Here is a 55,438-nt window from a genome sequence, read left to right on the forward strand (position 1 = left end):
GTCCAAGCTGAAGTGCACGTACGTGGTCATCGGCCACTCCGAGCGCCGTCAGTACCACGACGAGACCGACGAGGTCGTCAACGCCAAGGTCAAGGCTGCCTACAAACACGGCCTCACCCCGATCCTGTGCGTCGGCGAGGAGCTGGACGTCCGCGAGGCGAGCAACCACGTCACCCACACCCTCGCCCAGCTGGAGGGCGGTCTGAAGGACGTCACGGCCGAGCAGGCCGAGACGATCGTGGTCGCCTACGAGCCCGTATGGGCCATCGGCACCGGCAAGGTCTGCGGCTCGCAGGACGCGCAGGAGGTCTGCGCCGCCGTCCGTGCCAAGCTCGCCGAGCTCTACTCGCAGGACGTGGCCGACAAGATCCGCATCCAGTACGGCGGTTCCGTGAAGTCGGGCAACGTCGCCGAGATCATGGCGCAGGCCGACATCGACGGCGCCCTGGTCGGCGGTGCCTCGCTGGACGCCGACGAGTTCGTCAAGATCGTGCGCTTCCGCGATCAGTGACACACACTGTGAGTAGGCGGTAGCGGCGATACGTCGTACCCTTGCGGGGGCACAGCCGGTGCGCTGTGCCCCCGTCGTCCCTCCGAAGTCGTCCATCCGTATCCGAGGAAGTTGGTCCAGCCGTGGTTTTGGGGTTCTCGATCGCCCTGATCGTCTTCAGCCTGCTGCTGATGCTGCTGGTGCTGATGCACAAGGGGAAGGGCGGCGGCCTCTCCGACATGTTCGGTGGCGGCATGCAGTCCTCCGTCGGCGGCTCCTCGGTCGCCGAGCGCAACCTCGACCGGATCACCATCGTGGTCGGCGTGTGCTGGTTCGCGTGCATCATCGTCCTCGGCATGCTGATGAAGTCGAACAGCTGACGCGTCCGTGCGCCCGCGCACAGCACACACATCACGCCTATTCGGCAGGTAAGGCCCCATGTTCGGTACGCGCTCCTGAGCGCGGCCTATCATGGGGCTTGCGTCTTGGTGTGGGGCTTGTAACTCCAATCACTGGACGCGCGTTGGGCCTTACGTAGACTGAGGCGCTTGCAGCGAAGCGGAACGCCGACTCGCTTCGCGGCACCATCACGCAGGGAGTTACGACCGTGGCAAGTGGCAACGCGATCCGAGGAAGCCGGGTCGGGGCGGGGCCGATGGGCGAGGCCGAGCGTGGCGAGTCCGCGCCCCGTCTGCGCATCTCCTTCTGGTGCTCCAACGGACACGAGACGCAGCCGAGCTTCGCCAGCGACGCTCAGGTTCCCGAGACTTGGGACTGCCCGCGCTGCGGCTTCCCCGCCGGCCAGGACCGGGACAATCCGCCGGACCCGCCGCGCACCGAGCCCTACAAGACGCACCTCGCCTATGTGCGGGAGCGGCGCAGCGACGCGGACGGCGAGGCGATCCTCGCCGAGGCGCTCGCCAAACTGCGGGGCGAGATCTAGGCATTGCGACCGGCCGGGCACCTGCGCTGGTGCCGGGGCGGAGCTGCTGCCTCCCGCTCTGCCTCCTCCTGTGCCGTCTGTACGCGGTACCGACACCGGCGCGTCGCACGGACGTACCTGTTGTTGACCGTGCGGACAGCATTGTGTCCGCTCGTCCCATGTCCTGATCAACTAGGTTGGGACGCGACAGGTGCAGGAAAGAAGGCTGAGGTCGGAAATGAACGCAGACGGCCGGACCAGGCTCAACCAGACGCCCGAGTGGACGGCTCTCGCCAAGCACCGGGAGGAGCTGGCCGACACCCATCTCAGGGAGCTGTTCGCCGCCGAACCCGGGCGCGGTGCGGGATACACGCTCCAGGTCGGCGACCTGTACGTCGACTACTCGAAGCACCTGGTCACCGACGAGACGCTGCGGCTGCTGCGCGAGCTGGCCGACGCCACGGACGTCTTCGGCCTGCGGGACGCCATGTTCCGGGGCGAGAAGATCAACGTCACCGAGGACCGCGCCGTGCTGCACACCGCGCTGCGCGCCCCGCGCGACGCCGTGATCGAGGTCGACGGCGAGAACGTCGTCCCCAAGGTGCACGCCGTCCTCGACAAGATGAGCGACTTCGCCGACCGCGTCCGCTCCGGCGCGTGGACCGGCCACACCGGCAAGCGCATCAAGAACGTGGTCAACGTCGGCATCGGCGGCTCCGACCTCGGCCCCGCGATGGCCTACGAGGTGCTGCGCAGCTTCACCGACCGTGATCTCAGGGTCCGCTTCGTCTCCAACGTGGACGGCGCCGACCTGCACGAGGCCATCCGCGACCTCGACCCCGCCCAGACGCTGTTCATCATCGCCTCCAAGACCTTCACCACGATCGAGACGATCACCAACGCCACCTCCGCCCGCAGCTGGCTGGTGGCCGCGCTCGGTGACGATGCGGCGGTGGCCAAGCACTTCGTCGCCCTGTCGACCAATGCCGGGAAGGTCGCCGAGTTCGGCATCGACACGGCCAACATGTTCGAGTTCTGGGACTGGGTCGGCGGCCGTTACTCGTACGACTCCGCGATCGGCCTGTCCCTGATGATCGCGATCGGCCCGGACCGCTTCCGCGAGATGCTCGACGGCTTCCACCTGGTCGACGAGCACTTCCGCACCGCCCCCGCCGAGACCAACGTGCCACTGCTGCTGGGCCTGTTGGGCATCTGGTACGACAACTTCCACGACGCCCAGTCGCACGCCGTCCTGCCCTACAGCCACTACCTCTCCCGGTTCACCGCGTATCTCCAGCAGCTGGACATGGAGTCCAACGGCAAGTACGTGGCGCGCGACGGCAAGGAGGTGGAGTGGCAGACCGGTCCGGTGGTGTGGGGCACGCCGGGCACCAACGGGCAGCACGCCTATTACCAGTTGATCCACCAGGGCACGAAGCTGATCCCGGCGGACTTCATCGGCTTCGCCGAGCCGGTGGCCGAGCTGAGCGGTGAACTCCGGGCGCAGCACGACCTGTTGATGGCCAACTTCTTCGCCCAGACCCAGGCCCTCGCCTTCGGCAAGACCGCCGAGGAGGTCCGCGCGGAGGGGGTGGCCGAGGAGCTGGTCGCGCACAAGACCTTCCAGGGCAACCGGCCGACCACGACCATCCTGGCCAGGGCGCTCACCCCGTCCGTCCTCGGCCAGCTCGTCGCCCTCTACGAGCACAAGGTCTTCGTGCAGGGTGCGGTGTGGAACATCGACTCCTTCGACCAGTGGGGCGTGGAACTGGGCAAGGTCCTCGCCAAGCGCGTCGAGCCCGCCCTGACCGAGGGCGCGGAGGTGCCGGGCCTGGACGCCTCGACCAAGGCCCTGGTCGCCAAGTACCGCGCCCTGCGCGGTCGTAGCTGACCGGCGTACAGCCGGCAGGCACACACAGCTGAACCGGCTGCACACAGCCGACCCGGTACGCACGGGAGCCGACCGCGCCGCGGCCGACCGGCTCCCGTGCGCTCCCGGCGATCGCCGGGTCCGCGCAGGGCCGGGCGTCGGCTCAGGCCACCGCGCTCAGCGTGTCCGCGAGTCGTCGGCGTGCCGTGCGGGTGGCGGGGAGTGCGGCGAGTCCGGCTGCTCCCAGGACGGTGGCCGTGCCCAGTGCGAGGAGCAGTCCGGGGGAGGGGGAGCGGGCGATCCCCGCGCCGATTCCGCTGGAGGCGCCCTGGGCGTCGATGAGCCGGCGGGCCAGTGGCAGGCCGAGGGCCGTGGCGGTGAGCGTCGCGGCCAGGGCCGTGGCGCTCGTGGCCGTGACGGTGATCGCGGTGATCTGCCGCGGGGACATGCCGATCGCCTTGAAGGCGAGCACGTCGCGCTCGCCCTCCCGGACGCTGCCGCCGATCGCGGTCAGCAGCTCCACCAGCCCGATGAGGGCGAGTACGGCGATCAGCCCGGCGACGACCGCGCGCAGCGGGGAGAGCCCGTCGGCCGGGTTGGTCACGGCGTGCACGTCGAGGTGGCCCCGGCCGGCGGTGGTGAGCGCGGCGGCCACCCGGTGCGGGTCGGCGTCCGGGCGCAGCCGCAGCTCGTAGAAGGCCGGGGCCAGGTGCGGGTCGTTCTCGCGGAGGGTGTCCAGGGAGGCCGTGGCGACCCGGCCGGCGTTCTGCGGTTCGATGCTGCGGCCGACGATGTGCAGGATCTGCGGCCGGTCGCCGACCGTCATCCGTACCCAGTCGCCGACCCGCGCGTGCAGCAGGTCCAGCAGCCCCTGCCCGGCCACCGCCTCGTCCGGTCCGTGCGCGGCGCGGCCCTCGGCGAGGGCGTAGGGGTAGGGGCGGGCGTCGGTGCCGAGACCGCGCAGGGCGATGGTCGCGGTCTGCCCGGGTACCAGCGCGGCCAGTTCGACGCCCGGATAGACGGCGGCGACGCGGGAGTCGCCGGCCAGCAGGGACCGCAGGTCCGCCGGCGCCGGTGTGCCGTCCGTGCGGACCGTGAGCGAGGTGGGCAGACCGACCCGGGCCGGGTCGGTGTGGAACCGGTCGATCGTGGTCCATGCGCTGAGCGCCACCACGATCAGCAGCAACGGCAGGGTGAGACGGGCCACGGTGGTCAGCGAGCGTCCGCGCCCCGTCAGCAGCTTGTGAAGGCCGAGGACCAGCGCGGCCGGCAGACGCATTCCGAGCGCCCGCCGGGCCGGGCCGGTGAGCCGTCCGCCCGTCGCCGCGGCCGGGCGCGGCACCGGGACCGGCGGCACCCGTCCGGCCCGCCAGGCCGCGAGGCCCGTGGTCAGGCCGATGAACAGCACCGCGCCGACGGGCACCGCCAACAGCGCCATGGCATGTCCCGGCAGCCCCTGCCACACGCCCACGGCGTCGCCGAGCCGCCCGGGGATCCGGCTGCCCAGCGTCTGGGTGAGGGCGGCGGCGGCCACGGCGCCGAGCAGGGCGTAGGCGAGGTGCTGGAGCAGGAAGATCCGGACGACCTGGCCGGGGGTGAAGCCGATCGCCTTCAGCACCGACAGGTCGCGCAGATGGCCGCGGATCCGGGTGGCGATCGCCCCGTGCACGGCGAGTCCGGCGGCGATCAGCGCGCCGAGTCCGAACAGGCCGAGCACCTGCCCGAGCAGGCGGTTGTCCCCCTGTGCCGCGGCGCGGGCCTGCTGCCAGGTGGAGACCTCGCCGACCGCGCCCGCGCCCAGCACGGTGACGGCGCGCTGCACCGCGTAGTCCGTGTCGGCCGGATCGCCGAGCCGCAGCCCGATGACCTGGCCGCCGGGCGCCCGCAGCGCGGCCGGCCGGGCCCAGACCAGGCCCGGCTGCTCGCCGGGGCTGTAGGACGGCTCGGCGCTGTCGGCGACGCCCTCGACGGTCAGGGTGCGACGAGTGCCGGGCAGCGTGAGGGTGTCTCCGGGCTCGGCCAGCAGGGCACGCGCGAGGCCGCTCTCCAGCACCACGCCGTCCGGCTCGGCCGGATCCAGCCAGTGTCCGGCGGTGAGCAGCGGCCGGCCGACGGAGGGCAGCTGTGCGGTGCCGCGCAGCTCCACGGAGGCACGGGCGCCGCGTGAGGCGACGGTGACGGACTCGGTGCGATAGGGGCCGGCGACGGACGCGACGCCGTCCAGCCGGGCGAGCCTGCCGGTGTCCGCGGACGACGCGGTGTGGATCCACACGTGCGCCCCGCGCGCCTCGGCGAAGGTCCGCTGCCAGGGGTTGGTCGCATAGCCGAACAGGGCGGCGGCCAGCAGCAGCGAGGCGACGATGCCGGCGGTGGCCAGCACGAGGAACAGCGCCTCGCCGCGATGCGTCCGCAGGTCGGAGTGCGCCCAGCGCAGGGTGGCCCGCACGTCCCTGAGATCCAGCACGGTCAGTCCTTCAGCTCCAGCACGCCGGAGATGCCGGCGCGGCGCGGCGGCGCACCGTCCAGCGCGGCGTCGTCCGCTATCCGGCCGTCGAAGAAGCTGATCACCCGGTCCGCGGCGCTCGCCAGCCGGGCGTCATGGGTGACCAGCACGATCGTCTGGCCGCGTGCGTGGAAGCGGGACAGCAGCCGCATCACCTCGCGGGTGCCCTTGCTGTCCAGGCTGCCCGCGGGCTCGTCGGCCAGCAGCAGCGGCGGATGGTTGACCAGGGCCCGGGCGAGGGCGACCCGCTGCTGCTCACCGCCGGACAGCTCGCCCGGCATGCCGCGCTCCTTGCCCGCGAGGCCCAGCTCGGCCAGCAGCGCCTCGCGCTCGGCGCGGGCCTGCTTCGGCGGGGTGCCCGCGAGCAGGGCGGGCAGTTCGACGTTGTCGGCGACGGACAGGTTCGAGACCAGGTTGAAGAACTGGAAGACGATCCCGATGGCCTTGCGGCGTTCCACCGCCCAGCGCGCCTCGCCGAACGAGTCCGTGCACCGGCCGTCCAGCCAGATGCTGCCCTCGTCCGGCCGCTGGAGCCCGCCCAGCAGGTGCAGCAGTGTCGACTTCCCGGCGCCGGACGGACCGGTGATCGCCACGAACTCGCCCCGGGCCACGCTCAGGTCGACCCCGCGGACGGCGTGCGCGGGCGCGCCCTCGCCGTGGTGGGTCTTGACCAGGCCCTCGGCGCGGAGCACCGGAACACGGTCCTCGCTCATTCCAGTTCCTCCTGGCACCGCTCCAGCCAGTCGAGGTCGGCCTGCAGATGCAGCATCGCGCCCTCGATCAGCAACTGGGCGATTCGGTTGTCCCGGTTCTCGGCCGCGGCCAGCTTCGACAGGCTGCGCATGGTGTTGAGGTACTGGCGCCGCTGCTTGTTGATGAGGGCGATCTGGTCGACGAGGCCGGTCTGCGGGGCGAGAGCGAGCTTCATGAAGAACTCGTCCCGCACCCGCGGCTCGTCCTCGGTCTCCTCGAACCAGACGTGCAGCGCCTCCCGCCCGGCGTCGGTGAGGTGGTAGACCTTCTTGTTGGGCCGGCTGGACTGCTCGACGTCCTCGCCCTCGATCAGCCCGGACTTCTCCAGGCGGCCGAGGGTGACGTAGATCTGGCCGACGTTGGGCTGAGGGTACGCGGAGCCCAGCAGTTGCTCAAGGTCCTGCTTCAGCTCGTAGCCGTGGGCGGGGCCGCGGGCGAGGAGTGCCAGGAGGGCAAGGCGCACTCGTGCTGTCCTCCTGTCTGCTCACAATGTGCTCCAGACCCTAGTATCGCCCATACCTAACAGGTATACATGGCCTCTGACTCCCGGGGCGAGGGCGCCCGGAGCCGTGTGTACGTGTTCAGGGAGGAACCTATGCGGTGGATACGCGCCGCCGGTAGGGGCCTCCTCGTTCTCGCCGTGATCACGGCCGGGTACGTCACCTCCGGTGCCCACGCCGAGGAGGGCGCGGCCGAGGGGCGCGGCCCGCTCACCCTGGCCACCGCCGGCGACCTCACCGGCTATCTCGGCCCGCTGCTCCAGGGCTGGAACCGCACCCACCCCGGTGAGAAGGTCACCCTCGTCGAGCTGCCGGACTCCGCGGACGAGACCCATGCGCAGATGACGACCGACCTGCGCGGCGGCGACCGCAGCCGCTTCGACGTCCTCAACATCGACGTCAACTGGACCTCGGAGTTCGCGGCGGCCGGCTGGATCCGCCCGCTGCCCCCGAGCCGCTTCCCGCTGAAGAGCTTCCTGCCGCCCGTCGTGAACACGGCCACCTACGAGGGACGGCTGTACGCGGTCCCGTACGTCACGAACGCCGGGCTCCTGCTGTACCGCAAGGACGTCCTCGCCGAGGCGGGCGTGCCGCCGCCGCGCACCTGGGCCGAGCTGGAGCGCGATGCGAGGACCATCGCGCCGGCGTACGGACTCGACGGCTATGCGGGCCAGTTCCTGCCCTACGAGGGCCTCACCGTCAACGCGGCCGAGGCCGTGTACTCGGCGGGCGGCACCATCCTCGGCGACGAGGGCACCCGGGTCACCGTCGACTCGGCCGCCGCGCGCAAGGGCATCGGCTTCCTCGCCCGCGGCGTCCGCGAGGGCTGGATCCCGAAGGCGGCGCTGGCCTGGAAGGAGGAGGAGTCCAAGCAGGCCTTCCAGGACGGCAGGCTGCTCTTCCTGCGTAACTGGCCCTACGCCTACGCCGTCGCCTCCGCCAAGGGCTCCAGGGTCGCCGGGAAGATCGGCGCCGTACCCCTGCCCGGCCCCGACGGGCCGGGGACCAGCGTCCTCGGCGGCTCCAACCTCGCGGTCAACTCCCATGCCCGGCACCCCGATTCCGCCGCGCGCCTGATCGCCTACCTCACCAGCGCGCAGGTCCAGCGCCAGGTGCTCGTCCGGGGCGCGCTGCCGCCCGTACGCGCCGCGCTGTACCAGGATCCCGCGCTGATCCGGCGGTTCCCCTATCTGCCGACCCTGCGCACCGCCGTGCTCACCGCCGCGCCGCGCCCCAAGAGCGCGCACTACGACCAGGTCAGCCTGGTGGTGCAGGCGGTGGTGTACGGCGCCCTGACCGGACGCGAGACGCCCGAGCAGGCCGTGCGCCGGCTGGCCGGCGAACTCGACGCCGTCGCCCGTCGCTAGTTACTTGTTAAGTAACGCCGTCATCACGACTGTCGGCTCATTGCGGTGATTTGCCCCGTTATGGTCAGGGAACTGACCAGTAGTTTCCGTTCACTTCGTTGACACCTTCGCGAGGCTCCTACCTAACATGCATGCATGTTGAGTAAGTACGACGGCTGGTGGCGTGACGCCGTGATCTACCAGGTCTACGTCCGCAGCTTTCTGGACAGCACCGGCGACGGCATCGGCGATCTCGCCGGGGTCCGCTCGGGGCTGCCGTACCTGAAGAAGCTCGGCGTCGACGGCATCTGGCTGAGCCCGTTCTACCCCTCGCCGCAGCACGACCACGGCTACGACGTGGCCGACTACCGCGCAGTCGACCCGCTCTTCGGCGACCTCGCCGAGTTCGACCTGCTGATGACGGCCGCCCACCGGCTCGGCATCAAGGTGCTCCTCGACATCGTCCCCAACCACTGCTCCAGCGAGCACCCCTGGTTCCGCGAGGCTCTGGACGGCGCACCCGGCAGCCCGGCCCGCGCCCGCTTCCACTTCGCCGACGGCCGCGGCCAGGGCGGCGCCGAGCCGCCCAACAACTGGCACGCCATGTTCGGCGGCCCCGCCTGGAGCAGAGTCGGCGACGGCCAGTGGTACCTGCACATGTTCACGCCCGAACAGCCGGACTGGAACTGGCGTCATCCCGAGATCCCCGCCGAGTTCGACCGGACCCTGCGCTTCTGGCTCGACCGGGGCGTGGACGGCTTCCGCATCGACGTCGCCGCCGGCCTGTTCAAGCACCCCGAACTGCCCGACTCCGACGACCCCGAGGCCGACGCCCGCACCCGCGACTCGGTCAACCCGCTCGCCTGGAACCAGCCCGAGGTGCACGAGGTGTGGCGGCAGTGGCGGGCGACATGCGAGGAGTACACGGCCCGCGACGGCCGTGAACGCCTCCTCGTCGGCGAGGTCTCCGTGCCCACCGCTCGCGAACACGCCCTGTACGTCCGCCCCGACGAACTCCACCAGGCCTTCTTCTTCGACCTGCTCGGCGCCCCCTGGGACGCCGACGCCTTCCGCAAGGTCGTCTCCGAGGCGATGCAGGACATCGCCGGCACCGGCTCCACGGTCACCTGGGTCCTCAACAACCACGACCAGGTCCGCACCGTCACCCGCTACGGCGAACCCGCCACCGAAGGCAGCGGTCTCGGCGCCGCCCGCGCCCGCGCCGCCGCGCTGCTGATGCTGGCCCTGCCCGGAGCCGCGTACATCTACCAGGGCGAGGAACTGGGACTGCCCGAGGTCGTCGACCTGCCCGACGACGTGCTCACCGACCCGATCTTCCGCCGTACCGGCAGCCGCGCCCGCATCCGCGACGGCTGCCGGGTGCCGCTGCCCTGGTCCGGGCAGGCCTCGCCGTTCGGCTTCACCTCCGGCGCCGAGTCCGCCAAACCCTGGCTGCCGCAGCCGGACTACTTCGCCGCCTACGCCACCGACCGCGCCCTCGCCGACACCCGCTCCTTCTGGCACCTGTACCGCGACGGCCTCCAACTACGGCGCTCACTGCCCCAGTTGGGCGAGGGAACCCTGCGCTGGCTGGACACTCCGCCCGGCGTCCTCGCCTTCGCCCGCGGCGACGACCTCGTCTGCGCCGTCAACTTCACCACCGCCCCCATGCCCGCGCCGGTCTCCGGCACCCCCCTGCTGTCCAGCGGCCCCTGCCCGCCCGGCGTCCTGCCCGGCTCCACGGCCGCCTGGTGGCTGAACGACCTGTAGATCCTCCGCCGACTTCCCCGCACGAAAGGCCCGTCAACGATGATGCGACGACGTACGACCCTGCTCACCAGCTGCACCGCCCTCACCCTCGCGCTCGGCGCCACCGCCTGCGGCGGCGGACCGGTCGCGGCCGGCGGCGGCGACAAAGCGCTCAGCGGCCAGACCGTCACCGTGGCCGGTGTCTGGTCCGGAGCCGAACAGAAGAACTTCCAGAAGGTGCTGGACGCGTTCACCGCGAAGACCGGCGCCAAGACCCAGTTCGTCTCCACCGGTGACAACGTCTCCACCGTCGTCGGCAGCAAGATCGAGGGCGGCAACGCACCCGACGTCGTGATGGTCCCGCAGGTCGGCGTGCTCCAGCAGTTCGCCAAGAAGGGCTGGCTCAAGCCGCTGTCGCCGACGGCCCGGCAGACGATCACCGCCGACTACGCGCCCGTGTGGCAGAACTACGGCAGCGTCGGCGGCACCCTGTACGGCCTCTACTTCAAGGCCGCCCACAAGTCCACCGTCTGGTACAGCCCCGGCGCGCTCGCCCAGGCCGGCGTCAAGCCGCCGAAGACGTACGACGAGATGCTCAAGGACGGGCACACGATCTCCGACTCCGGGCTCGCCGCCTTCGCCGTCGGCGGCGAGGACGGCTGGACCCTCACCGACTGGTTCGAGAACGTCTACCTCTCCCAGGCCGGACCCCGGAAGTACGACGCCCTCGCCACCCACCAGCTCAAGTGGACCGACCCCTCCGTCGTCAGGGCGCTCACCACCCTCGGCACGCTCTTCAAGGACAAGCAGCTCGTCGCGGGCGGCCAGAAGGAGGCACTGAACACGGACTTCCCCGGCTCGGTGGAGAAGGTGTTCGGACCCAAGCCCGAGGCCGGCATGGTCTACGAGGGCGACTTCGTGGCCGGCGTCGCCCACGACCAGTTCGGGAAGAGCATCGGCAAGGACGCGGACTTCTTCCCCTTCCCCGCGGTCGACGGCGGCACGGCACCGGTCGTCAGCGGAGGCGACGCGGCGGTCGTCCTCAAGGACGCCAAGAACGCCACGGCCGGCATGAAGCTGCTGGAGTACCTCGCCACCCCCGAGGCGGCGGCCGTCTGGGCGAAGGCGGGCGGCTTCCTGTCCGCGAACAGGAAGCTCGATCTCACCTCGTACGCCGACGACGTCACCCGCGCCACCGCCAAGTCCCTCGTCGGCGCGGGCGACTCGGTCCGCTTCGACATGTCCGACCAGGCGCCCGCCGCCTTCGGCGGCACCAAGGGCGCGGGGGAGTGGAAGCTGCTCCAGGACTTCCTGCGCGACCCCTCGGACCCGAAGGCGACCGCGACGCAGCTGGAGTCCGCCGCGGCCAAGGCCTACGGGAACTGAGCGGCGACCGCACATGACCGCCACCACTCTCGTGAAACAGCAGGCGGGCCCGCGGGCCGCCGGCCCGGCGCGCGGGCGCCGCGGCCGGCGGCGCGCCCGGCTGATCGCCCTGCTCTTCGTCTTCCCGGCGCTGCTCCTGCTCGGCGCGCTCGTCGTCTACCCGGTGCTGTTCTCCGTCGGCCGCAGCTTCTTCGACGCCACCGGCACCCGCTTCGTCGGCGCCGGCAACTACACCGGGATGTTCCGCGACCCGGCCACCCTGAAGGCCATCCGCAACACCGCGATCTGGGTCGTCGTGGCCCCGGCCCTGCTGACCGGGCTCGGCCTGATCCTGGCCGTGCTGGTGGAGAAGGTCCGCTGGGCCACCGCCTTCAAGCTCCTGCTCTTCATGCCGATGGCGGTGTCCTTCCTCGCCGCCGGCATCGTCTTCCGCCTCGCCTACGACGAGGACCCGAACAAGGGCGTGCTCAACGCGGCCGTCGTCTCCGTCCACGACGCCTTCCGGAGCACGTCGGCCTACCCGACGGCCCGCGGGCGCGCGGGTCTGCTGACCGGGGACCGCGACGGCTCCTGGCGTACGACGGCCCGGGCGGGCGAGTCCGTGACGCTCCCGATGGTCGGCGTGCTGCCGGGGGACCTGCCGAAGAACGCCGCGCCCGCGTACCCGGCCGCCGCGAAGCAGGCGGCCCCGGGCGAACTGCGCGGAGTCGTCTACCTGGACTTCACCCCCGGCGGGGGCGGCCGGCAGGGCAAGGTCGACCCGAAGGAGAGCGGCCTGCCCGGGATGACGGTCCAGGCGGTGCGCGACGGCAAGGCGGTCGCGAGTGCGACCACCGCGGCCGACGGTTCCTTCCGCCTGCCCGGACTCGCCGCCGGGTCGTACACGGTGCGGCTGCCGCAGTCCAACTTCGCCCAGCCCTACCAGGGCGTCTCCTGGCTGGGCCCGGCCCTCGTCACGCCGGCGATCATCGGCGCGTACCTGTGGATCTGGACCGGCTTCGCGATGGTGCTGATCGGCGCGGGGCTCTCCACCCTGCCCCGGGACGCGCTGGAGGCGGCCCGGATGGACGGCGCGAACGAGTGGCAGATCTTCCGCCGCATCACCGTGCCGCTGCTGGCCCCCGTGCTGACCGTGGTCTTCGTGACCCTGGTGATCAACGTGATGAAGGTCTTCGACCTCGTCTACATCATCGCGCCCGGACCGGTGCAGGAGGACGCCACCGTCCTCGCGACCCAGATGTGGCTCGTGTCCTTCGGCGGCGGCAACAACCAGGGCCTCGGCAGTGCCCTCGGCGTGCTCCTGCTGCTCCTGGTCATCCCCGCGATGGTCTTCAACGTCCGCCGATTCAGAAGGAGTCAGCGATGAACGCGGTCAGGAGGGGGCTCGGCAACGGCCTGGTACAGGCCTTCCTGGTGGTGATCGGCCTGGTCTGGCTGACACCGCTGGCGGGACTGTTCGTGTCCTCGCTGCGATCGTCCGAGGACAGTGCCAAGGGCGGCTGGTGGACGGCCCTGACGAGTCCCGGCCGGCTGTCCTTCGACAACTACACGGCTCTGCTCAAGAACTCCGGCATCACCCAGGCCTTCTGGAACACGGTGCTGATCTCGGTGCCGGCGACCACCCTGGTCGTCGTCATCGCGGCCCTCGCCGGATACGCCTTCGCCTGGCTGGACTTCCCGCTCAGGGAACCGCTCTTCCTGCTGGTGGTGGCCCTGTTGGTGGTGCCGGTGCAGATCGGTCTGCTCCCGGTGGCCAAACTCTTCGGCGCGCTGGGCCTGTTCGGCACCATCCCCGGAGTCGTCCTCTTCCATGTCGCCTACGGCCTGCCCTTCGCGGTGTTCCTGCTGCGGAACTACTTCGCGGAGATGCCGAAGGAGATGCTGGAGGCGGCACGGATGGACGGCGGCAGCGAGTGGCGCATCTTCACCCGGCTGGTCCTGCCGGTCGGGCGCCCGGCGCTCGCCTCGCTCGCCATCTTCCAGTTCCTGTGGGTGTGGAACGACATGCTGGTCGCCCTGCTCTTCGCCGACAGCTCGTCCCAGCCGCTGACCGTTCAACTCCAGTCCCAGATACGCCAGTTCGGCAGCAACATCGACGTCCTGGCCCCGGGTGCGTTCCTGTCCCTGATCGTGCCGGTCGTGGTGTTCTTCGCGTTCCAGCGGCACTTCGTGCAGGGCGTGATGGCGGGCTCCGTGAAATGAGAAGCGGCGGGGACCGAGGTCCCCGCCGCCCCTACTCACAGCCGGTCGTCACGGCGACGACGGCGGATACAGCGACCGGGGCAGCTGCGAAGCCGCCGCGGAGTCCAGCAGCCACAGGGTGCGCTGCCGCCCGTACGCGCCCGCCGCCGGGGCCTGGATCTCGCCCGCGCCCGACAGGGCGATGGCCGCGGCCTCCGCCTTGTCCGCACCGGCCGCGAGCAGCCACACCTCGCGGGCCGCGCGGATCGCGGGCAGGGTCAGGCTGATCCGGGTCGGCGGCGGCTTGGGCGCGCCGTGCACGCCGACCACCGTGCGCTCGGTCTCCCGTACGGCCGGCAACTCCGGGAAGAGCGAGGCCACATGGGTGTCCGGGCCGACGCCCAGCATGAGCACGTCGAAGGTGGGCACCGAGCCGTGGTTCTCCGGCCCGGACGCCTTCGCCAGCTCCGCCGCGTACGCCTCCGCCGCCGCCTCGACGTCCCTGCCGTACGGGCCGTCGGAGGCGGGCATGGCGTGCACGCGCTCCGGGTCCAGCGGTACCGAGTCCAGCAGGGCCTCGCGGGCCTGCGTGACATTGCGCTCGGGGTCGCCCTCGGGGAGGTAGCGCTCGTCGCCCCACCACAGGTCGAGCCGGCCCCAGTCGATGGCGTCCCGCGCGGGCGCCGCCGCCAGCGCGGCCAGCAGGCCGTTGCCGTTGCGGCCACCGGTGAGGACCACGGACGCGGTGCCCCGGGAGGCCTGCGCGTCCACGATCTTCGTGATCAGACGGGCCGCGGCGGCCTGCGCCATCAGCTCCTTGTCGCGGTGGACGACCAGCTGCGGAGTGCTCACTTCGCCGCCGCCTTCCGCGCCGGGGCCTTCTTGGCGGTCTTGGCCGCCGCCTTCTTCGCGGGCGCGGGTGCCTCGGCGGCCTCCGGCTCGGAACCCGTGGGTTCCGGCGCCGTGTTCAGCCGCTCCACGCCGTAGCGCAGCGCCGACGCGTAGGTGTCGTCCGGGTCGAGCCGGCGCAGCTCCTCCGCGATCAGCTCGGCGGTCTCCCGCCGCTTCAGCGCCACCGCGCGGGCCGGCTGGCCCTCGATGGCAAGCGTGGCCAGCGAACCGTCCGCGCGGTCCAGCACGATCGGGCCGCAGGTGGTCTCCATGCGCACGGCCGTCAGACCGGGGCCGGACGACAGGGAGCGCCGGACGGGGACGTCCAGCCGGTTCGCGAGCCACATCGCCAGCAGCTCACAGCTCGGGTTGAACTCCTCGCCCTCCACCTCGACGCCCCGCACCTCGCAGGTGACCTGGTCCAGGGCCGCCGCGAGCATCGAGCGCCACGGCGTGATCCGGGTCCAGGACAGGTCGGTGTCGCCGGGCGTGTAGGCCTCTGCGCGGGCCGACAGCTCCCGCACCGGCTGCTCGGCGGCATAGGTGTCGGTGACCCGGCGCTGGGCGAGCGCGCCCAGCGGGTCCTTCGCCGGGTCCACCGGGGCGTTCACCGGCCACCACACCACGACCGGGGCGTCCGGCAGCAGCAGCGGCAGCACGACCGAGTCGGCGTGGTCGGACACCTCGCCGTACAGCCGCAGGACGACCGTCTCGCCGGTACCCGCGTCCGCGCCCACCCGCACCTCGGCGTCCAGCCGGGACGTCGTACGGTCGCGCGGGGTGCGCGAGACCCGCTTGATGACCACGAGCGTGCGCGAGGGGTGCTCGCGCGACGCGTCGCCCGCGGCCTTCAGCGCGTCGTACGCGTTCTCCTCGTCGGTCACGATGACGAGGGTCAGGACCATGCCCACGGCCGGCGTGCCGATGGCCCGGCGGCCCTGGACGAGCGCCTTGTTGATGTCGCCGGCGGTGGTGTCGGTCAGGTCTATCTTCATGGCCGCCGCCAGCTCCGTCCGTCTCGTGCGAGCATCTCGTCCGCCTCGGGTGGGCCCCACGTGCCCGACGGGTACTGCGCGGGCCTGCCGTGCTTGTCCCAGTACTGCTCGATCGGGTCGAGGATCTTCCAGGACAGCTCGACCTCCTCCGTGCGCGGGAAGAGGTTGGCGTCGCCCAGCAGCACGTCCAGGATCAGGCGCTCGTACGCCTCCGGGCTCGACTCGGTGAACGACTCGCCGTAGGCGAAGTCCATCGACACGTCCCGGATCTCCATCGAGGTGCCCGGCACCTTGGAGCCGAAGCGGACCGTGATGCCCTCGTCGGGCTGGACGCGGATGACGATCGCGTTCTGGCCCAGCTCCTCCGTCGCCGTGTGGTCGAAGGGGGAGTGCGGGGCCCGCTGGAAGACGACCGCGATCTCGGTGACCCGGCGGCCCAGGCGCTTGCCGGTGCGCAGATAGAAGGGGACGCCCGCCCAGCGGCGGTTGTCGACCTCCAGCTTGATCGCGGCGTAGGTGTCGGTCTTCGACTTGGCGTCGATGCCGTCCTCTTCGAGGTAGCCGATGACCTTCTCGCCGCCCTGCCAGCCGCCCGCGTACTGCCCGCGCACGGTCGAGGCACCCAGGTCCTTCGGCAGCCGTACGGCGCCGAGCACCTTCTCCTTCTCGGCGGCCAGCGCGTCCGCGCCGAAGGAGGCGGGCTCCTCCATGGCGGTGAGCGCCATGAGCTGGAGGAGGTGGTTCTGGATGACGTCACGGGCGGCGCCGATGCCGTCGTAGTAGCCGGCGCGGCCGCCGATGCCGATGTCCTCGGCCATGGTGATCTGCACGTGGTCCACGAAGGACCGGTTCCAGATCGGCTCGAACATCGTGTTGGCGAAGCGCAGCGCCAGGATGTTCTGGACGGTCTCCTTGCCGAGGTAGTGGTCGATCCGGAACACCTGGTCCGGCTCGAACACCTCGTGCACGACCTTGTTCAGCTCCTCGGCCGACTTCAGGTCGTGGCCGAAGGGCTTCTCGATGACGGCGCGCCGCCAGGAACCGCCCGACTGGTCGGCCAGCCCGTGCTTCTTCAGCTGCTGGATGACCACCGGGAAGGAGCGCGGCGGCACCGACAGGTAGAAGGCGAAGTTGCCGCCCGTGCCCTGTGCCTTGTCCAGCTCCTCGATGGTGGCGCGCAGCCGCTCGAAGGCGTCGTCGTCGTCGAAGGTGCCCTGGACGAAACGCATCCCCTGGATGAGCTGCTGCCAGACCTCCTCACGGAACGGGGTGCGGGCGTGCGCCTTGACGGCGTCGTGGACCTCCTGGGCGAAGTCCTCGTTCTCCCACTCGCGGCGGGCGAAGCCCACCAGCGAGAAGCCCGGCGGCAGCAGACCCCGGTTGGCGAGGTCGTACACCGCGGGCATCAGCTTCTTGCGCGACAGGTCGCCCGTGACGCCGAAGATCACCAGGCCCGACGGCCCCGCGATACGCGGGAGCCGTCGGTCGGCGGGGTCACGAAGCGGGTTCGCTCCGGATCCGACGAGGGGTGACAAATCAGCCCTCCGAGGGGGTGAGGCGCTTGAGCTCCGCCTCGGTCGACTTCAGCAGGTCGATCCAGGACGCCTCGAACTTCTCGACGCCCTCGTCCTCCAGCACCTGGACCACGTCGTCGTACGAGATCCCGAGCTTCTCGACCGCGTCGAGGTCGGCGCGGGCCTGCTCGTAGGTGCCGGTGATGGTGTCGCCGGTGATCTCGCCGTGGTCCTCGGCGGCCTCCAGCGTGGCCTCCGGCATGGTGTTGACCGTGTTCGGCGCGACCAGGTCGGTGACGTACATCGTGTCCTGGTACGCCGGGTCCTTCACGCCGGTCGACGCCCACAGCGGACGCTGCTTGCGGGCGCCCGCGTTCTCCAGCGCCTGCCAGCGGTCGGAGGAGAAGACCTCCTCGAACGCCTGGTAGGCGAGGCGCGCGTTGGCGATGGCGGCCTTGCCGCGCAGCGCCTTGGCCTCGTCGGTGCCGATGCCGTCCAGCCGCTTGTCGATCTCGGTGTCCACACGGGACACGAAGAACGACGCCACGGAGCGGATGAGCGACAGGTCGAGGCCGCGCTCCTTCGCCTTCTCCAGACCAGTGAGGTAGGCGTCCATCACCGCGCGGTAGCGCTCCAGCGAGAAGATCAGCGTCACGTTGACGCTGATGCCGAGGCCGATGACCTCCGCGATCGCCGGCAGACCCGCCTTGGTGGCCGGGATCTTGATCAGGGTGTTGGGGCGGTCCACCAGCCAGGCCAGCTGCTTGGCCTCGGCGACCGTCGCCCTGGTGTGGTGGGCCAGACGGGGGTCGACCTCGATGGAGACCCGGCCGTCCTGGCCGTCGGTGGCGTCGAAGACCGGGCGCAGGATGTCGGCGGCGTCACGGACGTCCGCCGTCGTGATCATGCGGATGGCCTCGTCGACGGTGACCTTGCGGGCGGCGAGATCCGTGAGCTGCTGCTCGTAGCCGTCGCCGCCGCTGATCGCCTTCTGGAAGATCGTCGGGTTGGTGGTGACGCCCACGACGTGCTGCTGGTCGATCAGCTCGGCGAGGTTGCCGGACGTGATCCGCTTGCGCGACAGGTCGTCCAGCCAGATCGCGACGCCTTCCTCGGAGAGGCGCTTGAGTGCGTCTGTCATGGAATTACATCTCCTACATGTCGTATATGAGCGTCAGCGCTGGGCGGCGGCGAGGGATTCCCGGGCCTTCGCGGCCACGTTCTCGGCAGTGAAGCCGAACTCGCGGAAGAGCACCTTGCCGTCGGCGGAAGCACCGAAGTGCTCCAGGGAAACGATGCGGCCGGCGTCCCCGACGTACTTGTGCCACGTGAGACCGATACCCGCCTCGACCGACACGCGGGCCCTGACCGACGGCGGCAGGACGGAGTCCTTGTACGCCTGGTCCTGCTCCTCGAACCACTCCACGGACGGCATCGACACCACGCGCGTGGGGACACCGTCGGCCTGGAGCCGCTCACGCGCCTCGACGGCCACGTGCACCTCGGAACCGGTGGCGATCAGGATCACCTGCGGGGTGCCGCCGTCCGCCTCGAAGAGGACGTAACCACCCTTCGCCGCATCCTCGTTGGGCTCGTACGTCGGCACGCCCTGGCGGGTGAGGGCGAAGCCGTGCGGCTGACCCTTGCCGAACTCCTTGGTGTAGCGCTTGAGGATCTCGCGCCACGCGATCGCGGTCTCGTTGGCGTCGGCCGGGCGGACGACGTTCAGGCCCGGGATGGCACGCAGCGAGGCCAGGTGCTCCACCGGCTGGTGGGTCGGGCCGTCCTCGCCGAGGCCGATGGAGTCGTGCGTCCACACGAACGTCACCGGCAGGTGCATCAGCGCCGACAGACGCACGGCGTTGCGCATGTAGTCGGAGAAGACGAGGAACGTGCCGCCGTAGATACGGGTGTTGCCGTGCAGGGCGATGCCGTTCATCTCCGCGCCCATGGAGTGCTCGCGGATGCCGTAGTGGACGGTGCGGCCGTAGGGGTTGGCCTCCGGCAGCGGGTTGCCCTCGGGCAGGAACGAGCTGTCCTTGTCGATGGTCGTGTTGTTCGACCCCGCGAGGTCGGCGGAGCCGCCCCACAGCTCGGGGATGACCGCGCCGAGCGCCTGCAGCACCTTGCCGGACGCGGCACGCGTCGCGACGCCCTTGCCGGGCTCGAAGACCGGCAGCTTGTCCTCCCAGCCGGCGGGCAGCTCGCCCTTGCTGATGCGGTCGAACTCGGCGGCCCGCTCGGCGTTGTCGTCGCGCCACACCTGGAGCGACTTCTCCCACTCGGCCTTCGCCTGCGCACCGCGCTCCAGCGCCTTGCGGGTGTGGGCGATGACCTCGTCCGCGACCTCGAAGCTCTTCTCGGGGTCGAAGCCGAGGACGCGCTTGGTGGCCGCGACCTCCTCGTCGCCCAGCGCCGAGCCGTGTGCGGCCTCGGTGTTCTGCGCGTTCGGGGCCGGCCAGGCGATGATCGAGCGCATCGCGATGAACGACGGCCGGTCGGTGACGGCCTTGGCCTTCTGGACCGCGTCGTAGATGGCGGCCGGGTCCAGGTCGCCGTTGTCCTGGGCCTCCACGCGCTGCACGTGCCAGCCGTAGGCCTCGTAGCGCTTCACGGTGTCCTCGGACACGGCCGTCTCGGTGTCGCCCTCGATCGAGATGTGGTTGTCGTCCCACAGCAGGATCAGGTTGCCGAGCTTCTGGTGGCCGGCCAGCGAGGACGCCTCGGCGGAGATGCCCTCCTGGAGGCAGCCGTCACCGGCGATGCAGTAGACGAAGTGGTCGAACGGGGACTCGCCCTGCGGCGCCTCGGGGTCGAACAGACCGCGCTCGTAGCGGGCGGCCATCGCCATGCCCACCGCGTTGGCGACACCCTGGCCCAGCGGACCGGTCGTGGTCTCCACGCCCTTGGTGTGCCCGTACTCCGGGTGGCCCGGGGTCTTGGAACCCCACGTCCTGAAGGCCTTCAGATCGTCCAGCTCCAGGCCGAAGCCGGCCAGGTACAGCTGGGTGTAGAGGGTCAGGGACGAGTGGCCGGCGGACAGCACGAAACGGTCGCGGCCGACCCACTCGGGGTCGGCCGGGTCGTGCCGCATCACCTTCTGGAAGAGGGTGTACGCGGCCGGAGCCAGGCTCATCGCCGTACCGGGATGGCCGTTGCCGACCTTCTGTACGGCGTCGGCGGCCAGGACACGGGCGGTGTCGACGGCCCGCTGGTCCAGCTCGGTCCACTCAAGGTCTGTGGTGGTCGGCTTGGTGCTCACCCTGGGTCAGGGCTCCTCTCCACATGTCGGTCGCCGGTCTGTCGCGGCATGCGCCCACCCGGCTTCCGGCGGGCTTGCCGCCCACCGGACGCTGTCGAGCCTACCCTCGCGAAGACGTGCGTTTTTTCGACTCATTCCAGACTGCCGGGAGTCCGTGCGATCCGCCTCCCGACTGGCCGAGACGGCATTTGGCACATGAATACGGAGCCGGTCATCTGAGCGCTCAATCGAGGGGTGGGTCCCCTCTTATGGGGGCCCTTCGGGAGGCCTCTTATGAGGGGCCGCCAACACGACCCCACCCCCGCGAAGGCCGGGGTATGGGCAACGTCTAAAGTGGCGTGGTACGCGCGAGCCTTTACCGGGACTTCACAGGGGGAGGCTTGCTGGGATGTCTCTGTCAGGGGTGTGCGTGACGGCCGTCGAATCACGTCCAGCGGGCGTGCTGGGTGGTGCGAGCCAGGGCCCGGTTCACCGGCCGTTCGGGGCCCGTGTCAAGGCGTTCGTGGCTCTGACCAAGCCGAGGATCATCGAGCTGCTGCTCATCACCACTGTTCCGGTGATGTTCCTGGCGCAGAAGGGCGTGCCGGACCTCGGTCTGGTCCTGCTCACCTGCGTCGGCGGCTACCTGTCGGCGGGCGGCGCCAACGCGCTGAACATGTACATCGACCGCGACATCGACGCCCTCATGGACCGCACCTCGCAGCGGCCGCTGGTGACCGGCATGGTCAGCCCGCGCGAGTGCCTCACCTTCGGCATCACCCTGGCGGTCGTCTCGACGCTGCTGTTCGGGCTCACCGTCAACTGGCTGAGCGCCTGGCTCTCCCTCGGCGCACTCCTCTTCTACGTCGTCGTCTACACGATGATCCTCAAGCGGCGCACGTCGCAGAACATCGTGTGGGGCGGCATCGCCGGCTGCCTGCCGGTGCTGATCGGCTGGTCCTCGGTCACGAACTCGATGTCCTGGGCGCCGGTCATCCTCTTCCTCGTCATGTTCTTCTGGACCCCGCCGCACTACTGGCCGCTGTCCATGAAGGTCAAGGAGGACTACGCGCGCGTGGGCGTGCCGATGCTCCCCGTCATCGCGTCCAACAAGGTCGTCGCCCGGCAGATCGTCATCTACAGCTGGGTGATGGTCGCCGTCTCCCTCCTGCTGACCCCGCTCGGCTACACCGGCTGGTTCTACACGGTGGTCGCCCTCGCGGCCGGCGGCTTCTGGCTCTGGGAGGCGCACGGCCTGCAGAACCGGGCGAAGGCCGAGGTGACCGGCGGGAAGCTGAAGGAGATGCGGCTCTTCCACTGGTCGATCACCTACGTGTCGATCCTCTTCGTCGCGGTCGCGGTGGACCCCTTCCTGCGCTGACGCACGTCACAACGGCCCGCTCTCGCCAGTCGATCTACTCGTGAGTAGCATCGGGGTCATGGCAGACACGCAGCAGGTTGACGCGCGGGCCGAGCGCAAGGTGTCCCGGCTCGCCCACCAGATCAGCGCCTTCGCCAAGGCACACGGCGGGGCCGAGGGCCAGGTGGCCCACATCGGCGAACGCGGCGCCCGCATCGTCCTGGTCGGCGAGGACGGCGGCTGGGGCGACCTGGTGGCCCCCAGCACCGAGATCGCCGAGAAGGCCGTCGAGAAGTCCGGCATCACCGTCCACGAGTCCTTCGACGGCGAATTCGCGGCCAAGGTGAAGACGGGCCCGTACGAGTGGAAGAGGATGGCGGGCATTCAGATCGGGGGTTGACCACATACGGTCCGAAGCCGCCGAATAACCCGCAGTCCCGGGCTGTTCCGCGACCTCGATACCCGTTCCCCCGTTAGGACGTGCAAGGCAGCGCACGTCTTCACGGGGGAGTCCCGGATGATCGAAACGCCGTCCCTGGTGGACCAGTACTGCCACGGAGTGCTCCGCACGGAACTGGGCCTCGGCACCTTCGAGGCCCAACTCGCCCGCACCGAGGGCCCGCCCGCGGCCGGCACCACCCTCTTCGACACCCAGACGGGCTTCGCCGTACGGCGCTGGTGCCCGCCCCTGCTCGGCCTCGAACCCCACTGCGCGCCCGCCCGCTATCTGGCCCGGCGCCGGGAACTGGGCGTCCTGGAAGCGGGCCGGCGGCTGCTGCGCGGCAGCGGCATCACCACCTACCTCGTCGACACCGGCCTGCCCGGCGACCTCACCGGCCCGGCCGAGCTGGCCTCCGCCGGATTCGCCGAGGCCCACGAGATCGTCCGGCTGGAGCTGCTCGCCGAGCAGGTCGCCGACACCTCCGGCACCGTCGAGTCCTTCCTCGCCAACCTCGCCGAGTCCGTGCACGGCGCCGCCGCGCACGCCGTCGCCTTCACCTCCGTCGCCGGCCTGCGCCACGGCCTCGCCCTCGCGCCAGAGCCGCCGGGGCCGGGGGAGGTGCGGGGCGCGGCGGGCCGCTGGCTGGCCGGGCGCCCGGTCGGCGGTGCGCTGCGCGACCCCGTACTGCTGCGGCACCTGCTGTGGATCGCCGTCGCCTCCGGACGGCCCCTGCAACTGCACGCGGGACTCGGCGAGCCCGGCTCCCGCATCGACCGCACCGACCCGGTGCTGCTCACCGACTTCGTGCGGGCCACGGCGGGCCTCGGCACCGATCTGATCCTGCTGCACGGCTATCCGTACCACCGGCACGCCGCCCATCTGGCCGGTGTCTTCGCGCACGTCTACACCGACTCCGGCGCCGCGCTCGTGCGCACCGGGGCCCGGGCCGCCACCGTCCTCGCCGAGATCCTGGAGCTGGCCCCCTTCGGCAAGATCCTCTTCTCCACCGGCGCCCACGGCCTGCCCGAGCTGCACGTCGTCGGGGCCCGGCTGTTCCGCGAGGCGCTGGGCCAGGTCCTGGGCGGCTGGGTCGGCGAGGGCGCGTGGTGCCTGGAGGACGCCCAGCGGGTGGCCCGGATGGTCGCGTCGGACAACGCGCGCCGGGTGTACAGGCTGGGCTGAACTGCTCAGACTGAGCGGATGCGGACGCGATCCCTGCTCGCCCGGTTCCTCGCCGACCTGACCCCCCTGCGCCCCCGGGCCGTCTGGGCGCACGGCTCACTGGCCGGCGGCGACTACCAGGAGGGCCGCAGCGACCTGGACCTCATCGCCGTACTGCCGGACGCGGTGGACCTCACGACCGTACGGCGGGTCGTGGCGTTGCACCGGCGCCTGCGCACGGAACCGCTCGCCGCCAAGCTGCACTGCAGCTATCCGACCCCGGCCACCCTGGACGATCCGGACCGGTCCCACCTCACCTGGGCGCACCGGCGGGTGATGCGCCGCCCGGTCACCCCCGTCACCCGGCGCGAGCTGCACGACTTCGGCCGGGTGCTGCACGGGGAGACACCGGCCGCCCTGCTGCCGCCGGTGCCGCAGCGGCAGCTGACCGCCTTCGTCGTCCGCGACCAGCGGGACTTCTGGCGGCCCCATGTCGACAGGGCCCGGTTGTGGAAGCAGGACGTCTGGGTCGACCTGGGTCTGGTGACCTTCGCCCGCGCCACCGTGACCCTGCGGGACGGGCGGCTGATCTCGAAGCGGGAGGCGCTCGCCGAACTCCCCCCGCTCGGCGCCCCGGCCGAGGTCGTCGAGGACATCACCCGAAGGCGGTACGACGCGGCCGCCCCCACGGCGGACGACGCGTGGCTCACCCGCCGCGCCGAGTTGACCCGTGCCTACCTCGCCCCGGCGATCGACACCCTGGTCACGACGTACGGATGACGCACGCGCGCGTGCCGCCGAAAACCGCACCACGCGCGCGTACCGATGGAAAACGCGCTACGCGCGCGTGCCCACCGTCACCTCGGCGGCCGGGCCGGGCAGGTCCACGGCGGCATCCGCACGCTCCCGCAGCGCCAGCAGGACGCGCAGGACGCCGATCCACACGAGGCAGGAGCCGAGCATGTGGAGGCCGACGAGCAGCTCGGGCAGGTGGGTGAAGTACTGGACGTAGCCGATGACGCCCTGGCCCAGGAGGATCAGGAACAGGTCCCGGGTGCGGTGCAGCGGGCCCTTCGGCGCGTCGACCGCCTTGAGGACGAACCACAGTGCGAAGGTGAGCGTGACCACGATCCAGGCGAGCACGGCGTGCAGCTTGGCGACGGTCTCCCAGTCGATCGGGATGCGCTTGACGTCGCTGGAGTCGCCCGCGTGCGGGCCCGCGCCCGTCACCACCGTACCGGCCGCGATCAGCAGGCCGGAGGCGACGGCGAGGAACCACACCAGCTGCTGCACGGCCTTGCCGACCAGCGGCCGGGGCGCGCCGTCGCCCTCGCGGGTGCGCTGCCACATCACCGCGGCGACCGTCATCAGAACAGTGGCCAGCAGGAAGTGCGCCGCGACCGTGTACGGGTTGAGGCCGACGAGCACCACGATGCCGCCCAGCACCGCGTTGCTCATCACGAGCCAGAACTGCGCCCAGCCCAACCGGGTCAGGCTGCGCCGGTACGGCTTCTCGGAGCGCGCGGCGATGATCGCCCAGCCGACCGCCGCGCACAGCACGTACGTCAGCATGCGGTTGCCGAACTCGATGGCGCTGTGATAGCTCAGCGCGGTCGTCGGCGTCAGCGAGCCGTCGGTGCACTCGGGCCAGGTCGGGCAGCCGAGGCCCGAGCCGGTCAGGCGCACGGCACCGCCGGTGACGACGATGACCACCGACATGACGAGCGCGGCGAGCGCCGCCCGCTGCACGGTCCGGGGTTCCGGCGTCCAGCGTGCGGCGATGAAGGCGAGCGGGTTGCGCAGGGCGGCTACGGCGTCGGCGCGGGTCAGCTTGGGCACGGGCACCATGGTAGGACGCCGCTTGTGCACGCTTTCACGAGGGTCGGCCCCCATGCGTGCGTGCAGGTCGCTGCGCGACTCACGGCCCGGCTCACTCCCAGCGGAAGAGCTTTCCGGCCGCGGCCAGCCCCACGACCGCCCATACGGCGAGGATCCCGAGGTCGCCCCACGGCACGCCGGCCCCGTGCTGGAGCACGTCCCGAAGACCGCCCGACAGCGCCGAGATCGGCAGCAGCCCGAGCACGTGCTGCCCGGCCGAGCCGAACTTGTCCAGCGGGACGATGACCCCGCCGCCGACGAGCAGCAGCAGGAATACCAGGTTGGCCGCGGCCAGGGTGGCCTCCGCCTTCAGCGTGCCCGCCATCAGCAGGCCGAGCCCGGAGAACGCGGCGGTGCCGAGGACGAGGAGGAGCAGGACGGCGGCCGGGTTGCCGTGCGGGTGCCAGCCCAGCGCGAACGCGATCACCGTCAGCAGGATGACCTGGAGGACCTCGGTGACCAGCACCGACGCCGTCTTGGCGGCCATCAGCCCCCAGCGGGGCAGCGGCGAGGAGGCGAGCCGCTTGAGCACGCCGTAGCGGCGCTCGAAGCCGGTCGCGATGGCCTGCCCGGTGAACGCGGTCGACATCACGGCGAGGGCCAGGATGCCGGGCGCGAGGAAGTCGACGGCCTTGCCCTTGCCGGTGTCGACGATGTCCACGGAGCTGAACAGCACCAGCAGCAGGGTCGGGATGACGACCGTCAGCAGCAGCTGCTCGCCGTTGCGCAGCAGCATCCTGGTCTCCAGCGCCGCCTGGGCCCCGATCATGCGGGGGAGCGGTGCCGCACCCGGCTCGGGGGTGTAGGTACCGGTACCGGTGGCGGTCGTCATGAGCGCAGCTCCTTGCCCGTGAGCTCCAGAAAGACGTCTTCGAGCGTGTGCCGTTCGACCGAGATCCGGTCCGGCATCACCCCGTGCTGGGCGCACCACGAGGCCACCGTGGCCAGCAGCTGCGGGTCGACCTTGCCGACGACCCGGTAGGCGCCCGGGGTCAGCTCGGCGGCGGTGCAGCCGTCCGGGAGGGCCTTGAGCAGGGAGCCGACGTCGAGGCCGGGGCGGCCGGTGAAGCGCAGGGTGTTCTCGGCGCCGCCCCTGCACAGCTCCTCGGGGGAGCCCTGGGCGATGACCCTGCCGCCGTCGATGATCGCCACGTCGTCGGCGAGCTGCTCGGCCTCTTCCATGTGATGCGTGGTGAGGATCACCGAGACGCCGTCGGCGCGCAGGTCCTTCACCAGGTCCCAGGTGGCCCGGCGGGCCTGCGGGTCGAGGCCGGCCGTGGGCTCGTCCAGGAAGACCAGCTCCGGGCGCCCGACGACGGCCATGGCGAGTGCGAGACGCTGCTGCTGGCCGCCCGAGAGCCGGCGGTAGCTCGTCCGTCCGCAACTGCCCAGCCCCAGCCGCTCGATCAGCGCGTCCACGTCCAGCGGATGCGCGTGCAGCCTGGCGACGTGCCGCAGCATCTCGTCGGCCCGCGCGCCGGAGTAGACGCCGCCGGACTGGAGCATCACGCCGATACGGGGACGCAGCTCGGCGGAGTGCCGCACCGGGTCGAGGCCCAGGACGCGCACCGTGCCGGCATCCGGCTTCCGGTACCCCTCGCAGGTCTCGACCGTGGTCGTCTTCCCCGCTCCGTTGGGACCGAGGACGGCGGTCACACCCGCCCGGGCCACCAGGTCGAGGCCGTCCACCGCGGTCTTCGTGCCGTACCGCTTCACCAGGGCCTGGACCTGGACCACAGGGTCACTTCGCATGGATCCAGAGTCTAGGGAGAGCGCGGGGCGCCGCGGAGCCGGGGTGCTAGAACTCCTCCGCACGGGGCCGGTGCAGCGGCAGCCAGCGCTCGGCGTAGGCCACGGCGTCCGCCACCGGGAACAGCCGTACGTCCGCCGCGCCCGCCTTGCCCCGTACGACGTCCCGGTCCCGCTCGAAGTCGTGCCCCAGCTCGTCGAAGCGGTCCGAGGTGATCGAGACCTCGGTCACGGTCTCCCAGCCGCCGCCGGGCGCGGGCCGGCCGACGGCCACGCGGGGCGCGGGTATGCGGTACTCGGCGAGGTGGAAGCTCGTGCAGGCCTCGTATCCGGCGCCCAGCAGCAGGACCCGGGCACCCCGTTTCTCCAGGCGGGCCAGCGGGCTGCGCTCGCCGAGGCGGCAGTCGGGCGCGTGGCCGTCGGTGATCTCGCGCGCGTGCGGGCCCACGGCCGCGAAGGACGTCTGCGGGTGGGCGCTGCGCAGCGCGCCGGGCCAGGTCCGCACGGTCTCCGGGATCACCCCGACCCCGCGCGTGGGCGTGATCAGCGGGTCGTAGGCGGGCATGGTGGCCCGGATCCGGTCCCACCACTGCGCGGGCACCGGCGGGTTCGACCACACCGCCGGGTCGGACAGATCGCCGGTCTGCGTCGGGACGACGAGCGTGCCGGCCGGGCCGAGGGCGTCGAGCAGGCCCTGCACGACGGCGACCGCGCCTCCGTTGACCCAGCCGAGCGCGCTGAGCGAGGAGTGGACGAGGAGGATCTCGCCGGGTTCGACGCCGAGCAGCCGCAGCTGGGCGGCGAGGGTGTCGCGGGTGACGAGCGGGCCGGTCGGAGCGGGAGTCGGCATGGTGTGTGAGTCTTCCGGACGGACTCGCGCGGCGCCACCGAATTGCCTGTTCAGCACCCCCGGAGACGATCGATCAAAGATCGTTTGCGCAGGTCGGATTAGGTATGCCTAAGTGATGCAGGGCACCGTCCGGTGATCCGGACGGCGCTTGTCAGGCCCCGCGGAATTACGCAACAATGGCGTTGTGAAAAACGTCGACGAGGCTCGGGAGACCCCTCTGGGGGCCCCGCAGGAGGAACTCGCGACCGGTGAGCGCTCCACGCGCAACCGCGTCGCCCGCTCCATCCTGGACCACGGCCCGTCGACCGTCGCCGAGCTGGCCGGCCGGCTGGGGCTGACCCAGGCCGCCGTCCGGCGCCACCTGGACGCCCTCGTCGCCGACGACGTCGTGGAGGCGCGCGAGCAGCGGGTGTACGGCACCCGCACGCGTGGCCGCCCCGCCAAGGTCTTCGCGCTCACCGACTGCGGCCGCGACGCCTTCGACCAGTCGTACGACAAGCTGGCCGCCGACGCGCTGCGCTGGATCGCCGAGCAGGGCGGTGGCCCCGAGGCCGTCGCCGCGTTCGCCCGCGCGCGGATCACCGCCCAGGCGAGCGCCTACCGCAGGGCGATCGAGGCGGTCACGCCCGACAAGCGCGCCGAAGCACTGGCCAAGGCCCTGAGCGTGGACGGGTACGCTGCAACGGCGCGCACCGCACCGGTCGGCGAGCAGCTGTGCCAGCACCACTGCCCGGTCGCCCACGTCGCGGAGCAGTTCCCCCAGCTGTGCGAGGCGGAGACGGAGATCTTCGCCGAGCTGCTGGGAACCCACGTCCAGCGACTGGCGACCATCGCGCACGGCGACGGCGTCTGCACGACGTTCATTCCCAAGATTTCCACTGACGCACCTGCAAGCACGGCCGGGAGGAACCCCGCATGACTCTCCCCATGGAGACTGCCCACCCTGAGCTCGAAGGCCTGGGCAAGTACGAATACGGCTGGGCCGACTCCGACGTGGCCGGTGCGTCCGCGCGCCGTGGCCTGAACGAGGACGTCGTCCGGGACATCTCCGGCAAGAAGTCCGAGCCGGAGTGGATGACCAAGCTCCGCCTCAAGGGTCTGAAGCTGTTCGAGAAGAAGCCGATGCCCAACTGGGGCTCGGACCTCTCGGGCATCGACTTCGACAACATCAAGTACTTCGTGCGCTCCACGGAGAAGCAGGCGGAGTCCTGGGAGGACCTGCCCGAGGACATCAAGAACACCTACGACAAGCTGGGCATCCCGGAGGCCGAGAAGCAGCGCCTCGTCGCCGGTGTCGCCGCCCAGTACGAGTCGGAGGTCGTCTACCACCAGATCCGCGAGGACCTGGAGGAGCAGGGCGTCATCTTCCTCGACACCGACACCGCGCTGAAGGAGCACCCGGAGCTCTTCAAGGAGTACTTCGGCACGGTCATCCCCGCCGGTGACAACAAGTTCGCGTCACTGAACACCGCCGTCTGGTCGGGCGGCTCCTTCATCTACGTCCCGCCGGGTGTCCACGTCGAGATCCCGCTCCAGGCCTACTTCCGCATCAACACGGAGAACATGGGCCAGTTCGAGCGGACCCTGATCATCGTCGACGAGGGTGCCTACGTGCACTACGTCGAGGGCTGCACCGCCCCGATCTACAAGTCGGACTCGCTGCACTCCGCGGTCGTCGAGATCATCGTCAAGAAGAACGCCCGCTGCCGCTACACGACCATCCAGAACTGGTCGAACAACGTCTACAACCTGGTCACCAAGCGCGCCGTGGCCTACGAGGGCGCGACCATGGAGTGGATCGACGGCAACATCGGCTCCAAGGTGACGATGAAGTACCCGGCCGTCTACCTGATGGGCGAGCACGCCAAGGGCGAGACCCTCTCCATCGCCTTCGCGGGCGAGGGCCAGCACCAGGACGCCGGCTCCAAGATGGTCCACATGGCGCCGAACACGTCGTCCAACATCGTCTCCAAGTCCGTGGCGCGTGGCGGCGGCCGCACGTCCTACCGCGGTCTCGTCGAGATCGGCGAGGGCGCCGCCGGATCCAAGTCCAACGTGCTGTGCGACGCGCTGCTCGTCGACACCATCTCCCGCTCGGACACGTACCCCTACGTGGACGTCCGCGAGGACGACGTGTCGATGGGCCACGAGGCGACCGTCTCCAAGGTCTCCGAGGACCAGCTCTTCTACCTGATGAGCCGCGGTCTCACCGAGTTCGAGGCGATGGCGATGATCGTGCGCGGCTTCGTCGAGCCGATCGCCAAGGAGCTGCCCATGGAGTACGCCCTCGAACTCAACCGGCTGATCGAGCTCCAGATGGAAGGCGCGGTCGGCTGAGCGCCAACCGCCCACCCCATCAAGCCACTTACGCAAGAAAGCGAGCAGACCGCAGCCATGGCTGAGGCTCAGAACATCCCCGTGGGCTCCACCACCGCGGGCCAGATCGCGGTGGCCGCCGAGTCGACGGTCGCCACGCGCATGAGCGCGCCCCCGTCCTTCGACGTGGCGGACTTCCCGGTCCCGCACGGCCGCGAGGAGGAGTGGCGGTTCACCCCGCTGGAGCGGCTGCGCGGGCTGCACGACGGCACCGCCGTCGTCACCGGCGCGGGCGTGAAGGTCGTCGTGGAGGCCCCCGAGGGCGTCACCGTCGAGACCGTCGACCGCGACGACGCCCGGATCGGCAGGGCGGGCACCCCGGTGGACCGTGTCGCCGCCCAGGCGTACTCGGCGTTCGAGAAGGCCGGCGTGGTCACCGTCCCCAAGGAGACGGTGCTCAGCGAGCCGATCCGCATCGCCGTGCACGGCGAGGGCGGGGTCGCCTACGGCCACCAGGTCGTCGAGCTGGGAGCCTTCGCCGAGGCCGTCGTCGTCATCGACCACACCGGTGACGCGGTCCTCGCCGCCAACGTCGACTACGTCCTGGGCGACGGCGCCAAGCTGACCGTCGTCTCGGTGCAGGACTGGGACGACAAGGCCGTGCACGTGGCCCAGCACAACGCCCTCGTCGGGCGCGACGCGAGCTTCAAGTCGGTCGTCGTCACCTTCGGCGGCGACGTCGTCCGCCTGCACCCGCGCGTCGCGTACGCCGGCACCGGCGGCGAGGCCGAGCTGCTCGGGCTGTACTTCACGGACGCCGGCCAGCACCAGGAGCACCGCCTCCTGGTCGACCACAACGTCCCGCACTGCAAGTCCAACGTCGTCTACAAGGGCGCGCTCCAGGGCGACGAGGCGCACGCGGTGTGGATCGGCGACGTGCTCATCGAGGCCGCGGCCGAGGGCACGGACACCTACGAGATGAACCGCAACCTGGTCCTCACGGACGGCGCGCGCGTCGACTCGGTGCCGAACCTGGAGATCGAGACCGGCGAGATCGTCGGCGCCGGCCACGCCTCCGCCACCGGCCGCTTCGACGACGAGCAGCTCTTCTACCTGATGGCCCGCGGCATCCCGGAGCACGAGGCCCGCCGCCTCGTGGTCCGCGGCTTCTTCGCCGAGCTGGTCCAGCAGATCGGTGTCGCCGACATCGAGGAGCGCCTGCTCGCCAAGATCGAGGAGGAGCTGGAGGCGTCGGTCGCATGACAGCTTCGTCCACGTTCGTCCGCGCCTGTGCGCTCAGCGAGCTGGAGACGGACACCCCGAAGCGGGTGGAACTCGACGGCACGCCGGTCTCGGTCGTCAAGACCGACGGCGAGGTCTTCGCGATCTACGACATCTGCTCGCACGCGAACGTCTCCCTCTCCGAGGGCGAGGTGGAGGACTGCCAGATCGAGTGCTGGCTGCACGGCTCCTCCTTCGACCTCCGCACCGGCAAGCCGTCCGGCCTCCCCGCGACGCGCCCCGTCCCCGTATACCCCGTAAAGATCGAAGGGGACGACGTTCTCGTCTCCCTCACCCAGGAGTCCTGAGGCACCCATGGCAACGCTTGAAATCCGAGACCTGCACGTCACCGTCGAGGCCGACAACGCCACGAAGGAGATCCTCAAGGGCGTCGACCTCACCGTGAAGCAGGGCGAGACGCACGCCATCATGGGCCCCAACGGCTCCGGCAAGTCGACTCTCGCCTACTCCCTCGCGGGTCACCCGAAGTACACGGTCACCAGCGGCACCGTGCTGCTCGACGGCGAGGACGTCCTGGAGATGTCCGTCGACGAGCGCGCCCGCGCGGGCCTGTTCCTGGCGATGCAGTACCCGGTCGAGGTCCCCGGCGTCTCGGTCTCCAACTTCCTGCGCACCTCCGCCACCGCCGTCCGCGGCGAGGCCCCCAAGCTGCGCACCTGGGTGAAGGAGGTCAAGGAGGCCATGGAGCGCCTCAACATGGACCCGGCCTTCGCCGAGCGCAACGTCAACGAGGGCTTCTCCGGCGGTGAGAAGAAGCGCCACGAGATCCTCCAGCTCGAACTGCTCAAGCCGAAGGTCGCGATCCTCGACGAGACCGACTCCGGCCTCGACGTCGACGCGCTCCGCATCGTCTCCGAGGGCGTCAACCGCGTCCGCGAGACCGGCGAGGTCGGCACCCTGCTGATCACGCACTACACGCGCATCCTGCGCTACATCAAGCCCGACTTCGTCCACGTCTTCTCCGGCGGCCGGATCGTCGAGTCCGGCGGTGCCGAGCTCGCCGACAAGCTGGAGGACGAGGGCTACGAGGCGTACACGAAGGGTGGCGTATCCGCGTGACACAGCTGCCGGGCCTCCTCGACACCGAGGCGATCCGCAAGGACTTCCCCGTGCTGGACCGTGTGGTCCACGACGGCAAGAAGCTCGTGTACCTGGACAACGCGGCGACCTCGCAGAAGCCGCGCCAGGTGCTGGACGCCCTGAGCGAGTACTACGAGCGCTACAACGCCAACGTCCACCGCGGTGTGCATGTGCTCGCCGAGGAGGCCACGGCGCTGTACGAGGGCGCGCGCGACAAGGTCGCCGAGTTCATCAACGCGCCCAGCCGCGACGAGGTGATCTTCACCAAGAACGCCTCCGAGTCGCTGAACCTCGTGGCGAACATGCTGGGCTGGGCCGACGAGCCCTACCGCGTGGACCACGAGACCGAGATCGTGATCACGGAGATGGAGCACCACTCCAACATCGTGCCGTGGCAGCTGCTCGCGCAGCGCACGGGCGCGAAGCTGAAGTGGTTCGGCCTGACGGACGACGGCCGTCTCGACCTCTCGAACATCAACGAGATCATCACCGAGAAGACGAAGATCGTCTCCTTCGTGCTGGTGTCGAACATCCTGGGCACCGTCAACCCGGTCGAGGCGATAGTGCGCCGCGCCCAGGAGGTCGGCGCGCTGGTCTGCATCGACGCCTCCCAGGCCGCCCCGCACATGCCGCTGGACGTGCAGGCCCTCCAGGCCGACTTCGTGGCCTTCACCGGCCACAAGATGTGCGGCCCGACCGGCATCGGCGTCCTGTGGGGCCGCCAGGAGCTGCTGGAGGACCTGCCTCCGTTCCTGGGCGGCGGCGAGATGATCGAGACGGTGTCGATGCACTCCTCGACCTACGCTCCCGCTCCCCACAAGTTCGAGGCGGGCACGCCCCCGATCGCCCAGGCGGTCGGTCTGGGCGCGGCGATCGACTACCTCAACTCCATCGGCATGGACAAGATCCTCGCCCATGAGCACGCGCTCACCGAGTACGCGGTCAAGCGCCTCGCCGAGGTCCCGGACCTGAGGATCATCGGCCCGACCACGGCCGAGGACCGGGGCGCGGCGATCTCCTTCACGCTCGGCGACATCCACCCGCACGACGTGGGCCAGGTCCTCGACGAGCAGGGCATCGCGGTCCGCGTCGGCCACCACTGCGCGCGCCCCGTCTGCCTGCGCTACGGAATTCCTGCGACCACGCGAGCGTCGTTCTATCTGTACTCCACGCCGGCCGAGATCGACGCACTGGTCGACGGCTTGGAGCACGTACGGAACTTCTTCGGCTGAGAGGCGTGAGCTGAGACCGTGAAGCTGGATTCGATGTACCAGGAAGTCATCCTGGACCACTACAAGAACCCGCACGGGCGTGGTCTTCGGGATGGCGACGCCGAGGTGCACCACGTGAACCCGACGTGCGGCGACGAGATCACCCTTCGCGTGAAGTACGACGGCACGACGATCAAGGACGTGTCGTACGAGGGCCAGGGCTGCTCCATCAGCCAGGCGAGCGCGTCGGTCCTCAACGAACTCCTCGTCGGCAGGGAACTGGCCGAGGCGCAGAAGATCCAGGAGACCTTCCTGGAGCTGATGCAGTCCAAGGGCAGGATCGAGCCCGACGACGCCATGGAGGAGGTCCTGGAGGACGCGGTCGCGTTCGCGGGCGTCTCCAAGTACCCCGCGCGGGTCAAGTGCGCCCTCCTGAGCTGGATGGCGTGGAAGGACGCGACGGCCCAGGCGCTGGGTGGCGCCGAAGCCGAAAGGAAGACGGCATGAGCGAGACCGCTGAGATGAAGCCGGCCTCGGAGGAAGAACTCCGCGAGGCGCTGTACGACGTCGTCGACCCCGAGCTGGGCATCGACGTCGTCAACCTCGGCCTGATCTACGGCATCCACATCGACGACGCCAACATCGCGACGATCGACATGACCCTGACCTCGGCGGCCTGCCCGCTGACCGACGTCATCGAGGACCAGGCCAAGTCCGCCACGGACGGCCTCGTCAACGAGCTGCGCATCAACTGGGTCTGGATGCCGCCGTGGGGCCCCGACAAGATCACCGACGACGGCCGCGAGCAGCTGCGGGCGCTGGGGTTCAACGTCTGACGTCACACCGTGTGCGTGAAGCGGCGGCACCCGACGCGGGTGCCGCCGTTCTTTCGTGCGGTCAGGCCGGTGCGTCCACGAGCAGGAACGCCGAGTCCGCCCGGTACAGATCGGTGTTCTGGTACGGGTCCAGTTTCAGCCGGAAGTTCTGGTGGCGCAGGAAGCGGCCGGGGTAGTTGACCGACTCCAGCATGGTCGCGCCGGCGTAGGGGGACGGGCGGGGGCAGAAGGTGGCGTCCTGGCGGAACAGGGCGGTGCCGTCGTCCTGTTCCGCGCGCAGCAGGAAGTTCCGGTGGCGGAGGTAGCCGCCGTCCGAGGTCGTGAACGAGTAACAGGAGCTGTCCGCGAGGCCCTTGACGACCGTGAAGGTCGCGGCGCCGCGGTCGGCGGCGGGGACGACGGGGTCGAGGTTCACGTAGTCACCGCTGATGTGCCAGTAGCGGTCCGGGTAGTTGGCGGAGCGGACGGAGGTCCCCCTCGCGGCCGGCTGCGGCGGATGCTGTGAACTGCCGTGATGGGGCGGGGACTTGGCGGGGGACGCCGGTGGTTCGGCGGAGGGGGAGACGGCCGCCTGCGGGGCCGTCGAGGGCGCGGTGCCCGTGCCCTTCGGCGGTGAGGCCGTGCGCGTCGACGGGGAGGCGAAGGAGAGCAGCCCCGGACCGTGGTCGGTCGGCGCCCCGGCGGCAGCCGGGGCCGTCGCCGGACCGGGATCCGTGCCGTCCACGGCTATGGCCGTCACGCAGGCGACGACCGTCGCGAGTGCCAGCGCGCCGGCCAGCCAGAGTCTTCGGGTGCCAGGGGTCCGGGAGATGTCGGCGCTCCAGCCGTTCTCCCAGGGGCGGGGGGTGTGGTCGGGCATGAGCCCGCACATTAGTGGCCCGTGGGCCCCTAGTGAGCGGTTTCTGTGAAAGTGGAACTTTCTCGTTGTGTACGTCCGTACGCATATGTTGTGTACGCTCGTACACATGGGATATCTCTTGCTCGCCGGCGCCATAGCCGCCGAGGTCGCCGCGACGACGGCGATGAAGTACAGCGCGGGGTTCAGCCGGCTGTGGCCCTCGCTCGTGACGACGCTGGGCTACGTCGTCTCCTTCGCGCTGCTCGCCCAGACGCTGAAGACCGTGCAGATCGGCACCGCGTACGCGATCTGGTCCGGGGTGGGCACCGCGACCATCGCCGTCCTCGGGCTGCTGCTGTTCGGGGAGGGGCTGAGCGCCGCCAAGGTCGCCGGAATCCTGCTGATCATCGGGGGCGTGGTCGTGCTGAACCTCGGCGGGGCGAGCCACTGATGGCCCGGCGCTACGACCCCGAGCGGCGCCAGCGGATCATCGACGCCGCGATCCGCGTGGTCGGCCGGGACGGCATCGCCGGGCTGAGCCACCGCAGCGTCGCCGCCGAGGCGGACGTGCCGCTCGGCTCCACGACGTACCACTTCGCCACCCTCGAAGAGCTGATGGTGGCCGCGCTGCGGCAGGCCAACGAGGGCTTCGGCCGCAGGCTCGCCGAGCGGCTGCCGGAGGCCGGCCAGGGGGATCTCGCCGCCGAACTGGCCGCCGAGCTCGGTGCGTGGCTGGGCGGCGAGCGCAGCGGCGTGGAGCTGGAGTACGAGCTGTATCTGGCCGCGCTGCGGCGCCCGGCGCTGCGTCCCGTCGCCGCCGAGTGGACCGAGGACGCGGCCGCCCTGCTCGCCCGGCGCACCGACCCGGTCACCGCCCGCGCGCTGCTCGCGCTGATGGACGGCATCTGTCTCCAGGTGCTGCTGACCGGCGGTTCGTACGACGAGGAGTACGCGCGCACCGCGCTCGCCCGTCTGATCCCCTGAAGCCGTGCCCGGCACGTGAGACGCCCCGGTGCCGGTTCGCCTCCGCGAGGCCGCTCACGTTAGGTTTTGGTACATGACCGACACCGCTTCCCGCACCATCGGCGCCGTCGCCGCCGGCCTCGCCACGATCGCCTCCGACGGCACCGTCCTCGACACCTGGTTCCCGGCCCCCGAACTGGTCGAGCAGCCCGGCCCGGCCGGCACCGAGCGGCTCACCGCCGAGCAGGCGGCACAGCTGCTGGGCGACGGCGCGGCCAAGGCGGTCGGCCCGGACGCCCGCCGGGGCGTCGAGGTGGTCGCGGTCCGCACGGTCATCGCCTCGCTGGACGAGAAGCCGATCGACGCGCACGACACCTACCTGCGCCTGCACCTGCTCTCGCACCGTCTGGTCAAGCCGCACGGCCAGAGCCTGGACGGCATCTTCGGCCACCTCGCCAACGTCGCCTGGACCTCGCTCGGCCCGGTCGCCGTGGACGACATCGAGAAGGTGCGCCTGAACGCCCGCGCCGAGGGCCTGCACCTCCAGGTCACCTCGATCGACAAGTTCCCGCGCATGACGGACTACGTCGCCCCGAAGGGCGTCCGCATCGCCGACGCCGACCGGGTCCGCCTCGGCGCGCACCTGGCCGAGGGCACCACGGTCATGCACGAGGGCTTCGTCAACTTCAACGCCGGCACGCTCGGCACCTCGATGGTCGAGGGCCGCATCTCCGCCGGTGTCGTGGTCGGCAACGGCTCGGACATCGGCGGCGGCGCCTCCACCATGGGCACCCTGTCCGGCGGCGGCAACGTGATCATCTCCATCGGCGAGCGCTGCCTCATCGGCGCCGAGGCGGGCGTGGGCATCGCGCTCGGCGACGAGTGCGTGGTCGAGGCCGGCCTCTACGTCACCGCGGGCACCCGGGTCACCATGCCCGACGGCCAGATCATCAAGGCCCGCGAGCTGAACGGCGCCTCCAACATCCTCTTCCGCCGCAACTCCGTCACCGGCGTGGTCGAGGCCCGCCCGAACAACGCGGTCTGGGGCGGCCTGAACGACATCCTGCACAGCCACAACTGACGCGCGCAGTTCCGGCAGCGCCCTTCACCGTCCGGTGAGGGGCGCTTCCGTCAGGCGCCGGTCTCTCCTGTGCCGACGCCCGCCGCGAACTCCCGCAGCACCGCGAAGTCGCCCTCCCGCAGGCCGACCCGCGGATCGACGTGGTGCAGCAGGGCCGGACCGGGGTGACGGGCCCTGACGTACAGCGTGTCCGCCGGGTTCTGCTCGTCGTCCACCCAGGCGAACGGCCGGCCCCCGGCGTACGCCACGATCGCCTCCGTCTTCCAGTGGACGCCGTCCGGGCGCTCGGCGAACAGGCCGTGGCCGAAGTCGACGTACGGCAGATCGGCGGGCAGGCCGACGACCGGCGCGATCCACACGTTGGCCTCCGCCATCCAGCTCGTCGCCCAGACCAGTTCGTAGCCGAGCCGCAGCAGCGCCGGGCCGTGGGCCGGGTTCAGCCAGACCCGCAGGGGCCGCCGGTAGGCGAGGGGCACCCGGATGGTCGTGTAGCCCGCGGGCCGGCGTTCCGGCTTCGCCGCGTACGGGTTCAGGGGGCCGTCGATGTCCAGGAACAGCAGGGGGCGGCTCACGGGGACACCGTACGGCAGTCCCCGGCCGGGTCCGCCGGGGACTGATCAGGCCGCCGCCAGCTCCTCGTACCGTGCCAGCAGCCCGTCGGCGGTCTCCCGGCCGGCGGGCAGCAGCGGGGGGCGGACCGGCCCCGCGGGCAGGCCGAGCCGGGCGAGGAGGGCCTTGGCGGTGACCGTGCCCGGCAGGCCCGCGCCCATCATCGCCTCGATCAACGGCGTGGCGCGCAGCTGGAGTTCGCGCGCCCGCGCGGTGTCGCCCGCGTCGAAGGCGTCGAGGATCGCCGCGATGTGGCCGGGGACGGCGTTGCCGACCGTGCTCACACAGCCCGCCGCGCCGATCGCGTACAGCGCCAGCACATGCTCGTCGCAGCCCGCGTAGTACGCCAACTCCGTGCGGGCCAGCACCTTCTGGGTGCCGAGGAAGTCGTAGGAACAGTCCTTGACCGCCACGATCCGCGGGTGCGCGGCCACCCGGATCATCGTGTCCGGCTCGATCCGGGTGCCGGTGCGGCCCGGGATGTCGTAGAGCATCACGGGCAGCCCGCTCGCGTCGGCGACCTGGCGGAAGTGCGCCTCGACCGCTTCCTGCGGGGGCCGGCTGTAGTACGGCGTCACCACCAGTACCCCGTCGGCGCCCGCCTTCTGCGCCCCGAGCGCCAACTCGACGGTGTGCCGGGTGTCGGCGCTGCCGACGCCCGCGACCAGGGCCACCCGGTCGCCGACCGCGTCCCGTACGGCCGTGACCAGCTCCGCCTTCTCGGCGTCCGAAGTGGTGGGCGACTCGCCCGTGGTGCCGTTCAGCACCAGGCCGTCGCAGCCCTCGGCCACCAGGCGCACGGCCAGACTCCGGGCACCGTCCAGATCGAGGGCGCCCGCCTCGGTGAACGGCGTGATCATCGCGCAGAGGGTGCGGCCGAAAGGCCGGGCGGTGTCGCGTGTGCTCGTCATGGGAGTAGTCTCGGCAGCGCGAAGGCGTAGCTCTACTTAATTCTTCTAAGGGATATTTCTAAGTATCTCTGATGAGTGGGGTGTGCGGCCGAAGGCGCGGTGTCCAACTCGGGCCCTCATGGGTCACTATGGCCGAAGGGGCACAGTGACGTCCGTCAGTCCGTCCGTCAGTCCGTCATGGGAGGCACCATGAAGCTCGGCAAGGCACTGGCCACCGGGGTCGCCGAGGAGCGACCGCTCGTCGGCGAGGAAGAGATCCCGCTCCCCGAGGACACCGCCACCGCCACCGGCACCGCCACCGCCACCGTCCACGTCGAACCGGCCGAGCCGGCCCGCGAAGAGGTCCCGGCCGCCCGATGAGACTGCGGCTCCCGGCGGAACGCCCGACGGAGCCGCCGACCGGATACAAGATCGCCCACCCGGTGCTGTCCCAGGACGGCACCCGGGCCGGGTTCACCGGGGTGTCGCTCGGCGGCGCGCTGCCGTACGGCGTGCTCGACGACGCCTCCTGTGTCTACGGCCGACGGCACCGCCCGCCCGCGCGGCTGTGCGACTGCGGCTTCCACTGCGTCCACGACCGCGAGGCCGCCGAGGCCATGCTGTGCACCGCCGAGCACCGCACCGCGCTCCTGCTGGAGATCACCGTGCTCGGCGCCTACATCCGCTTCGAGCGCGGATTCCGCTACGCCCGCCAGCGGGTGCGCACGGTCGCCGCCGGTCCCTGCGCCTGCGGGGCCGGGGCCGTCGCGCTCGCCGACGCCGGCTGGGGCCGCCCCGGCTGGCTCGCCCTCGTCCCCGTCTGCGCCGGTTGTGTGCGCGGGCGTACGTCCGTCTCGCTCGCCGGGTTCGCGCGGCTGGCCGGGGAGGGGCTGAAGGTCGTGGCGCGCGGCGGCGCTGCAGCGCTCCCGGCGCTCGCCCCGGCGTCCGGCGCGGAGCCGGGCGTGCCCGAACTCGTCGCCGAGGCCGCGCTGTTGCAGGCACGCCTGGACTGGTTCCAGACCCAGCTCGCCCGGCTCGGCGAACAGGGGGACGCCCCCTAGGGCTTGTCGTCACATTCCCGCCTGCCGGGCGGGGGCTGGCACGCGCTTCCCCGGAGGGGGCACCCCCAGCCGCGTTGTCGTCGGTCGCCGACTTCCCCGCGCTCGGCTTCGCTCGGGCGGGAGGGGCCCCATCGCGTCGGCTCCCTCCTCCGCCGTGCAGCCGCACGCACCGGACGCCGCGCGGCCCGCCCTTCGGGCGGACGTCGGGAAGGTGACGACAGGCCCCAGCCGTCAGATGCCGTGCGCCGCCCTCTCGCCGAAAACTCGATCCGTCTGGACAAAAAAAGTTTTCGGTGCGAGGGTGGACGCATGCTGGACGTGACCGTGATCGAGGACCCCGAGGCGGCGGCTGTGTCGCTGGACCCCGTGCGGGCCCGGCTGCTCGCCGAGCTGGCCGCCGAGCCCGCGTCGGCCGCGATGCTGGCCGGCAAGGTCGGACTGCCCCGGCAGAAGGTGAACTACCACCTCAAGGCGCTGGAGCGGCACGGCCTGGTCGAACTGGCCGGAGAGCGCCGCAAGGGCAATGTCACCGAGCGGGTGATGCGCGCGACCGCCGCGTCGTACGTCATCTCGCCGGCCGCCCTGCCCGCCGTGCAGCCGGACCCGGAGCGCTTCCGGGACCAGCTGTCCGCGCGCTGGCTGCTCGCGCTCGGCGCGCGTCTGGTGCGGGACGTCGGCGCGCTGATCACCGGCGCCGCCAAGGCCCGGCAGCAGCTGGCGACCTACGCCCTGGACGGCGAGGTCCGCTTCGCCTCCGCCGCCGACCGTGCGGCCTTCGTGCAGGAGCTGACGGCGGGCGTGAGCGCCCTCGTCCGCAAGTACGACGCCCCGGGCGCCGAGGGCGGCCGGGACCACCGGATCGTCGTCGCCCTCCATCCCGCGCTCAAGGCCCCCGCGCTCAAGGCCCCCACGGTCAAGGACCCCACGGTCAAGGACCAGCCCCCTACAGAGAGTTGAGCAGGAGTCCCGTCATGTCCCAGGAATCGCCCAAGGAATTCGAGATCGTCCGCGAGTTCGAGGTCGACGTCCCGCCCGAGCAGGTGTGGGACGCGGTCGTCAACGCGTCCGGCGCCTACCTCTGGCCGATGGACCCGCCCGAGCCGCGTGTCGGCGGTTCGGGACCCTTCGGCTCCACCGTCACCGCCTGGGACCCGCCCCACCGCTACACCAACCGCAGCGAGAACGTGGGCATGCCCACCCAGTCGGCCAACCAGCTCGACTACACCATCGAGCCCCGCGACGAGGGCCGCCGCGCCTGGGTGCGCTACGTCCACAGCGGCGTCTTCACCGACGACTGGAACAACCAGTACGACGGCGCGAGCAAGCACACCAATTTCTATCTGCACACCCTGTGCGAGTACCTCACGCACTTCGCGCCCCGCCCGGTCACCTTCGCCCAGGTCGACGGGCCCGCGGGCTCGGCGACCCAGCAGGCGCTCGCCGCCGTCGCCCACGCCCTCGGCCTGCCGGACGACGCGGCCGCGGGCACGAAGGCCGGCCTCCGGGGGCCCGGCGGGCGGACCCTGGACGCCGTGGTCGACTACCGCAACCCGTACTTCCTCGGCCTGCGCACCGAGGGCGCGCTCATCCGGTTCTTCGGGCGCGGTCACTGGGGCGCCCCGCTCGGCATCAGCGTCCACGACTTCGCGCCGGACGCCGATGCCGAGGCGAACGAGACCGCCTGGCAGGCCTGGCTGAACGAGGTGTTCAGCCACCAGGCCTGAAGCCCCTTGAACTTACGGGCGGAAGCGCAGCACCTGCGGGTCGTGGTCGCTGATCTGGTCGTTGAACTCCGAGTTGATGTGCACGCTGTCGTACGCGAAGTCGCCGTCGCGCCGGATCCGCGGGCTGATCAGGATCTGGTCCAGGACCTGCTCGTTGCCCTGGTAGTCGTATGTGTAACGCTCGCTCCTCGGCAGGGACTTGATCGCCGACCACAGCTCGCCGTCGCCTTCCAGGATCTTGGCCGTGCCGGAGAACTCGAAGTCGTTCATGTCGCCGAGCGCGAGGACGTCCGCGTTCTTCTGGACCTTCAGGATGTCCATGACGAACGCGTGCACCGCCGTGGCCTGCGCGTGGCGCTGGATCTCGGAGCTGCGCGTCACCGGCTGGTACTGCGCGGTCAGCGGCTGGTCGCCGCCCTTGGAGACCAGGTGGTTGGCGATCACGAAGACGGTCTTGCCGTGGAAGACGAACTGGCCGGCCAGTGGCTTGCGGCTGTCCTTCCAGGCCGCGTTCGCCGGGTCGACCCGGCCCGGCGAGGCCGTCAGCTCCGCCTTGCCGTTCACCTTGGTGACGCCGACCGCGGTGGTGGAGTCGCCGCCCGCGCGGTCCACGAAGGACACCCGCGCGGGATTGAAGAGGAACACCTGGCGGATGTTGCCGCCCGGCTCGCCGCCGTCCTGGTCGTTGACCGGGTTGATGGAGCGCCAGTCGTACTTCGGGCCGCCCGCCGCGACGATCGCGTCGATCAGCTTGTTCACGGTGACGCTCGCGTCGACGGTGCCGTCGTCGGTGGCGCCGTTGTCGTCCTGGATCTCCTCCAGGGACACGATGTCCGGCGACCGGAGGTTGTTGACGATCGCGGCGGCGTGCTGGTCGAAGGTGTGGTCGGACGGGTCGAGGTTCTCGACGTTGTACGTCGCCACCGCCAGCTCGCGGCCCGACTGCCTGCGCGTGGTCTCGCGCTCCAGGCCGCCGCTCCGCAGCGTGCCGAGCCTGCTCGCGACCAGCGTGTAGCCGCCGTACTGGTTGAAGTCCAGCGGGCCGGTGGTGGTGCCGGTGAGCGTGTCGCCGACGTTCGCCTTCGGGAAGTCGGCGGTCGCGCCCAGCGACTGTATCTGGAGCCGGCCGGTGTTCTGGGAGTCGTAGGAGCCGTAGACCGTGCCGCCGCGGCGGTTGCGGTGCTCGTGCGGCTTCACCGTGACCCACAGCTCGCTGTACGGGTCGGTGCGGCCGACCACGCGGGCGTCGGCGACCTGGACGTTCATGCCCTCCAGGGACTCGTAGTAGTCCAGGGCGTACGTCGACGGCTGCAGCGGCAGGCCGTTGACCGAGCCGTTCGCGGCCGTGTCACCCGCCGGGGTGTACCGGCTCGGGACCGACCTCGCGTCGATCACGACCGGCGCCGGGACCGGGTTGCCGGTGGAGACCGTGGTGACCGTCGGCTTGGTGATCTCCGTCAGGGACTGGTTGCCGGACGAGGTGCCGCCCGGGACGTACTCGGAGACCGTGCCGGTCACCGTCACCGAGTCGCCGACCGCGACCTTCGGCGTGGAGCCGGTGAAGACGAACACGCCCTCGCTGGTGCGCGGGTCGTCGTCCGGGTTCGGATCCTGCATCCAGAAGCCTCTGGAGGAGCCGTACGTGCGCGTGGCCGTGACGATGCCCGGCACGTCCGTCACCTTCTGACCGGCGAGCGGCGAGATCCGGGTGGTGCCCTGGATGTCGTGGATGCGCACGGAGTCGGCGTGCGCGGGGGAGGTGAGCACCACGGCGGACGCGGCGGAACAGACGGCGGCGACGGTGAGCGCGGCGAGGCGCGCGGAAGACCTGCTCGGCAAGGGATCCCTCCGGGGATGTGACGAAGTGCCGGGACGAGGTGGGGCACGGGCGGATCGGGAGCGTGGGGGACCGGTCGCCCTCCGTGACACGCGTAGAGCCGAGTGAACAGTTGTCCCCCCAACTTCTACGCGCGTCAATCTCCAGCTTGCGCAAGGGAGTTGTCAAGGTTTCAGCCATGTACGGCGGCCGACGGGGAGATGAACCGGGCGGCATGGGTGGAAATCCGTCTAGGCTGAGCGGTCGAGCCCGTTCACGGTCCGAGGAGAACCAGCCGATGTCAGACAGCTCCCCCCTGCCGCCCGTACGGCTGCGTCCCGAAGCGGAGCTGGCGCGCGCCGCGCTGTCCACGCCGTTGCTCTCCCGCGCCGCCTGCCTCGCCCGCTGGGCCGGACCCGACACCCGTGTGGACGCCGGCGGCGGACTGGCCGAGGAGCAGCTTCCGGCCGCCGCCGAACTGCTCGGACTGACCGGGGACGACGCCGCCGCCCACGCCGGGGAGGCCTGGCGGGTCGCGGTGGACACCGGGCTGGTCGAGATCGTGGACGAGGAGGAGGGGACGGTCCGGGCGGGGGAGGAACTGACGCTGCTCACCGGCGGTTCCCCGCACGACGTGCTCACCGTGTGGCTCGCCGCCGTCGAGACCGTCCTCGCCGACGCCGCCGTGCCCGACCTGGACGATCTGGTCGGTGCGCTGGACGAGGGCGGCGAGGTCGATTTCTCGTCACTCGACTGGGACCCCGAGGCCGAGGCGGAATTCCTCGACGGCGTCCTCGGCAACCTCTACCTGCTGACCGTGAGTGAGGACGGCCCCGGCGACGGTCCCGTCCCGCTGCCCGCCCTCGCCGCCTCGATGATCGTCCCCGACGACATGGGCGAGCCCACCAACGACGTCCTGGAGCGGGTCTCGGACGCGATGATGCGGCTGGACGACCAGTTCCGGGTGCTGGAGCCGGTCGGGCTCGTGGAGTACCAGCCCGTCGACGAGGCCCTCATGGCCGACGCCGAGGAGGAACCGGCGGAGCCGGTCGACGACACCGACGTCTCCCGCTACGGCATGGTCCGGCTCACCCCGCTCGGCGCGTACGGGCTGCGGGCGCGGCTGCTGGACGCCGGGTTCGAGGCGCCGGTCGTCGGGGAACTGGCCGACAAGGGCGCGGACGCGCTGCTCGACGGTACGGCCGGATTCGGGCCGTCGGCGGCCCAGGCCGAGACCGAACAGTGGCTGACGCGGCGTGAAGCGCTGGTCGCGGCACGGGAGTTGCTCGCCGCCGCGCGCGGCGGCGACGAGGGCGCGCCGCTGCGCCGGCTGCGCTGCCAGCAGGCTCTGTCGCTGATCGGCGGCGACGCCGAGCCGGCGCTGCGCGAGGTGCTGGACGATCCGGAGCTGGGCGGCCTCGCCCGGGTGTGGCTGACGGAGCAGGGCGCCGCCGGGGTGCCGGCGCCGTCCGAGGACATGGTCTTCTGGCTGACCGTCGACACGGTTGCCGCACAGCTCGCCGCCGAGGGCAACTCCGAGGAACTGCAGGCCCTGGTCGAGGGGCTGGCCGCACAGCACAGCGGGTTCTTCGCGGCCGCGTGGCGGGTGGAGCATCCGGCCACCGCCGACGTGCTGGAGGCGATGGGGCGGCTGCACCCGGACAAGAAGGTGGCGAAGGAGGCCCGGAAGGCGGCGTTCAAGGCGCGTTCCCAGCAAGGGAGTTGACGACGGCCGAAGAACCCCTTGGGTTCGGCATGGGGCAGTGCATACGGATTCTTGAACAAAGGGCTTCGAAGTCGCCCGGTGTTCAGTCGGTGTTCAGAAGCGGGCGCGAGCGTGGGCGCCGGACCGAGGACGCCACCCTCCACGGCACTCCCACCGTCTCAGGAGACACCATGTCGCTCACCCGCAGGGACTTCGCCAGGACATCCGCGATCACCGGCGCCGGGGTGGCGCTGGCGGGCAGCGTCGGCGCCCTCGCCAGCGCCCCCGGCGCCCTCGCCGCCACGGACGAGGCCGAGACCGCGGCCGGTACCGGGGCCGCGGACGGCACGGCGGCACGCGGCCGGCACGGCGTCGGCTACGGCCCCCTGATCGCCGACCCGGCCGGCCTCCTCGCCCTGCCCGAGGGCTTCACGTACTGCGTCATCACCTACAGCGGCCGCACCACGCTGGAGTCGGGCGAGTTCACCCCGTCCAACCACGACGGCACCGCCACCTTCGACGGCCCGCGCGGCGCCACCCTGCTCGTCAACAACCACGAGCTGGCCGGCCCCCGTGCCAAGTGGCCCCACCCGGTGCCGCTCACCGAGGGCCTGGTCTACGACCCGGCGGCGGCCGGCGGCTGCACGGTGGTCGAGGTCCGCCGCGACCACGTGGCCAATGGGGTCTCCCCTGCTCGAACGTAGTTGAGAGCTTGGGGAAGGGTCGGCATCGCGGGCACCGCCACCAACTGCGCGGGCGGCAGCACCCCGTGGGGCACGTGGCTGACCTGCGAGGAGACCGAGGACAAGGCCGGCCAGAACGGCATGACCAAGGACCACGGCTACGTCTTCGAGGTCGACCCCGCCGACCGCTGGGCGGGCCGCGACCCCAAGCCGATCAAGGCACTCGGCCGCTACGCCCACGAGGCCGTCGTGACCGACCCCGGGCGCGGCCACCTCTACCTCACCGAGGACGCCTCCGGTCCCAACGGCCTGCTGTACCGCTGGACTCCGCCGGAGGGCTTCCGCCACGGCCGCGGCAGGCTGCGCACCCTCGCCGACGACGCGGGCGTGCTCCAGGCCTTCAAGTGCTTCGACTCCGGCGGGAAGTTCGTCGACGACCTCTCCCGCGCCACGAGGACCGGCACGGTCTACGGCGTCGACTGGGCGGACGTCCCCGACCGCGACGCCAGGGCGGTCTCCGTCCGCAAGCAGTTCGGCACCGGCCAGGTCACCCGCGCCCGCAAGCTGGAGGGCATGTGGTGGGGCGACGGCGGTGCCTACGTCGTCTCCTCCTACGCCCGCGAGGAGAGCCCGGTCGCACACGACGGCCAGGTCTGGTTCTACGACCCGAAGCGCCGCACCCTCACCCTGAAGGTGCTGCTCGGTGTCAACCCCGCCCCCGCCGAGGACGGCCGCTTCGACGGCCCCGACAACATCACCGTCTCCCCCTACGGCGGCCTCGTCATCGCCGAGGACGGCGAGGGCGTCCAGCACCTGTTCGGCGCCACCGAGAGCGGTCGCACGTACCCGATCGCCCGCAACGAACTCAACATCGGCACCGAGGCGTCCCCGGAATACAGCGAGTTCACCGGCGTCACCTTCTCGCCCGACGGCAGGACCCTGTACGTCAACATCCAGACCCCGGGCATCATGCTGGCCATCACGGGGCCGTGGAAGCGGCAGAAGCGGTAACCCATTCCTTCGCTCGCACCGCGGCTGCCTGCGGCGACTCCACCCGTGTGCCGCCGAGGCGCGGTCGACGCCGACCTGGCGTTCGGTAGCATGCGCGGAGAGTCCCCGGTGGGCGAGGAGTAGCTGGATGGCGCAGGTCAGGCCCATGCGCGCGGACGCTCGGCGCAACTATGAGCGGTTGCTGAAGGTGGCGGCGCAGGCCTTCGCCGAGCATGGGGAGAGCGCGTCGCTCGACGACATCGCCAAGCGGGCGGGCGTCGGCTCCGGCACGCTCTACCGGCACTTCCCCACGCGGCAGGCGCTGCTGGAGGCCGCGTACGTGGACCGCATCGAGGCGCTCGGGGCACGGGCCGACGAGCTGGCGGCACAACTGCCGCCGGGCGAGGCGCTGTTGGAGTGGCTGTACGAGCTGTGCGTCGGCACGATCCAGGTGCGCGGACTGAAGGCGCTGCTCGGTTCGGCGGTCACGGACGGCAGCACCGCGGCGCTGCCCGCGTGCGGGACGCCCGTGCGCGGCGCCGCGGGCCGGCTGATCGAGGCCGCGCGGGCGGAGGGCTTCCTGCGGGCCGACCTGGAGCCGGTCGAACTGCTGCGCCTGGCCCACGGGGTGGCCACGGCATCGGAGCTGGCGGACGGGGAGGGCACGCAGATCCGGCGCTATCTGGCGCTGTTGACGGAAGGGCTGCGGGCGTAGGGGGCCCCGCGCCCCGGAGGGCGCGGTGGCTGCGTCGCGACGGGGGGCTACAGGGCTCTCGCCCCCGGGTCCACCATGTTCCGGACCGTGCGGGCCTTGACGAAGTCGCCCAGCGCCGTCATGTCCCACTCGCCGGAGAACTGGCGGACGAGCTTGGCCATCATGACGCCCGTCTGGGGCTCGGCGTTGGTCAGGTCGAAGCGGACCAGCTCCTCGTCGGTGGCCGCGTCGACCAGGCGGCAGTAGGCCTTGGCGACCTCGGTGAACTTCTGGCCGGAGAAGGAGTTGACCGTGAAGACCAGGCCGGTGACCTCCGGGGGGACGCGGCCGAGGTCGACCACGATCACCTCGTCGTCGCCCCCGCCCTCACCGGTGAGGTTGTCGCCCGAGTGCTTGATCGCGCCGTTCAGGATCGTCAGCTTGCCGAAGTAGCAGCTGTCGATGTGGTTGCGCTGCGGGCCGTACGCGATGACCGAGGCGTCCAGGTCGATGTCCGCGCCGCGGAACGCCGGCTCCCAGCCGAGGCCCATCCTCACCTGCGAGAGCAGCGGGCGGCCGGACTTGACCAGGGACACCGTCTCGTTCTTCCGGAGGCTGACGCGGCCCTTGTCCAGGTTCACCTTCCCGGCGCCCGGGACGGGTGCGGGCGGCGTGGGCGGGGCCGGAGGCATCGGGGGAGCCGCCGGGGCGGACATCGGCGGGGCCGGCGGGGTCACCGGCTGCGGCGGGGCCGCGGGCGCCGCGGCCGGTTCCTCCACCGTCACGCCGAAGTCCGTCGCGATGCCGGCCAGGCCGTCGGCGTACCCCTGGCCCACGGCCCGGGCCTTCCAGGCGCCGCCCCGGCGGTAGAGCTCCACGACGACCAGCGCCGTCTCCGCGCCGAGCCGGGGCGGGGTGAACGTGGCCAGCGCGGCGCCGGTGTCCGCGTCGCGGATCGTGGCCGTCGGCTCGACGCCCTGGAAGGTCTGGCCGGCCGCGTCCGGGCTGGCGGTGACCACGATCTTCTCGATGTCCGGCGGGACGGCGGGGGTGTCGACCGTGATCGAGTCGGGGGCCGCGCCCCCGCCGGACGTGTAGGTCACGCCCGGGCCCGTCGGCTGGTTGTAGAAGATGAAGTCGTCGTCCGAGCGCACCTTGCCGTCGCCCGTGAGCAGCAGGCCCGATACGTCGAGCCGCACGGGCGCGGACACGTCCACCGTGACACGGGCGGCCGACAGAGGGATGTTCGAGCCAGGGGTCATAGCTGTCATGCCGGGTGAACGAACGACACCGCTTTACCGTTCCCTTACCCAGCCCCCAAGTGGCTCAGGGCACCACCACGATCTTCCGGCCCACCCCCGCCGCGAACTGTTCCAGCGCCTGCGGGTAGCGCTCCAGCGGGATCCGGTCGCTGATGAAGACCTGCGGGTCCAGCACGCCGTTGGCGAACAGTTCCGCCGCCCGCTCGAAGCTGTGCAGCACCGCCATGGAGCCGGTGATGGTGATCTCCTGGTTGTAGATGCGGTACGGGTCGATGGTCACCCGGGTCGCGTAGTCGGCCACCCCGAACTGCAGGAAGGTGCCCGCCTTCGCCACCCGGCCCAGGCCGTCCTGGATCGCCGCCGCGTTGCCGGTCGCGTCCACGACCACGTCCCAGCCCTGCGGCCGCTCCAGCTCGTCCGCGTTCGCCGCCGAGCCGGACACGCCCAGCCGCCGAGCCGTCTCCAGCCGCGCCGGGTTCACGTCCACCACGTCCACGCTCGCCGCGCCCGTGCGCTTGGCCAGCTCCAGCATCATCAGGCCCATGGTCCCGGAGCCGTAGATCAGGACGTGGGCGCCGAGACGGCTGCTGAGGATGTCGTAGCCCCGCACCGCGCAGGACAGCGGTTCCACCAGGGCCGCGTCCTCGGTGCGCACGTGCTCCGGCAGCTTCACGCAGTTCGCCACGGGGGCGACCGCGTATTGGGCCGCCCCGCCCGCCGTGGTCACGCCGATCGCGGCCCACCGCTCGCACAGGTTGTTGTGGCCGCTGCGGCAGTGACGGCACTCGTAGCAGTACAGCGAGGGGTCCACGGCCACCCGGTCGCCGATCGCGACCTCGGTGACCTGGCCGCCGACCCCGACCACCTCGCCCGCGAACTCGTGCCCGGGGACGATCGGCAGCTTGGGCGCGAACTCGCCCTGGAGGATGTGCAGATCGGTGCCGCACAGGCCGCAGGCCGCCACCTCCACGACGACCTCGCGCGGGCCCGGTGTCGGGTCGGGCACCTCGGTGACCACGGCGCGGCCCACGGACTCGATGACGGCGGCCTTCATTTCACGGCTCCCAACGACAGGCCCTGGACCAGTTTGTCCTGGGCGGCGAACCCCGCGGCGAGCACCGGCAGGGAGATGACGAGCGACGCGGCGCACACCTTGGCCAGGAACAGGCCCTGGCTGGTGATGAAGCCGGTCAGGAAGACGGGGGCGGTCTCGGCGACCACGCCCGTCAGCACCCGGGCGAACAGCAGCTCGTTCCAGCTGAAGATGAAGCAGATCAGGGCGGTGGCGGCGATGCCGGGCAGGGCGATCGGGGCGACCACGCGCGCGAGGATGGTCGGCAGCCGGGCGCCGTCCACGCGCGCGGCCTCGATGATGGCGACCGGCACCTCGGCGAGGAAGGACTGCATCATCCACACCGCGATCGGCAGGTTCATGGAGGTGTAGAGGACGACCAGGAGCCAGATGTTGTCGAGCATCCCGGTGTTCCTGGCGAACAGGTAGATCGGCAGCAGGCCCGCCACGGCCGGCAGCATCTTCGTGGACAGGAAGAAGAACAGCACGTCCGTCCACTTCTTCACCGGCCGGATCGACAGCGCGTAGGCCGCCGGGAGGGCCAGGAGGAGGACACAGAGCGTGGAGACCACCGACGCCACCGTGGAGTTGATCAGCGCGGGCCACGGGCTCGCCCCGCCGCCGCTGCCGAAGAACTCGCGGTAGCCGTCGAGCGTCAACGACGCCGCGAAGGACGGCGGGTTGGTCGCCGCGTCCGCCTCCGAGTGGAAGGAGGTGAGGGCCATCCAGGCGATCGGCAGGAAGAACACGATCCCGGCCAGCCAGGCCACGAGGCCCGGTCCGTTCCGGCGCAGTATGCGCGACACGGCGGTCATGCGCGGGACACCTCCTCGCGGAACAGGGACGACACCACGCGCAGCGCGAAGGTCGCGATGATGATGGAGCCGATGACGACCAGCACGCCGGCCGCCGAGGCGAGGCCGTTCTCGTGGGCCTGGTAGAAGCTCTGGTAGACGGTGTACGGCAGGTTCGCCGTCCCCAGGCCTCCCGAGGTGATCGTGAACACCGCGTCGAAGTTCTGCACGATGTAGATCGAGCCGAGCAGGGCGCCGAGTTCGAGGTAGCGGCGCAGGTGGGGGAGGGTCAGATGGCGGAAGACCTGCCAGTCGTTCGCGCCGTCGACCCGCGCGGCCTCGATCTGCTGCTGGTCCCGGCTCTGCAGCCCGGCGAGCAGGATCAGCATCATGAACGGCGTCCACTGCCACACCAGGGAGGCCTCGACCGCGAGCAGCGGGGTGTGGGAGATCCAGTCCGGCTGGGGGCCGCCCACATAGTGCAACAACCCATTGAGCAGGCCGTATTCAGGGTTGTAGAGCACATGCTTCCAGAGCAGCGCCGCGGCCACCGGCACCACCAGGAAGGGCGCGATCAGCAGGGTGCGGACGATGCCCCGGCCGCGGAACCTCCGGTCCAGCAGCAGGGCGAGCACCAGCCCCAGCACCAGGCTGGCCAGCACCACCGCCACCGTGAGCAGCACGGTCGTCCACACCGACTGGCGCAGGTCGGCGTCGGTCAGCACCTGGCGGTAGTTGGCCAGGCCGGTGAAGTGACGGGCCTTGGGGTAGAGGGCGTTCCAGTCGAAGAAGGAGATCACCAGCGTGGCCACGAACGGCAGTTGGGTCACGGCGATCATGAAGACGAGGGCCGGCAGCAGGGGGGCCCGGGTGGCCCAGGCGCGCAGCCGGGCCGAGGGTTGTTTCACCATGTGAGCGGGGGAGGCCGCGAGGGCGGCCGTGGTCGTGGCTGTCATCGTCCCTCGTACTCCTTGGAGATCTTCTCGGCGAGCTGTTGGGACTTCTTCAGGGCCGAGCCGACGGACTGGCGTCCGGCGATGGCCGCGCTGATCTCCTGGGAGACCTTGGTGCCGAGGTCGGTGAACTCCGGGATGCCGACGAACTGGATGCCGGGTGCGGGCCGCGGCTGCACCCCGGGGTCGTTCGGACGGGCGCTCTCGATGGCCTGCCTGGTCATCTCCTGGAAGGAGGCGGCCGACGCGCGGTAGTCGGCGTTCTCGTACGTCGACGCCCGCTTGCCCGCCGGGACGTTCGGCCAGCCGCTGGTCCGGCCGACCAGTTGCTCATAGCCCTTGCTCGACGCCCAGGAGACGAACTTCCAGGCCTTGTCGGGGTTGCGGGAGGCCTGCTGGATGCCCCAGGCCCAGGTGTAGAGCCAGCCGGAGGACGGGGTCCTCTCGACGGGCGCCGGGGCGTAACCGAGCTTGCCCTTGACCGGTGAGCCGTCGGCCTCCAGCAGTCCGGCGGCGCTCGTGGCGTCGTACCACATGGCGACCTTGCCCTGGGTCATGTCGTTCAGGCACTCGGCGAAGCCGGACTGGGCGGCGCCGGACTCGCCGTGCGCACGGACGAGATCGACATAGAACTTCGTCGCCTTCTCGAACTCGGGCGCGTCCAGGTGGGCCTTCCACTTCGTGTCGAACCAGGTGCCGCCGAAGGTGTTCACGACCGTCGTCAGCGGCGCCATCAGCTCGCCCCAGCCGGGCAGTCCGCGCAGACAGATGCCCTTCATCCCGGGCTTCGCGCCGTCCGCCTGCGCGGCGAGGTCGGCGACCTGCCGCCAGGTGGGGTGGGCGGGCATGGTGAGGCCCTTCGCCGCGAAGACGTCCTTGCGGTACATCAGGAACGACGACTCGCCGTAGAAGGGCTGCCCGTAGAGCTTGCCGTCGTCGGCGGTGAGGGACTGGCGCATCGGCTTCAGCACGTCGTTCTCGTCGTACGACGGGTCCTTCGCGACGTACGAGTCCATCTCGTGCAGCCAGCCGTTGCGGGCGTAGATCGGTATCTCGTAGTTGGACAGGGTGGCCACGTCGTACTGCCCGGCCTGGTTGGCGAAGTCCTGGCTGATCTTGTCGCGGACGTCGTTCTCGGGCAGGACCGTGAAGTTGACCTTGATGCCGGTCTCCTTGGTGAAGTGCGCGGCGGTCAGCTTCTGCAACTCGGTCATCTGCGGGTTGTTGACCATCAGGACGTTGATGGAGTCGCCGCCGGAACCGGTCCCGCCCGCGCCGGCCCAGCAGCCGGAGAGCAGCGGGGCGAGCAGCGTTCCCGCGGCGGCCATGGCGAGCGTGGCTCGCGGCCTCCGTCGGCTCGGGGTGCGCATGGGTCGCTCCTGGAGGTATGGGGAGATAAGGGGCGCTCCTCGGCGTGAAGAGCCCCTGGGGGAGGGGGAGTTTGATTTTCGGACCTGGACGGTTTGTTTTTCAGACCCTGATGACCTGCGGGCCCAGCAGGGAGTAGCGGTGGGCCTCGGCGGCCGGGAGCAGGGTGCTCGTCACGATCGCCTCCAGCGCGCCGACCTCGGCGAACCGGCAGAAGCTGACCGCGCCGAACTTGGTGTGCACACCCGCGAACACGGTGCGCCGGGCGGCTCGCAGCGCCTGTGCCTTGACCTCGCTGACCGCCGGGTCGGGCGTGGTGAGGCCGTACTCGCGGGAGATGCCGTTGGCGCCGATGAAGGCCAGGTCGAGGACGAAGCCGGCGAGCATCTTCGTCGTCCAGTGGTCGACGGTGGCCAGCGTGCCCGCCCGGACCCGGCCGCCGAGCAGCAGCACCGAGACCTGTTCGGCCTCGGCGAGGGCGGCCGCGACCGGCAGCGAGGCGGTGACCACGGTGAGCGGCCGGTCGGTGGGCAGGGCCTCGGCGATGAGCTGCGGGGTGAAGCCCTCGTCGACGAAGACCGTCTCGGCGTCCCCGAGCAGTCCGGCCGCGGCGGCCGCGATCCGGCGTTTCTCGGGCACATGGCTGGTGGCGCGGAAGGCGAGCGTCGTCTCGAAGCCGGCGCTCTCCACCGGGTAGGCGCCGCCGTGCGTACGGCGGACCAGACCGTGGTCCTCCAGGGCCCGCAGATCGCGCCGGATGGTCTCCTTGGCCACGCCCAGCTCCTCGGCGAGCGCGGCGACGTCGACCGAGCCGGTGGCCCGCGCCGCCAGCACGATCTCGCGCTGGCGCTCCTCGGCCGTCCTCGTGCTCATGTCGTCACCCGCATTCCCGTGGGACTGCCCGTTCGGGCCCATGGGGGAAGTTCTACAGCGGGGGCGCGGCACCGACCAAGCCTGTCGCGGGCCCGTTTCTGCCCGTGTGGGCCCGTTTGCCGAGCGTGGCGCCCGCCGCGGACCTGCGAGGCCGTGTCCTGCGGGGTGGGAGCGGGCGGCCCGGATGCCCGGACACGGCGGCGGGCGGGCCCGTTCGGTGCCCGCCCGCGCGCGTGGGCGACGGTTTTCCGCCGCCGGGAGCCTTCGTTCCGGACGCCCTGCCCGGGGTCAGTACGGCCAGATCGGCGGGTCGCTCACGAAGTGCCCGCCCAGGTGGCCGTGGGCCGGGTTCGCCGGGTCCAGCTCGCCCTGCTCGGCGATCAGCTTGCCGGCGTACGGCTCGGAGTCGTCCTGCGGCGCGTAACCGAGCGCCCGCGCGGTGCTCAGGTCCCACCACAGCCGGGTGTTGGCGGAGGAGCCGTAGACCACCGTGTGGCCGACCTCCTCGGCGGTCAGGGCCGCGTGGAAGAGACGGGCGCCGTCGGCCGGGCTCATCCACACCGAGAGCATGCGCACGCTGGTCGGCTCCGGGAAGCAGGAGCCGATGCGCACAGAGACGGTCTCCAGGCCGTGCTTGTCCCAGTACAGCTGGGCGAGATCCTCACCGAAGGACTTGGACAGGCCGTAGAAGGTGTCCGGGCGGCGCGGGGTGTCGACCGGGATGAGCGGCTCGCCCGCGCGCGGGGCGGGGGTGAAGCCGACGGCGTGGTTGGAGGAGGCGAACACGATCCGGGGCACCCCCTCCTGGCGGGCTGCCTCGTAGAGGTTGTAGGTGCCCTCGATGTTCGCCTTAAGGATCTTCTCGAACGGGGCTTCCAGGGAGATGCCCGCGAGGTGGAGGACCGCGTCCACGCCCCGCACCGCCTCGCGCACCGCCGCCGTGTCGGCGAGGTCGGCGGTGATCGCGTCCGGCGCGCCCTCGACGGGGCGCACGTCGAACAGGCGCAGCGTGTAGCCGTACTCCGGCAGCAGGGACCGCATCAGGGTGCCGAGCCCGCCGGCGGCGCCGGTGAGCAGGACGGTGCGGGGAGCGGGCATCCTGGGTTCTCCTTGTGGCCGATATTCACATACATGGACAAGTTAGAGAGCCTCGCCCGTCAGCGTCAAGTGTCGCGTGAACGCGGCGAATCCACCCCGGAGTTGCCCGTTTGGCTGCTTGACCTGCCGTAAGGGGGCCCCTTAGCGTGGTCGCGTTCAGAAATGTAGACGTAAATCAGAAACGTGCACCGGTGTTTCTCAAGGGAGAGCTCGTGACGCCAGCCCCTCTCACCGAACGGCTCAGCGACCCGAGCGGGCCGCTCTTCTTCCCCGTCACGGCCTACGGCCCGGGCGGTGCCCTCGACCTCGACGTCTACCGCACCCATGTACGCCGCGGCGTCGAGGCCGGCGGTGCCGCCGTGTTCGCCTGCTGCGGCACCGGAGAGTTCCACGCGCTGCTGCCGGAGGAGTTCCGGGACTGCGTCCGGGCGGCCGTCG

54 protein-coding genes and 1 pseudogene (2 of these 55 only partly in view) are annotated in these 55,438 nt (G+C 71.1%); 32 read left to right on the top strand and 23 right to left on the bottom strand.

Annotated features, from left to right (window positions below; all coding sequences use genetic code 11):
* From tpiA to pgi, 4 genes are all read left to right on the top strand, one after another.
* Window positions 1-511: the 3' portion of a triose-phosphate isomerase gene (gene tpiA / locus ACZ4MF_RS02925; protein WP_467489183.1), read on the top strand. The gene continues 266 nt to the left of window position 1, outside the view; 511 of the gene's 777 nt are visible here — the last part of the coding sequence; the start codon falls outside the window, past its left edge; it ends in the stop codon at window positions 509-511.
* Window positions 512-633: 122 nt separating this feature from the next.
* Window positions 634-870 (top strand): preprotein translocase subunit SecG, encoded by a 237-nt coding sequence (gene secG, locus ACZ4MF_RS02930; protein WP_356021321.1) that lies wholly within the window; start codon window positions 634-636, stop codon window positions 868-870.
* Window positions 871-1,097: 227 nt separating this feature from the next.
* Window positions 1,098-1,433, top strand: a complete 336-nt coding sequence (locus tag ACZ4MF_RS02935) for an RNA polymerase-binding protein RbpA (RefSeq protein ID WP_003976875.1) — start codon at window positions 1,098-1,100, stop codon at window positions 1,431-1,433.
* 217 nt (window positions 1,434-1,650) lie between these two features.
* Entirely contained in the window at window positions 1,651-3,303 is a 1,653-nt protein-coding gene (gene pgi / locus ACZ4MF_RS02940) for a glucose-6-phosphate isomerase (RefSeq protein ID WP_467489185.1), read from the top strand.
* Between the two features lie 142 nt (window positions 3,304-3,445).
* On the opposite strand, the gene ACZ4MF_RS02945 is transcribed toward pgi, so the two are convergent.
* Genes ACZ4MF_RS02945 through ACZ4MF_RS02955 form a run of 3 tightly spaced genes read right to left on the bottom strand, consistent with a single transcriptional unit; the run spans window position 3,446 to window position 7,001 of the window.
* Window positions 3,446-5,728: an FtsX-like permease family protein gene (locus ACZ4MF_RS02945; protein ID WP_467489480.1), complete on the bottom strand. Its 2,283-nt coding sequence runs from the start codon at window positions 5,726-5,728 to the stop codon at window positions 3,446-3,448.
* Window positions 5,729-5,748: 20 nt separating this feature from the next.
* Window positions 5,749-6,498, bottom strand: a complete 750-nt coding sequence (locus ACZ4MF_RS02950; RefSeq protein ID WP_467489187.1) for an ABC transporter ATP-binding protein — start codon at window positions 6,496-6,498, stop codon at window positions 5,749-5,751.
* A complete protein-coding gene (locus tag ACZ4MF_RS02955; protein WP_362819014.1) occupies window positions 6,495-7,001 on the bottom strand; it encodes a PadR family transcriptional regulator in 507 nt (168 codons plus the stop codon). The genes ACZ4MF_RS02950 and ACZ4MF_RS02955 overlap by 4 nt, the downstream gene beginning before the upstream one ends.
* Window positions 7,002-7,133: 132 nt before the next feature.
* Between ACZ4MF_RS02955 and ACZ4MF_RS02960 the strand changes: the two genes are divergently transcribed.
* The 5 genes from ACZ4MF_RS02960 (at window position 7,134) to ACZ4MF_RS02980 (ending at window position 13,721) form a co-directional block, all read left to right on the top strand.
* A complete protein-coding gene (locus ACZ4MF_RS02960) occupies window positions 7,134-8,405 on the top strand; it encodes an ABC transporter substrate-binding protein (RefSeq protein ID WP_467489189.1) in 1,272 nt (423 codons plus the stop codon).
* A 135-nt stretch (window positions 8,406-8,540) separates the two neighbouring features.
* Window positions 8,541-10,154 (top strand): glycoside hydrolase family 13 protein, encoded by a 1,614-nt coding sequence (locus ACZ4MF_RS02965; RefSeq protein ID WP_467489191.1) that lies wholly within the window; start codon window positions 8,541-8,543, stop codon window positions 10,152-10,154.
* 39 nt (window positions 10,155-10,193) lie between these two features.
* The gene (locus ACZ4MF_RS02970; RefSeq protein ID WP_467489193.1) at window positions 10,194-11,519 is read left to right on the top strand and encodes an ABC transporter substrate-binding protein; all 1,326 of its coding nucleotides are present in this window, start codon (window positions 10,194-10,196) and stop codon (window positions 11,517-11,519) included.
* Window positions 11,520-11,532: 13 nt separating this feature from the next.
* A complete protein-coding gene (locus ACZ4MF_RS02975; protein WP_467489194.1) occupies window positions 11,533-12,885 on the top strand; it encodes an ABC transporter permease subunit in 1,353 nt (450 codons plus the stop codon).
* A complete protein-coding gene (locus ACZ4MF_RS02980) occupies window positions 12,882-13,721 on the top strand; it encodes a carbohydrate ABC transporter permease (protein WP_356021339.1) in 840 nt (279 codons plus the stop codon). Before ACZ4MF_RS02975 ends, ACZ4MF_RS02980 begins: the two co-directional genes overlap by 4 nt.
* A 48-nt stretch (window positions 13,722-13,769) precedes the next feature.
* Here ACZ4MF_RS02980 and pgl read toward each other — a convergent pair whose 3' ends face one another.
* Genes pgl through tkt form a run of 5 tightly spaced genes read right to left on the bottom strand, consistent with a single transcriptional unit; the run spans window position 13,770 to window position 20,362 of the window.
* Window positions 13,770-14,552 carry a 6-phosphogluconolactonase gene (pgl, locus tag ACZ4MF_RS02985; RefSeq protein WP_362819009.1) on the bottom strand — a complete coding sequence of 261 codons (783 nt, stop codon included), beginning with the start codon at window positions 14,550-14,552 and terminating at the stop codon, window positions 13,770-13,772.
* Window positions 14,549-15,586: a glucose-6-phosphate dehydrogenase assembly protein OpcA gene (gene opcA / locus ACZ4MF_RS02990; protein ID WP_467489196.1), complete on the bottom strand. Its 1,038-nt coding sequence runs from the start codon at window positions 15,584-15,586 to the stop codon at window positions 14,549-14,551. Before opcA ends, pgl begins: the two co-directional genes overlap by 4 nt.
* Entirely contained in the window at window positions 15,583-17,121 is a 1,539-nt protein-coding gene (gene zwf / locus ACZ4MF_RS02995; protein ID WP_467489198.1) for a glucose-6-phosphate dehydrogenase, read from the bottom strand. Before zwf ends, opcA begins: the two co-directional genes overlap by 4 nt.
* Before the next feature lies 1 nt (window position 17,122).
* On the bottom strand, window positions 17,123-18,241 hold the full coding sequence (gene tal, locus ACZ4MF_RS03000) for a transaldolase (RefSeq protein ID WP_467489200.1): 1,119 nt from the start codon (window positions 18,239-18,241) through the stop codon (window positions 17,123-17,125).
* 33 nt (window positions 18,242-18,274) lie between these two features.
* Window positions 18,275-20,362 (bottom strand): transketolase, encoded by a 2,088-nt coding sequence (gene tkt / locus ACZ4MF_RS03005; RefSeq protein WP_467489202.1) that lies wholly within the window; start codon window positions 20,360-20,362, stop codon window positions 18,275-18,277.
* A 403-nt stretch (window positions 20,363-20,765) separates the two neighbouring features.
* Between tkt and ACZ4MF_RS03010 the strand changes: the two genes are divergently transcribed.
* The 4 genes from ACZ4MF_RS03010 (at window position 20,766) to ACZ4MF_RS03025 (ending at window position 24,084) form a co-directional block, all read left to right on the top strand.
* Window positions 20,766-21,722: a heme o synthase gene (locus tag ACZ4MF_RS03010; RefSeq protein WP_467489482.1), complete on the top strand. Its 957-nt coding sequence runs from the start codon at window positions 20,766-20,768 to the stop codon at window positions 21,720-21,722.
* 58 nt (window positions 21,723-21,780) lie between these two features.
* Entirely contained in the window at window positions 21,781-22,101 is a 321-nt protein-coding gene (locus ACZ4MF_RS03015; protein ID WP_158919707.1) for a hypothetical protein, read from the top strand.
* Window positions 22,102-22,218: 117 nt separating this feature from the next.
* Window positions 22,219-23,325, top strand: coding sequence for an amidohydrolase family protein (locus ACZ4MF_RS03020; protein WP_467489204.1), 1,107 nt, complete (start codon window positions 22,219-22,221; stop codon window positions 23,323-23,325).
* 18 nt (window positions 23,326-23,343) lie between these two features.
* Window positions 23,344-24,084: a nucleotidyltransferase domain-containing protein gene (locus ACZ4MF_RS03025; protein ID WP_467489206.1), complete on the top strand. Its 741-nt coding sequence runs from the start codon at window positions 23,344-23,346 to the stop codon at window positions 24,082-24,084.
* A gap of 57 nt (window positions 24,085-24,141) precedes the next feature.
* On the opposite strand, the gene ACZ4MF_RS03030 is transcribed toward ACZ4MF_RS03025, so the two are convergent.
* From ACZ4MF_RS03030 to ACZ4MF_RS03045, 4 genes are all read right to left on the bottom strand, one after another.
* Window positions 24,142-25,152: a COX15/CtaA family protein gene (locus ACZ4MF_RS03030; protein ID WP_467489208.1), complete on the bottom strand. Its 1,011-nt coding sequence runs from the start codon at window positions 25,150-25,152 to the stop codon at window positions 24,142-24,144.
* Between the two features lie 82 nt (window positions 25,153-25,234).
* The gene (locus ACZ4MF_RS03035) at window positions 25,235-26,014 is read right to left on the bottom strand and encodes an ABC transporter permease (RefSeq protein WP_467489210.1); all 780 of its coding nucleotides are present in this window, start codon (window positions 26,012-26,014) and stop codon (window positions 25,235-25,237) included.
* Complete coding sequence (locus ACZ4MF_RS03040) at window positions 26,011-26,934, bottom strand: ABC transporter ATP-binding protein (protein ID WP_467489212.1); 924 nt, start codon at window positions 26,932-26,934, stop codon at window positions 26,011-26,013. The genes ACZ4MF_RS03035 and ACZ4MF_RS03040 overlap by 4 nt, the downstream gene beginning before the upstream one ends.
* 46 nt (window positions 26,935-26,980) lie before the next feature.
* Window positions 26,981-27,781 carry an AAC(3) family N-acetyltransferase gene (locus ACZ4MF_RS03045; protein WP_467489214.1) on the bottom strand — a complete coding sequence of 267 codons (801 nt, stop codon included), beginning with the start codon at window positions 27,779-27,781 and terminating at the stop codon, window positions 26,981-26,983.
* A 184-nt stretch (window positions 27,782-27,965) separates the two neighbouring features.
* On the opposite strand from ACZ4MF_RS03045, the gene ACZ4MF_RS03050 reads away from it, so the two are divergent.
* From ACZ4MF_RS03050 to ACZ4MF_RS03085, 8 genes are read left to right on the top strand one after another with little or no spacing between them, the layout of a single operon-like run.
* Window positions 27,966-28,700, top strand: coding sequence for a helix-turn-helix transcriptional regulator (locus ACZ4MF_RS03050; protein WP_071370874.1), 735 nt, complete (start codon window positions 27,966-27,968; stop codon window positions 28,698-28,700).
* Complete coding sequence (sufB, locus tag ACZ4MF_RS03055) at window positions 28,697-30,118, top strand: Fe-S cluster assembly protein SufB (protein WP_467489216.1); 1,422 nt, start codon at window positions 28,697-28,699, stop codon at window positions 30,116-30,118. Before ACZ4MF_RS03050 ends, sufB begins: the two co-directional genes overlap by 4 nt.
* Window positions 30,119-30,175: 57 nt before the next feature.
* A complete protein-coding gene (gene sufD / locus ACZ4MF_RS03060; RefSeq protein WP_467489218.1) occupies window positions 30,176-31,360 on the top strand; it encodes a Fe-S cluster assembly protein SufD in 1,185 nt (394 codons plus the stop codon).
* Window positions 31,357-31,686, top strand: a complete 330-nt coding sequence (locus ACZ4MF_RS03065) for a non-heme iron oxygenase ferredoxin subunit (protein WP_356036426.1) — start codon at window positions 31,357-31,359, stop codon at window positions 31,684-31,686. The genes sufD and ACZ4MF_RS03065 overlap by 4 nt, the downstream gene beginning before the upstream one ends.
* A 7-nt stretch (window positions 31,687-31,693) precedes the next feature.
* Entirely contained in the window at window positions 31,694-32,458 is a 765-nt protein-coding gene (gene sufC / locus ACZ4MF_RS03070) for a Fe-S cluster assembly ATPase SufC (protein ID WP_356036429.1), read from the top strand.
* On the top strand, window positions 32,455-33,711 hold the full coding sequence (locus tag ACZ4MF_RS03075; protein WP_467489221.1) for a cysteine desulfurase: 1,257 nt from the start codon (window positions 32,455-32,457) through the stop codon (window positions 33,709-33,711). Before sufC ends, ACZ4MF_RS03075 begins: the two co-directional genes overlap by 4 nt.
* An 18-nt stretch (window positions 33,712-33,729) precedes the next feature.
* Window positions 33,730-34,197: a Fe-S cluster assembly sulfur transfer protein SufU gene (sufU, locus tag ACZ4MF_RS03080; protein WP_356036434.1), complete on the top strand. Its 468-nt coding sequence runs from the start codon at window positions 33,730-33,732 to the stop codon at window positions 34,195-34,197.
* On the top strand, window positions 34,194-34,526 hold the full coding sequence (locus ACZ4MF_RS03085; RefSeq protein WP_031166063.1) for a metal-sulfur cluster assembly factor: 333 nt from the start codon (window positions 34,194-34,196) through the stop codon (window positions 34,524-34,526). The genes sufU and ACZ4MF_RS03085 overlap by 4 nt, the downstream gene beginning before the upstream one ends.
* A gap of 61 nt (window positions 34,527-34,587) precedes the next feature.
* Here ACZ4MF_RS03085 and ACZ4MF_RS03090 read toward each other — a convergent pair whose 3' ends face one another.
* Window positions 34,588-35,385, bottom strand: coding sequence for an AbfB domain-containing protein (locus ACZ4MF_RS03090; protein WP_467489224.1), 798 nt, complete (start codon window positions 35,383-35,385; stop codon window positions 34,588-34,590).
* Window positions 35,386-35,491: 106 nt separating this feature from the next.
* Between ACZ4MF_RS03090 and ACZ4MF_RS03095 the strand changes: the two genes are divergently transcribed.
* The 3 genes from ACZ4MF_RS03095 (at window position 35,492) to dapD (ending at window position 37,408) form a co-directional block, all read left to right on the top strand.
* Window positions 35,492-35,815: a DMT family transporter gene (locus ACZ4MF_RS03095; RefSeq protein WP_467489226.1), complete on the top strand. Its 324-nt coding sequence runs from the start codon at window positions 35,492-35,494 to the stop codon at window positions 35,813-35,815.
* The gene (locus ACZ4MF_RS03100) at window positions 35,815-36,348 is read left to right on the top strand and encodes a TetR/AcrR family transcriptional regulator (protein WP_467489228.1); all 534 of its coding nucleotides are present in this window, start codon (window positions 35,815-35,817) and stop codon (window positions 36,346-36,348) included. Before ACZ4MF_RS03095 ends, ACZ4MF_RS03100 begins: the two co-directional genes overlap by 1 nt.
* A gap of 73 nt (window positions 36,349-36,421) precedes the next feature.
* Window positions 36,422-37,408 (top strand): 2,3,4,5-tetrahydropyridine-2,6-dicarboxylate N-succinyltransferase, encoded by a 987-nt coding sequence (gene dapD / locus ACZ4MF_RS03105; protein WP_467489230.1) that lies wholly within the window; start codon window positions 36,422-36,424, stop codon window positions 37,406-37,408.
* 50 nt (window positions 37,409-37,458) lie between these two features.
* Here the strand turns inward: dapD and ACZ4MF_RS03110 are convergent, their stop codons facing one another.
* Window positions 37,459-37,980 (bottom strand): HAD domain-containing protein, encoded by a 522-nt coding sequence (locus ACZ4MF_RS03110; RefSeq protein WP_467489232.1) that lies wholly within the window; start codon window positions 37,978-37,980, stop codon window positions 37,459-37,461.
* A 45-nt stretch (window positions 37,981-38,025) separates the two neighbouring features.
* Complete coding sequence (gene dapA / locus ACZ4MF_RS03115) at window positions 38,026-38,928, bottom strand: 4-hydroxy-tetrahydrodipicolinate synthase (protein ID WP_467489234.1); 903 nt, start codon at window positions 38,926-38,928, stop codon at window positions 38,026-38,028.
* A 189-nt stretch (window positions 38,929-39,117) separates the two neighbouring features.
* Here dapA and ACZ4MF_RS03120 point away from each other — a divergent pair, with 189 nt between their 5' ends.
* The 4 genes from ACZ4MF_RS03120 to ACZ4MF_RS03135 all read left to right on the top strand — a co-directional run bounded on the left by ACZ4MF_RS03120 (window position 39,118) and on the right by ACZ4MF_RS03135 (window position 41,692).
* Entirely contained in the window at window positions 39,118-39,288 is a 171-nt protein-coding gene (locus tag ACZ4MF_RS03120; protein WP_467489236.1) for a hypothetical protein, read from the top strand.
* On the top strand, window positions 39,285-39,968 hold the full coding sequence (locus ACZ4MF_RS03125; RefSeq protein WP_467489238.1) for a hypothetical protein: 684 nt from the start codon (window positions 39,285-39,287) through the stop codon (window positions 39,966-39,968). The genes ACZ4MF_RS03120 and ACZ4MF_RS03125 overlap by 4 nt, the downstream gene beginning before the upstream one ends.
* Before the next feature lie 309 nt (window positions 39,969-40,277).
* Complete coding sequence (locus ACZ4MF_RS03130) at window positions 40,278-40,925, top strand: ArsR/SmtB family transcription factor (protein WP_467489240.1); 648 nt, start codon at window positions 40,278-40,280, stop codon at window positions 40,923-40,925.
* Between the two features lie 14 nt (window positions 40,926-40,939).
* Window positions 40,940-41,692, top strand: coding sequence for an SRPBCC family protein (locus ACZ4MF_RS03135; RefSeq protein ID WP_467489242.1), 753 nt, complete (start codon window positions 40,940-40,942; stop codon window positions 41,690-41,692).
* A gap of 12 nt (window positions 41,693-41,704) precedes the next feature.
* Here ACZ4MF_RS03135 and ACZ4MF_RS03140 read toward each other — a convergent pair whose 3' ends face one another.
* Window positions 41,705-43,531 carry an endonuclease/exonuclease/phosphatase family protein gene (locus ACZ4MF_RS03140; RefSeq protein ID WP_467489244.1) on the bottom strand — a complete coding sequence of 609 codons (1,827 nt, stop codon included), beginning with the start codon at window positions 43,529-43,531 and terminating at the stop codon, window positions 41,705-41,707.
* Between the two features lie 275 nt (window positions 43,532-43,806).
* Between ACZ4MF_RS03140 and ACZ4MF_RS03145 the strand changes: the two genes are divergently transcribed.
* The 3 genes and pseudogenes from ACZ4MF_RS03145 to ACZ4MF_RS03155 all read left to right on the top strand — a co-directional run bounded on the left by ACZ4MF_RS03145 (window position 43,807) and on the right by ACZ4MF_RS03155 (window position 47,601).
* Window positions 43,807-45,234: a hypothetical protein gene (locus tag ACZ4MF_RS03145; RefSeq protein WP_467489246.1), complete on the top strand. Its 1,428-nt coding sequence runs from the start codon at window positions 43,807-43,809 to the stop codon at window positions 45,232-45,234.
* 170 nt (window positions 45,235-45,404) lie between these two features.
* Window positions 45,405-46,907, top strand: a pseudogene (locus tag ACZ4MF_RS03150) (alkaline phosphatase PhoX).
* A 127-nt stretch (window positions 46,908-47,034) separates the two neighbouring features.
* On the top strand, window positions 47,035-47,601 hold the full coding sequence (locus tag ACZ4MF_RS03155) for a TetR/AcrR family transcriptional regulator (protein WP_467489248.1): 567 nt from the start codon (window positions 47,035-47,037) through the stop codon (window positions 47,599-47,601).
* Window positions 47,602-47,648: 47 nt separating this feature from the next.
* Here the strand turns inward: ACZ4MF_RS03155 and ACZ4MF_RS03160 are convergent, their stop codons facing one another.
* The 7 genes from ACZ4MF_RS03160 to ACZ4MF_RS03190 all read right to left on the bottom strand — a co-directional run bounded on the left by ACZ4MF_RS03160 (window position 47,649) and on the right by ACZ4MF_RS03190 (window position 55,000).
* Window positions 47,649-48,842: a TerD family protein gene (locus tag ACZ4MF_RS03160; protein ID WP_467489484.1), complete on the bottom strand. Its 1,194-nt coding sequence runs from the start codon at window positions 48,840-48,842 to the stop codon at window positions 47,649-47,651.
* A 64-nt stretch (window positions 48,843-48,906) separates the two neighbouring features.
* On the bottom strand, window positions 48,907-49,896 hold the full coding sequence (locus ACZ4MF_RS03165; RefSeq protein ID WP_467489250.1) for a zinc-dependent alcohol dehydrogenase family protein: 990 nt from the start codon (window positions 49,894-49,896) through the stop codon (window positions 48,907-48,909).
* The gene (locus tag ACZ4MF_RS03170; protein ID WP_467489252.1) at window positions 49,893-50,729 is read right to left on the bottom strand and encodes a carbohydrate ABC transporter permease; all 837 of its coding nucleotides are present in this window, start codon (window positions 50,727-50,729) and stop codon (window positions 49,893-49,895) included. Before ACZ4MF_RS03170 ends, ACZ4MF_RS03165 begins: the two co-directional genes overlap by 4 nt.
* Window positions 50,726-51,664: a carbohydrate ABC transporter permease gene (locus ACZ4MF_RS03175; RefSeq protein ID WP_467489254.1), complete on the bottom strand. Its 939-nt coding sequence runs from the start codon at window positions 51,662-51,664 to the stop codon at window positions 50,726-50,728. Before ACZ4MF_RS03175 ends, ACZ4MF_RS03170 begins: the two co-directional genes overlap by 4 nt.
* Window positions 51,661-53,031 (bottom strand): ABC transporter substrate-binding protein, encoded by a 1,371-nt coding sequence (locus ACZ4MF_RS03180; protein WP_467489256.1) that lies wholly within the window; start codon window positions 53,029-53,031, stop codon window positions 51,661-51,663. Before ACZ4MF_RS03180 ends, ACZ4MF_RS03175 begins: the two co-directional genes overlap by 4 nt.
* Before the next feature lie 100 nt (window positions 53,032-53,131).
* Entirely contained in the window at window positions 53,132-53,902 is a 771-nt protein-coding gene (locus ACZ4MF_RS03185; RefSeq protein ID WP_356036475.1) for a DeoR/GlpR family DNA-binding transcription regulator, read from the bottom strand.
* 288 nt (window positions 53,903-54,190) lie between these two features.
* Window positions 54,191-55,000, bottom strand: coding sequence for an NAD-dependent epimerase/dehydratase family protein (locus ACZ4MF_RS03190; RefSeq protein ID WP_356030976.1), 810 nt, complete (start codon window positions 54,998-55,000; stop codon window positions 54,191-54,193).
* Window positions 55,001-55,212: 212 nt separating this feature from the next.
* On the opposite strand from ACZ4MF_RS03190, the gene ACZ4MF_RS03195 reads away from it, so the two are divergent.
* Window positions 55,213-55,438 carry the beginning of a 5-dehydro-4-deoxyglucarate dehydratase gene (locus tag ACZ4MF_RS03195; RefSeq protein WP_467489259.1) on the top strand. Its footprint extends 716 nt past the window's final position, so only the first 226 of its 942 coding nucleotides appear in the window; its start codon is at window positions 55,213-55,215; the stop codon falls past the right edge of the window.

The sequence above is a fragment of the Streptomyces sp. NPDC025793 genome, assembly GCF_055558375.1.

Excerpts from the sequence above, each read along its gene's own strand:
- pgi (WP_467489185.1), top strand. The coding sequence starts at position 1,651 with ATGAACGCAGACGGCCGGACCAGGCTCAACCAGACGCCCGAGTGGACG.
- ACZ4MF_RS02950 (WP_467489187.1), bottom strand. The coding sequence starts at position 6,498 with ATGAGCGAGGACCGTGTTCCGGTGCTCCGCGCCGAGGGCCTGGTCAAG.
- ACZ4MF_RS02960 (WP_467489189.1), top strand. The coding sequence starts at position 7,134 with ATGCGGTGGATACGCGCCGCCGGTAGGGGCCTCCTCGTTCTCGCCGTG.
- ACZ4MF_RS02965 (WP_467489191.1), top strand. The coding sequence starts at position 8,541 with ATGTTGAGTAAGTACGACGGCTGGTGGCGTGACGCCGTGATCTACCAG.
- ACZ4MF_RS02970 (WP_467489193.1), top strand. The coding sequence starts at position 10,194 with ATGATGCGACGACGTACGACCCTGCTCACCAGCTGCACCGCCCTCACC.
- ACZ4MF_RS02975 (WP_467489194.1), top strand. The coding sequence starts at position 11,533 with ATGACCGCCACCACTCTCGTGAAACAGCAGGCGGGCCCGCGGGCCGCC.
- ACZ4MF_RS02980 (WP_356021339.1), top strand. The coding sequence starts at position 12,882 with ATGAACGCGGTCAGGAGGGGGCTCGGCAACGGCCTGGTACAGGCCTTC.
- opcA (WP_467489196.1), bottom strand. The coding sequence starts at position 15,586 with ATGAAGATAGACCTGACCGACACCACCGCCGGCGACATCAACAAGGCG.
- tal (WP_467489200.1), bottom strand. The coding sequence starts at position 18,241 with ATGACAGACGCACTCAAGCGCCTCTCCGAGGAAGGCGTCGCGATCTGG.
- ACZ4MF_RS03015 (WP_158919707.1), top strand. The coding sequence starts at position 21,781 with ATGGCAGACACGCAGCAGGTTGACGCGCGGGCCGAGCGCAAGGTGTCC.
- ACZ4MF_RS03020 (WP_467489204.1), top strand. The coding sequence starts at position 22,219 with ATGATCGAAACGCCGTCCCTGGTGGACCAGTACTGCCACGGAGTGCTC.
- ACZ4MF_RS03025 (WP_467489206.1), top strand. The coding sequence starts at position 23,344 with ATGCGGACGCGATCCCTGCTCGCCCGGTTCCTCGCCGACCTGACCCCC.
- ACZ4MF_RS03030 (WP_467489208.1), bottom strand. The coding sequence starts at position 25,152 with ATGGTGCCCGTGCCCAAGCTGACCCGCGCCGACGCCGTAGCCGCCCTG.
- ACZ4MF_RS03035 (WP_467489210.1), bottom strand. The coding sequence starts at position 26,014 with ATGACGACCGCCACCGGTACCGGTACCTACACCCCCGAGCCGGGTGCG.
- ACZ4MF_RS03040 (WP_467489212.1), bottom strand. The coding sequence starts at position 26,934 with ATGCGAAGTGACCCTGTGGTCCAGGTCCAGGCCCTGGTGAAGCGGTAC.
- ACZ4MF_RS03045 (WP_467489214.1), bottom strand. The coding sequence starts at position 27,781 with ATGCCGACTCCCGCTCCGACCGGCCCGCTCGTCACCCGCGACACCCTC.
- sufB (WP_467489216.1), top strand. The coding sequence starts at position 28,697 with ATGACTCTCCCCATGGAGACTGCCCACCCTGAGCTCGAAGGCCTGGGC.
- sufD (WP_467489218.1), top strand. The coding sequence starts at position 30,176 with ATGGCTGAGGCTCAGAACATCCCCGTGGGCTCCACCACCGCGGGCCAG.
- ACZ4MF_RS03065 (WP_356036426.1), top strand. The coding sequence starts at position 31,357 with ATGACAGCTTCGTCCACGTTCGTCCGCGCCTGTGCGCTCAGCGAGCTG.
- sufC (WP_356036429.1), top strand. The coding sequence starts at position 31,694 with ATGGCAACGCTTGAAATCCGAGACCTGCACGTCACCGTCGAGGCCGAC.
- ACZ4MF_RS03085 (WP_031166063.1), top strand. The coding sequence starts at position 34,194 with ATGAGCGAGACCGCTGAGATGAAGCCGGCCTCGGAGGAAGAACTCCGC.
- ACZ4MF_RS03090 (WP_467489224.1), bottom strand. The coding sequence starts at position 35,385 with ATGCCCGACCACACCCCCCGCCCCTGGGAGAACGGCTGGAGCGCCGAC.
- ACZ4MF_RS03095 (WP_467489226.1), top strand. The coding sequence starts at position 35,492 with ATGGGATATCTCTTGCTCGCCGGCGCCATAGCCGCCGAGGTCGCCGCG.
- ACZ4MF_RS03100 (WP_467489228.1), top strand. The coding sequence starts at position 35,815 with ATGGCCCGGCGCTACGACCCCGAGCGGCGCCAGCGGATCATCGACGCC.
- dapD (WP_467489230.1), top strand. The coding sequence starts at position 36,422 with ATGACCGACACCGCTTCCCGCACCATCGGCGCCGTCGCCGCCGGCCTC.
- dapA (WP_467489234.1), bottom strand. The coding sequence starts at position 38,928 with ATGACGAGCACACGCGACACCGCCCGGCCTTTCGGCCGCACCCTCTGC.
- ACZ4MF_RS03120 (WP_467489236.1), top strand. The coding sequence starts at position 39,118 with ATGAAGCTCGGCAAGGCACTGGCCACCGGGGTCGCCGAGGAGCGACCG.
- ACZ4MF_RS03125 (WP_467489238.1), top strand. The coding sequence starts at position 39,285 with ATGAGACTGCGGCTCCCGGCGGAACGCCCGACGGAGCCGCCGACCGGA.
- ACZ4MF_RS03130 (WP_467489240.1), top strand. The coding sequence starts at position 40,278 with ATGCTGGACGTGACCGTGATCGAGGACCCCGAGGCGGCGGCTGTGTCG.
- ACZ4MF_RS03135 (WP_467489242.1), top strand. The coding sequence starts at position 40,940 with ATGTCCCAGGAATCGCCCAAGGAATTCGAGATCGTCCGCGAGTTCGAG.
- ACZ4MF_RS03145 (WP_467489246.1), top strand. The coding sequence starts at position 43,807 with ATGTCAGACAGCTCCCCCCTGCCGCCCGTACGGCTGCGTCCCGAAGCG.
- ACZ4MF_RS03155 (WP_467489248.1), top strand. The coding sequence starts at position 47,035 with ATGGCGCAGGTCAGGCCCATGCGCGCGGACGCTCGGCGCAACTATGAG.
- ACZ4MF_RS03160 (WP_467489484.1), bottom strand. The coding sequence starts at position 48,842 with ATGACCCCTGGCTCGAACATCCCTCTGTCGGCCGCCCGTGTCACGGTG.
- ACZ4MF_RS03165 (WP_467489250.1), bottom strand. The coding sequence starts at position 49,896 with ATGAAGGCCGCCGTCATCGAGTCCGTGGGCCGCGCCGTGGTCACCGAG.
- ACZ4MF_RS03170 (WP_467489252.1), bottom strand. The coding sequence starts at position 50,729 with ATGACCGCCGTGTCGCGCATACTGCGCCGGAACGGACCGGGCCTCGTG.
- ACZ4MF_RS03175 (WP_467489254.1), bottom strand. The coding sequence starts at position 51,664 with ATGACAGCCACGACCACGGCCGCCCTCGCGGCCTCCCCCGCTCACATG.
- ACZ4MF_RS03180 (WP_467489256.1), bottom strand. The coding sequence starts at position 53,031 with ATGCGCACCCCGAGCCGACGGAGGCCGCGAGCCACGCTCGCCATGGCC.
- ACZ4MF_RS03185 (WP_356036475.1), bottom strand. The coding sequence starts at position 53,902 with ATGAGCACGAGGACGGCCGAGGAGCGCCAGCGCGAGATCGTGCTGGCG.
- ACZ4MF_RS03190 (WP_356030976.1), bottom strand. The coding sequence starts at position 55,000 with ATGCCCGCTCCCCGCACCGTCCTGCTCACCGGCGCCGCCGGCGGGCTC.